The organism is Parablautia muri (assembly GCF_009917485.1).
GTDB classification, from domain to species: domain Bacteria; phylum Bacillota; class Clostridia; order Lachnospirales; family Lachnospiraceae; genus Suilimivivens; species Suilimivivens muri.
The window spans coordinates 1-57,671 of sequence record NZ_QZDT01000008.1 but is presented as its reverse complement, the minus strand read 5'-3'; the positions used below and the strand labels follow the sequence as shown (position 1 = coordinate 57,671).

The window sequence follows — 57,671 nt, the reverse complement described above, 5'->3', positions numbered from 1 at the left end:
GCTGGAAGCCCTCAGCATCGGCGTTCCTATGAAAGATACGGATGTGGCCATTCGGTGTAATATTGTGACGATTTCGGAGGAGAATGTTCCTTTTGAAGAAAGAACCATTATAGACCACAGCTCAGGGGAAATCAGCACGGAGGATTGTGCGGTTTTACTTAAGGCGGTGAAGGCGGAGCTTCAAAATGAGACCTATCAGTTTTACGTGGGAACCAGTTACAGACATTGCCTGATTTGGAATAAAGGCCAGGTGATAGATTTGTCCCAGCCTCACGATGTGTTAGGCCAGGTGATTGGAGAATATCTTCCCCATGATGAACAGCTTCTTTATATGATGAAAAGAAGCCATGAGATTCTGGTAAATCATCCCATTAATATAGAAAGAAAGAAAAATGGCCTTAACCCTGCCAACTGCTGCTGGTTCTGGGGAGCCGGCACAAGACCGGCCCTTTCTTCCTTTGAGGAAAAGAATGGCCTAAAAGGAATGATGGTTTCAGCAGTTGACCTCCTAAAGGGAATCGCCGTAGGGGCAGGAATGGGAGTGGCCCAGGTGGAGGGTGCTAACGGCGGACTGCATACCAACTATGAAGGCAAGGTACAGGCGGCTTTGAATGCACTGCAAAATGGATATGATTTTGCATATATCCATGTGGAGGCACCGGATGAAATGGGGCACCAAGGCAGCGTGGAAAAGAAGGTACAGGCCATCGAATATTTGGATAAGAGAGTGATAGGGCCGTTAGTGAAATCGCTTGACGCAGAGGGAACAAATTATCGGCTGTTGGTAATGCCGGATCATCCTACGCCGATTAGAGTGCGGACTCATACATCAGACAGTGTTCCCTACCTTTTGTATGATAGCGCCTCACCAAAAAAAGAAAGCCATAATTATAATGAAAAAGAAGCCGGTGAAAGTGGGAATTTTGTTTCACAGGGGCATACAATAATAAATAAGCTGTTGGAGAGATAAATATGTGGGCATTCTTCATCAGGACTTGTGCCTGCGCCCAAATTGCGGGCTGCTGGCAATAATGGGGAGATTTGTGTTTACGCCCAAATTTGCGAGCTGTTGGAAGTATGGAGGATTAGTATGAAAAAAGTTGTAAAATTTGGCGGAAGTTCTCTTGCCAGTGCGGAGCAGTTTAAAAAGGCGGGAGAAATTATTCATAAAGATACGGAAAGGCGCTATGTGATACCATCTGCGCCAGGAAAAAGATTTCCAGAGGATACAAAGGTTACGGATATGCTCTATGAATGCTGTCAATTAGCACAGGCAGGTGAGGATTTTACAAAGAAGCTTACGTGCATAAAAGAGCGTTATCAGGAAATCATTGACGGACTTTTCTTAAAGCTTTCTCTGAAAAAGGAATTTGATATAATTGAAAAAAATTTAAAAGAAAACGCAGGGGAGAATTATGCGGCTTCCAGAGGCGAGTATTTGAATGGTATCATTATGGCAGCTTATCTGGAATTTGAGTTCGTGGATGCCGCCGAGGTGATTCGGTTTAAAGAAAACGGAGAGTTTGACTCTGAGGCAACCAATCAGATTTTAGGAGAACGTCTTGCAGGCATTGAGCGTGCTGTTATACCGGGGTTTTACGGGGCATATGCGGACGGCAGGGTTAAAACATTTTCGAGAGGCGGTTCGGATATCACAGGATCTATTGTGGCCAGAGCCGTGAAGGCGGATGTATATGAGAACTGGACAGATGTGTCAGGATTTTTGATTGCTGACCCGAGAATCATTGAGAATCCCGAAGGAATCGATACCATCACCTACAGAGAGCTCAGAGAGTTGTCCTACATGGGCGCCAGCGTGCTTCATGAGGATGCAATCTTTCCGGTAAGGAGAGAGGGGATTCCCATCAACATCCGCAATACCAACCAGCCTGAGGATAATGGCACCTGGATTGTAGAGAGCACCTGCCAGAAATCGAAATATGTTATTACCGGTATTGCAGGGAAAAAGGGATTCTGCGCTGTTAATATAGAAAAAGCTATGATGAATTCGGAAATCGGGTTTGGCAGAAAAGTGCTTCAGGCTTTTGAAGACAATGGAATTTCCTTTGAGCATGTGCCCTCTGGCATAGATACTATGACCGTGTTTGTACATCAGGATGAATTTATAGATAAAGAACAGAAGGTGGTATCTGCCGTTCACAGGTTAGCGGATCCCGATAGTATAGATATAGAAGCGGATCTTGCGCTGATTGCCGTGGTGGGGCGTGGTATGAAATCCACAAGGGGAACGGCAGGACGCATCTTTTCCGCCCTGGCCCACGTGAACGTGAATGTAAAAATGATAGACCAGGGATCAAGCGAGTTAAATATTATTATCGGTGTTGCCAATGATGATTTTGAGACAGCCATCAAATCAATTTATGATATATTTGTGGTTGCCCAGCTTTAATAAGTCTGGCCTGCAAGGGCAATTTGAGCAAAATCAATTGTTTCATCCCAGAGAAATTCGAGATATTTTTTGCTGATATCGGTTCTATGGGAGGTGTAAATGATACCAAAAACGGGGACTTTCTGCGGATAGGCCCCGGTTTTTTTGACAAACGGGGAATCTTCTAAAATGACACCCACAGGGATGGGAGTTTCCATATTTTCAGGATGACGGTGCATTTGGGTTTCTTCCAGTAAAACCTTGTCCAATTCTTCGTTGGATAGCTGCTGAGCGGAAGGTGCTTCAAGCCCATCATCAGCTTCGGCTTCCTGCAATTTCAGTACCTCACCGTAATCTATGTAGTAAAGATAATCATCATATTGGGACAGTTCTTCCTCTGTAAAAACGGTGCGTAAATCCAGAAACATTTCATGATTAGAATAGTTATTGAAAATTTCTGAATCATATACCACAGCATCAAGGTCTCCTGTCTGGATGGTAGCAATTATTTTTTGAACGGTTACCGCATCATACTGCCCCATGGAACGCAATGAGAGAGAGGTGGAGGTGTCAATAAAGCAGTCATAAGTTTCCAAATCCAAATCCGCATATTCGGCAAAAGCCGTGGAAAGTTCATCAGATGGTAGTTGATAGGAGTTGAGCATCAGCCCATAAAAGATATAATCTTTTGAAGTGGAAACATCATGAATGAGCGTAATGATGGCAATGACAGCGCAGATGGCAGCCAATGTATGAATTTTGTAATAGTACCAGAAGTAGGCAAGTCTCTCTTTGAAGGACATATCTTTCGTTTTCATGTGCTGCTCTCTGATTTCATCACGGACACCTTGGTAGGTGCGGGGCTTTTTTTCTTTTTGGGCCATTGCTTTTTCCTCCGGTTTAAACTACAATAAATTGTAATTACAATTAAGATAAATTTGCATATCTAATATCATAGCCGCCTGGTAGAAATGTGTCAATTCATGAGGCGTAAAATTTTTATTAAATTGTAAGAGTCCGGCCAATCCGTAAATGATTTGTTTTTTCCAAGCGTTCTTTGGTCAATGTGTGAAAATATGACATGATCGAACGCACTCCCTAATCATATTCTCACGGTTTGTGCAGTAAATGCACAGACCTAGCTGAATCGTTACCGAACGCATACAGAATCTGAAAAATAGCATTGAAAGTTTCAATAAAATATACTATCATAAGATAAATATAAAATCAGCGGAGGAAAAGTGATACAATATGAACGAGACTTATGTGGAATGCCTTGTAAAAAAGAAAACCCCGATGTATATGGTATTTTTGAAAATCCTTTCAATGGTTCTGGCGGTTTGCTTCGTGATAGTAGGATTCGTCTTTTTGCCGGCGTTAATTATCGGTGCGGCAATCGGTGTGGGAGCATATTTCCTTTATTTAAATGCGGATCTGGAATATGAATATCTTTATGTGGACAAGGAAATCACGGTGGATAAGGTCATGGCAAAAACACGGCGTAAAAGAGTTGCGGTTTTTGATGTGGGCAAGATAGAAATATTAGCGCCCATTAAATCATGGCATCTGGATAATTATAAAAACAGGAATGATAAAGTGATAGATTACAGCTCCGGGGAAGAAAAGCAGCCGGATAAAAGATATGTGTTTTTTTACGAGGGTTCAAAAAAAGTGATATTTGAACCCAATGAGGAGATGGTTAAGGCAATACAGTTCGTGGCGCCAAGAAAGGTGTTTAAGGATTAAGTTAAAAAGTTTCCGTGTAAAGGGAGAAAGTGTTGATGCTGTGGTATTTTGCCACAGCGTTTGTCACATAAGTGACAATGCAGGCAATTTTTTAAGTCGGTAACAATAAAATGCTGACGCGCTTCGCGAGCCAGCTTATTTTTTAAAATTTCATAATAAATTACAGGAGGAGAGAAAATGGGTCAGATAATTGGCGAAGGAATTACTTTTGATGATGTGCTTTTGGTGCCCTCTTATTCGAAGGTGATTCCCAATGAAGTGGATTTGTCAACCTGGTTAACCAAAAAAATTAAGCTCCATATTCCCATGATGAGTGCAGGGATGGACACAGTTACGGAACACAGGATGGCAATTGCCATGGCCAGGCAGGGCGGAATTGGTATTATTCATAAGAACATGTCCATTGAGGCGCAGGCGGAAGAGGTAGACAAGGTGAAACGATCTGAGAACGGTGTTATTACAGATCCATTCTCTTTGTCTCCTGAGCACACGCTTGCAGATGCAGATGTACTTATGGCAAAATTCAGAATTTCCGGTGTGCCGATTACACAGGGGCGCAAGCTGGTAGGTATTATTACAAACAGAGACTTAAAATTCGAAACAGACTTCACAAAGAAAATCAAAGAATCCATGACTTCGGAAGGACTGATAACCGCCAAGGCAGGGATTACTCTTGAGGAAGCAAAACAGGTTCTTGCTAAAGCAAGAAAAGAAAAACTTCCTATCGTAGACGATGACTACAATCTTGTAGGACTGATTACCATTAAAGATATTGAAAAAACAATTAAATATCCATTAGGGGCAAAGGACAGCCAGGGCAGACTCTTATGCGGCGCCGGTGTGGGAATAACGGCAAATGTGTTAGACAGAGTGGGCGCACTAGTTGATGCTAAGGTGGATGTGATTGTCCTTGACAGCGCCCATGGCCATTCGGAAAATGTACTTCATTGTCTTAGGATGATTAAAGAAAAATATCCGGATGTGCAGGTGATTGCAGGTAATGTTGCCACTGGTGAGGGCACAAAGGACCTAATTGATGCGGGTGCGGATGCGGTTAAAGTGGGCATTGGTCCTGGTTCTATTTGTACAACCCGTGTGGTTGCAGGTATTGGCGTTCCCCAGATTACCGCAATTATGGATGCATATTCAGTTGCAAAAGAATATGGTATTCCGATTATAGCAGATGGCGGAATCAAATATTCAGGGGATATGACAAAGGCAATTGCGGCAGGCGGAAATGTCTGTATGATGGGAAGCATCTTTGCAGGTTGTGATGAAAGCCCCGGTACCTTTGAACTATATCAGGGACGTAAATATAAAGTTTACAGAGGTATGGGTTCTATTGCAGCCATGGAAAAGGGAAGTAAAGACCGTTACTTCCAGGAGAATGCAAAGAAACTGGTGCCGGAAGGTGTGGAAGGACGTGTGGCTTACAAAGGAACCGTGGAGGATACCGTATTCCAGCTGATTGGAGGTTTGCGTTCCGGTATGGGCTATTGCGGGACAAAAACAGTAGAGGAATTAAAGGAAAAGGGAAGATTTATTAAGATTTCTGCGGCTTCCCTAAAGGAAAGTCACCCTCATGACATTCATATCACAAAGGAAGCACCTAACTATAGTGTGGATGAGTAAAGGTTAATTCTCCCCGTTATTTTTTGCGGGGAGAAAACTGCATTTAATCAACTGAAAAGGGGGTGAGTCATGTGGTCAATCTAGAGCGTGCTGGGGGTATGCAGGATGTGGCGCCACTCATTCAAAGTCTGAGAGATGGCGGCGTATTAGAAAACCTGCAACGCTGTTTTAATAAAATGGTAAATGTTTTTTTATATTGTGTGGACAAAGATGGTTTCCCTCTTACGGAATTTAGTGGAAAAGAGGAAGAAGTTGCAAGAATAAAGGAACTCATTGACAGGGAGCAGCTTCAAAATATGCTGGCGCGTATTGGGGAGAGTACATTGGAGGATCAGGCAATTGAGACAACGGCTTACCCTAATCTGCGTTTGGCTGTAGCAACAGTTAGAGTGGAAGGGAAACCGGTGATCAGCTGGGTAGGGTGTGGAGTGCTTTTTGATGAGGAGGATTTAGAGGATTATGAGAATGCTCCTCTTGAGGACTTTACCAGCCTAATCAGTGAAAGACAGCTGGCAAGAACGATAGACGCCCTGCGGGATATGACTGATGCCCTGCTAAAGGAAAGGCTTTCTGTGGTCAATGCCCAGGCAGCAGACAGAAGAAGCCGGCATCTGGAAAAGGAAATGGAAGAAAAGCTTATCCGCGAGCAGATGCTGAGCCAGCTGATGCAGGTGATTCTAGAAGACAGAGAGCTTAAAGAAAATACCTTATTTAAATATTTAAAAATGATTGGAGAGTTTTTAGAGTTAAGCGTTGCAGCGCTTTACCGTACACCTGGAAATAACAACTGTATTGAAATGATATCCAAATGGTGTGCGAAGATGGTAACATGGGAAATGGAAGAAGCCGTTGACAGCCCGGATTTCTCGCTTTTACGAACAGAAAAAACACTTGTTTTGTCTTGTAAATCCATGATGGGAGCAAAGGAAAAGGAAGCAATACAGGCACTTGGATTGAAAGCGCTTATTTTAATTCCGGTAGAAACGGGTGCTTTGGGAAATATGTATGCCTGCTTTGGTGTGAAAGAGAAAGATAGGGTATGGGAGCTTTCGGAAATCAGATTTTTAAGTGATGCTGTTAAAATACTTCAGTATAGTATGGCAGGACGTGCCCGCAATGATTTATTGGAAGCAAAATTGGAAAGAATACTGGAGCATTTAGGAGCCGCCTTATGTGTGAGAAGTTTAAAAACGGGCGATATTTTATATGCAAACAGCCAAATGCGCAGTCTGTTTGAAAAAGAGCCGGGCACACTGGACGAAAGAGATGTAAACGGTCTTCTTGGCCTGGCAGCGCAGGCAGAGGGAAACAGAGAGCTTTATTATGCGCAGAAGAAACGCTGGTATGATTTGCATAATGAGGAAATAGAATGGATGGATGGGAGCCCTGCCTCTTTAAGTACTTTGCGGGACTGTACAGGCAGGAAAAGGAATGCAAGGAAGAAGACAACTTAACATTTGAATACCATAACATATTTTATTTATAAAACATGCTTTATAAACTACAGGTGATGTGATATGATATACAAGTTATGGCTTTTGAGATAAATTTACTATCTACTTATGTAACAAATTTGTGCTTACGCCCAAATTTGTGAGTTGATAGCAGGAGTGGGAACTTATTATGAAAATGAGTCAATATGATAGCAATGTAAAGAATGAATGTGAAAAGGAACAGGTAACGATGAATGTAAATGGCAGTGCAAAAACCGCAGCGTGCAGCGGCAGCGAGGAAGAAAAAACAGTAGTTTCCAGAAATTTTATAGAGCAGATGATTGATAAAGATCTGGCGGAGGGCGTATATGATCATGTGCATACCAGATTTCCGCCGGAGCCTAACGGGTATCTCCATATCGGACATGCCAAGAGTATCCTTTTAAACTATGGATTGGCGAAGGCTTATAACGGTCAGTTTAATATGCGTTTTGATGATACCAATCCTACCAAAGAAAAAACAGAGTTTGTGGAATCTATTTTGGAAGATATCAAATGGCTTGGGGCTGACTGGGAGGACAGGCTTTTCTTCGCATCCGATTATTTTGATCAGATGTATGAAGGAGCGGTTAAGCTGATCCAGAAGGGGAAAGCTTATGTGTCAGATCTAAGTGCAGAAGAAATGAGGGAATATCGGGGAACGCTGACGGAACCAGGGAAAAATGATCCCAACCGTGACAGGAGCGTTGAGGAGAATTTGACCCTTTTTGAAAAGATGAAAAATGGTGAATTTAAGGATGGGGAGAAGACGCTTCGGGCGAAGATTGATATGGCATCTCCCAACATTAACATGCGTGATCCGGTCATCTATCGTGTGGCCCATATGAGCCATCACAATACGGGAGATAAATGGTGCATTTATCCTATGTATGATTTTGCCCATCCCATAGAGGATGCGATAGAGGGTATTACTCATTCTATCTGTACGCTGGAGTTTGAGGATCATAGGCCCTTGTATGATTGGGTGGTAAGGGAACTTGCGTATGAGGTTCCGCCCAGGCAGATTGAGTTTGCAAAGATGTATCTGACCAATGTGGTGACAGGAAAAAGATATATCAAGAAGCTGGTAGAGGAGGGGATAGTGGACGGCTGGGATGACCCCAGGCTTGTTTCCATAGCGGCTCTGCGCAGAAGGGGCTTTACACCGGAATCTATTAAAATGTTTGTGGATCTTTGCGGTGTGTCAAAGAGTAATTCCTCTGCGGATTATGCAATGCTGGAGTACTGCATCAGGGAGGATCTGAAATTGAAGCGTCCCCGCATGATGGCGGTGTTAGATCCCATTAAGCTGATTATTGACAATTATCCCGAGGATAAATGCGAGATGCTTGCGGTTGCCAATAATCTTGAAAATGAAAGTATGGGCACAAGGCAGGTTCCATTTGGAAGGGAGCTTTATATTGACAGGGAAGACTTTATGGAGGAGCCTCCTAAAAAGTATTTCCGACTTTTCCCGGGAAATGAAGTGCGGCTTATGAATGCCTATTTCGTAACCTGTACAGGCTGTGTGAAGGACGAAAACGGCAAGGTAGTTGAGGTGCATTGCACGTATGACCCAAAGACAAAGTGCGGCAGTGGCTTTACCGGACGGAAAGTAAAAGGAACCATTCACTGGGTTCCGGCAAAGGAAGCTGTTAAAGCGGAAGTAAGGCTTTATGAAAATATTATTGATGAGGAAAAAGGCGTTTACAATGAGGACGGAAGTCTGAATTTAAATCTCAATTCTCTTACCGTAAGAAAGGACTGCTGTTTAGAGCCTGCGCTTAAGGATGCAAAGCCTTATGATAGTTTCCAGTTTGTTCGTCAGGGATATTTCTGTGTGGACGCAAAGGATTCAAAAAAGGATAACCTTGTATTTAACAGGATTGTATCTCTAAAAAGCTCTTATGTACTGCCCAAAAACTAGGAGGATGAGGAATGCTTGGACTGCTGCAGGGCCTTGGAAAATTTGGCTTAAGTGAGTTGGAAAATCTGAATGTATATGAAGATGAAAAGAAGACGACAGCCCAGGATAAAGACATAAAAGAAGCTCCGCATATGATACAGGAGGAGGATTATCTTTTTGACAAGACCTATGAGTGTCCTGTTTGTTACCAGAAGATTAAGGCCAGGACGGTGCGGACAGGCCGGGCAAAGCTGGTGCGTACGGATATTTATCTGCGGCCTGTCTATGAGAATATTGAGCCATTAAAATATGAAGTAATCAGCTGCCCGTGCTGTGGCTATTCGGTTCACAGCCGCTATTTTGGCGGGCTTACCGGGTTACAGATTAAGGCAATTAGAGATACGATTTCTATGTCTTTTAGTTCGCCTACAGATGAAAAGCTGACATATACCTATGAGGAAGCGCTTGGGCGGTATAAGCTTAGCCTTGCATGTGCCATTGTGCGGCGTGCCAAAGCCAGCGAAAAAGCCTATATCTGTCTGAAAGCGGGATGGCTTTTGATGAGCATGGAAGATGCCCTGAAGGCAAAGGCGGCATCGGAGGCAGAAAACCAGGAATGTCAACAGAAGTTAAAAGAGATCCGGGCGGAACAAAATGAATTTCTTAAAAATGCATTGGACGGTTTCCTTGCGGCAAGGCAGACAGAAGGGCCGCTTGCAGGGCTGGATGAATCCACGGTAGAATATATAACAGCGGTGCTTGCCGTGAGGTTTGGGCAGTATGAAACCGCCTCCCGGATTCTTTCCGGCATTTTGACAGCTCCCTCAACAAGCAGCCGCATGAAGGATAAAGCCGTAGAGCTTAAGCAAATATTAATAGCCAGAGTGAAAGAAAAAAATGAACAAAAGAAGTAATGGCATGATACGGGGGTTGGCAGGAATGAGGAATTACTGTGAAAAATAAATTTTTCACAGTCAAATTTGTGCTGACGCCCAAATTGGCAGGTGTTGGCAGCATGGAGGATTGTATGAACGATTTGACAATACAGCTGACAGATCGAGGGGATAAATGTCTTTATCAGCAGATTTATGAATATATAAGGAATGAGATAAGAAGGGGGGAGCTTTTAGAAGGTGAAAAGCTCCCTTCAACCCGTTCTTTGGCGGAATATCTGCAGGTTGCCAGGAGCACGGTGGATTTTGCCTATGGTCAGCTTGTGGCGGAAGGGTATGTGGAAGCCTGCCCATACAAAGGATATTTTGTGAGTCATGTGGAGGAGCTTTTCCATTTTTCGGATAACGCCTTATTGGAAGAAAATATGAGCGCCAAAACAGGGAAAGCAGAGCAGGGAAGGATAGAGAATAAAAAGACGGTTGAAGATAATCTTTTGTATGATTTTTCCCCTCATGCGGTGAGCCTTAAGGACTTTCCCTATGCCACATGGAAAAAAATCACCAAAAATATTCTGGTAGATGCCAACAGCGAGATGTTTGCCTTAGGAGATGCCCAGGGCGATTTACGGCTTCGGGAAACCATCAGCAGATACCTCCATTCTTCCAGAGGCGTGAATTGCAGCCCGGAGCAGATTATTGTGGGGGCCGGAACAGATTATCTTTTTATGCTATTGGAAAAGATTTTAGGACGGCATGTGCCTATCGCCATGGAAAATCCAACCTATAAGCGTGCCTATAAGGTTTTTCAGTCTTTTGCCTATGAAATAAAAGCAGTTCCCATGGACAGCAGTGGGATGGACGTAAAAAAATTAAGGGAAACGAATGCGAGAGTCGCTTATGTAATGCCTTCCCATCAGTATCCTACGGGGGTAGTGATGCCCATAGGAAGAAGGCATGAACTGCTGAAATGGGCCAAGGAAGAAAAGCACAGATATTTGATAGAAGATGATTATGACAGCGAATTTAGGTACAGGGGAAAGCCTGTGCCATCCCTGCAGGCTTCGGACAGAGATGGAAGGGTGATTTATATGGGGACCTTTTCAAAATCCATTGCACCTGCGATTCGTGTGGGTTATATGGTGCTGCCGCCTAAGCTTTTGCAGACATATAAAGAAAATTGTGGGTTTTATGCATCCACAGTATCCCGCATCGATCAGCGCATCTTAGATGAGTTTATCAGAGACGGATATTTTGAGCGGTATCTGAACAAAATGAGAAAGATTTACAGAGGAAGGCATGATTTTTTACTGAATCATCTTTCCCCCTTCGAGAAAGAATTTATGATTTCGGGTGAGAACGCGGGTCTACATATTTTGCTGACAAGCCGAAGTAAAATACCGGAAAGGGAGCTGATTGCGGCGGCGGCCAGGGAAGGGATAAAGCTATATGGAATAGCGGACGCATGTATGGGGCAGGATAGTATCAGAAATACTTCCTTTGAAAACACAATCCTTTTAGGATATGGGGCATTGGAGGAGCAGGAATTGAGACAGGGGCTTATGCTGCTGGAAAAGGCCTGGGCGCCTTACCTGAAAAGTCCATGAAGAAGCGAAAAACTGCTTGTAAATGAAGTATTTTCAGTAAGGGGCGGGCATTGCTGTTTTCAAAAAGAGAAGGATGTAACAAATTCGGTTTGACCGAAATGTTACATCCTATATTTTGGATAGCCTGTGTATGGGTTTGGCAAAAAACACCCTATATTGCAATGTTTAGGCTTTCTATATTATTAGGGAGTGTCGTCAAAAAAATCTTCCACCTGTCCATTGGCCGTTTCCTTAATGACAGATTCTTTCATTGGATCCTGTGTAGAAACAGTTGGCTGAACCTTGGAATCTTCTATAGAGGAGTCCGGATCAGGAATGGCATCTACGACTGCTTCCGCAAGTCTCTCCCCAGGATTTACCATGGGCTGTTCCTCTAAAATTTGCTTTGAAGCATCTTCCTCTGAAACAGACTGCTCATTGGCTTCTTCCTGTGAAACAGGCTGTTCGTTAGCAGCTTCATCAGAAGCAACACGTTCTTTATTTAATGCTGTCAGGTCTGTGAAATTACTCTCACTCATTGCCTGATTTTCTTTTACTGATTTTACGGTGTCCTTAACCTGCTGAACAGAGTCAACAATAACCTCTTTGGCCTTATGAAAAGCCTCCTGGGCGATGGCCTCTGCTTTGTCCAGATTTAGGGATACATAGGTACGTTCCTTTACAGGGGGTACCTCCTCATCAAGATCCTCGCTGAAATCGTCAAAGTCATCATCAACATCCTCGTCAGCAGACGAGGAAGAAACTTGTTCTTTCTTCTGCAAGTAGTAGTATGTGCCGTAAGCAGCAGCACTGGCTACGGCGGAGAAAAGTAAAAATTTACCAAATTTTTTGGACATGAGGGTACTCCTTTCGGTTGTCTTCATAATATAATATCTTAATACTATTCTGCAAAAATGAAAAGAGAATATGTGTAAAAAAACTATAAATTTTATGGAAAGTAATAGGAAAGCTGCCTGAAAAACAGAAATAAAAATCGGTATGCAACTACCAGTTGACAAATTGAAACAGATAAGCGGTGGCAATGCAACCAAGGTTTCTGCTAATATTTTAGATAACATAGATAATTTTAACAATTCAGACTATCTGAATTGCGATAGCCAATGAAAAAATAAGGAGGTTTTGGTTCATGCGCATTGGAGAGAGAATACATAACTTAAGGAAAGCCAAGGGCGTATCACAGGAACAATTGGCAGATATGGCAGGAGTTTCCAGACAGGCGGTTTCCAAGTGGGAGAGTGAGCAGAGCATTCCGGATATTGAAAAGATTATTTTGCTAAGTGATTATTTTGAAGTTACCACTGATTATTTGCTGAAAGGGACTGAACCTGTAGAAAAAGCTGCAGAAGAAATGAAAGAAGTAAAAGAAGCAGAACCTAAATTAGATGCAAAACTGTTTTCTACAGCGGGAACGATTTTAAATGCGACAGGATTGGTTTTAGCGATTACGATTTGGATTGAAAGGTGTATGGCTTACACGGCAGGCGTGGGGATTATGATTATGTTTGGCGGAACAGGGGTGTTTCTGACAGGACAAATTTTAGACACAAAAGATAAGGGAAAAGCAAAATATCTTTTCATTTTATGGAATGTATGGATTTTGCCTTTTATTCCCCTGGCTTGTTGTTTTAATATTGTAGATGGGTTATTGGGCGGATATTTTGGATTGATTGCACCGGTTCCTATGCTGGGAAATTCATTTTTTACATTTACATGTTACTGGATTATGTATATAGCTATGTGCATTACAGCAGATTTTGTTGTCATAAGAAAGAAGATTTGAGGGCCATGGCTGTAAGAAAAACAGTAATTGGGAAACAGCCAAAAAAGGTGTAAAAGGCTGTACAAGATATGGTAGATGAAAAAAAAGCGCATACTAGTTTCTCTGAAACGATTGAAGGAAAACGGGAAATATGTTATATTTTGTATATTCAATTTCGACTCGTAAAGTCAACAGAACTGCCGTGCTGTTTTGTATACAACATGGGGACAGGCGGGCCTGTGGAAAAGATACCTTCATATGGAGAAGCTTATGAATGAAAAATTTTTTGATTTAAAAAAGGAAAAGCAGGACAGAATGGTAAACGCAGCTCTTAAGGTGTTTGCAATACATGGTTACGGTCATGCCAGCACGGATGACATAGTAAAGGAAGCAGGCATCAGCAAGGGGCTGCTTTTTCATTATTTTATCAGTAAGTTAGGGCTGTATTCTTTTATTTACGATTATAGTGTCAAATATGTGAAACTGGAGCTTTTTACAGGTGTGTCGAAGGAGGAAACCGATTATTTTAAGCTCCTTGAACAGATTAAGCAATCTCAGCTTCAGGTAATGAAAAATTATCCTTACATGATGCAGTTTATCAATAAGAGCCGGGAAGAAAATGTCAGTGAGGCCCTTATAGAGACAGAGGATAAGAGAGGAGTTCTCTCGGAACGGTATGCGGAGATTATGAGCAGGGCGGATCTTTCCAAATTTAAGCCGGAGACGGATGTGGGGAAACTGACGAAGGTGATAGAGTATACGGTGGATGGACTGATGGCGGAGCATTTCCTGAACGGTTCCTTCCAACCGGAAATTTATCATGAGGAAATGATACAGTATCTGGACATGCTCAGAAAGCTCAGCTATCAGGAATCGGTTTGATGGCGGTTGTAGTTTAGGCCACAGGGGTCGGAGATTTTTTACAGTAAGCTGGACGTTGGACAGACGTTGGATTTACATCATTTTTGAAGGAATGGGGGAAGGGATATGAAGGAAAAGCTTTATACGATACCGCTAAACGATGCGGTGAATGCAGGGGATGAGTGCCCTTTTTGCAACATAGAAAGGGCGGTGGAGCAGGATCTTCTGGACTTTGTACTTGGCTCGGGAGCTTCTTATATGGAAAGTGATGTGAGGGAAGCTACGGACAAGGCAGGGTTTTGCAGGGCGCATTTTAAGAAAATGTTTGATTATGGCAATACCCTTGGAAACGGCTGGATTTTAAAAACCCATTATATGGAAGTCAACAGGCAGATGAAGGAACAGTTCAAAAAATTCGTGCCCTCCAAGTCGTCCTTTATGGGTAAGCTTAAGAAAAGTGAGGCAGGAGAAAATTCTATTGGCATGTGGGTGCGGGAAAAAGAAAAATCCTGCTATATTTGTAATCAGTTTGCGCAGACTTATGACCGGTATATGGACACGTTCTTTCATATGTATAAAAAGGACGAGGATTTTAAAAAGAGGATTCTTGGCGGTAAGGGCTTTTGCCTGCATCATTTTGGGGATTTGTGCGAATATGGGGAAAGCCGTTTAAATGAGAAAGAAAAGAAGGAATTTTACCCGGCAATGTTCGAACTTATGGAAAAGAACATGGATCGGATTTGGGAGGATGTAAGCTGGCTGGTGGAGAAGTTTGATTATAAAAACCAGGATGCGGACTGGAAAAATTCGAAAGATGCGGTTCAGAGAGGAATGCAGAAATTAAAAGGCGGGTATCCGGCAGATCCTGTCTACAAAATGAACAAATAAGGGGCACATAAGCGTGCCCCTTATCCCAGTATTCCGGTGATTTGTCCAATCCAGTATAACAGGCCCAGTACCCAGCTTGTGAAGATACCATACAAAATTACAGGTCCGGCAATGGTGAAAATTTTACATCCAATTCCAAACACCTGTCCTTCTTTCTTAAATTCCACCGCAGGAGCAGCTACGGAATTGGCAAATCCGGTGATGGGTACTAATGCGCCGGCACCGCCGAATTTTACAATGGATGGATAAATGTTAAAGCCGGTGAAAAGAACGCTGAGCAGGATTAAAATAAGGGAGCAGAAGCTGCCCGATGTATCTTTATCCATTCCCATTTGACTGCCTGCAAAATTTAAGAGAAGCTGGCCAATGACACAAATGATGCCGCCTGTGATAAAAGCTTTTAACATCTGTAAGTACAGATTATGTGTGGGAGTTATCATTTTCACATATTCTTCATAATCTTTTTCAAGGTTTTTTTGTTCTTCACTTTTCTGTTCGCTCATATTTAGAACCATGCTCCTTTCTCAATGTGCGAATTTGTGCGTTCTAGCACAAATTTGCGGTTGAAAGAATGCAATTCTTTCAACCTTTATACCTTCCTGATAGTTGTGCTGGTTTGAAATTTCCGTACACATACAATTTACGGACTGTCGGCAAAAATGGAGGATTGGTATCAGTTTGTGTATTTGATAAAAATTTATACATACTAAAATAATCTGATAAAACATCCTTGTAGAATGAAAATAGGAATGCTAAAATGGATAACGAGAGTCAAATGATAAATACAGAGGTATGTTATGGTCAGTTTTTCAAGCCTTGAATTTTTATTCCGATTTTTACCGGTTTTTTTAATGATATATTTTGTAGTGCCCAATAAGCTTAAGGACATAGTGCTGCTGATTGGGAGCATTATTTTTTATGCGGTTGGAGAGCCTGTTTTTATTTTGGCGCTGGCGGCAGCTACTTTGATGAACTATTGGATGGGAACGAAGATGTGGAAGCTTAACGAAGGCTTCCAATTAAGTGATTGGCAGAAAAAGAGACGAAAAAGGTGTATGATAGAAGCGGTTGTTCTGGATGTGGCAATTCTTGCGGCATTTAAAGGGCTTGCAATTTTTGTGGATAACAGATTGCTTCCGATGGGCCTGAGCTTTTACATCTTTAAAATGATATCTTATCAGGTGGACACCCTTCGCAGAGAGATTTGGAGTAAACCTAAGTTTCAGCAGGCAGCGCTGTATTTTACCATGTTTCCCCAGGTGGTATCAGGCCCGATTATGAGGTATAATGAAGGCGGATTTGATGGGAAAAGAGAGTATGGCCTGCAGCAGTTTGAGGAAGGCTTTAAATTATTTGTAATTGGGCTTGGCATGAAGGTGCTTCTGGCGGATCGGCTGGCGATTTTGTGGAACGATTTGCAGATGATTGGATTTCAAAGTATTTCCACGCCGCTTGCATGGTTTGGCGCCTTCGGATATTCCTTGCGTTTGTATTTTGACTTCTGGGGGTATTCTTTGATGGCATCAGGCCTTATGGTGATGCTGGGTTTTGACTTTATAGAGAACTTTGACCATCCTTACGCGTCCAGGAGTATCTCGGAATTTTATAGAAGATGGCATATGACCCTTGGAAACTGGTTCCGGGACTATGTATACATTCCGCTTGGAGGGAGCAGGTGCAGAAAGGGCAGGCTGATTTTTAACCTTGCCATTGTGTGGCTCCTGACCGGGATTTGGCATGGGAATGGTCTGAACTATGTGATTTGGGGCGCGGTGCTTGGACTTTTGATTATTTTGGAAAAGCTGTTTTATGGAAAGATCTTAAACAAAGTACCTGTTTTGGGGAATATTTATCTGTTGGCGGTTATCCCTCTTACCTGGGTTATATTTGCCATAACGGATTTACAGCAGCTGGGAATTTATTTCGGGCGTCTTTTTCCTCTTACAGGTGGGGCGGGAATTGCTGTTAACCAGCAGGATATCATCAAATATTCGCAAAATTATAGTGTTTATTTTATCGCGGGAATTTTATTATGTATTCCGGCAGTATCTGAATTTTACAAAAAACATAGAAATCATCCTGTGATTATCATGGCGCTGGTGTTTATCTTCTGGCTTTCCATTTACTTTTTGTCCTCTAGTGCAGGAAACCCGTTTATGTACCTGAATTTTTAGACAGTAGAAGTGAATCGGAACTTTACAAAAACAAAGGAAAAATATTAACCTGCAAAGAACATTGTGTAAGATTAAAACTGTCCAGTGTTTGCAGGGGGAGTGGAGTAGCAAATGAAATTGATAAAAAAATGTCCGGTTTTTGTGCTTTTGTTAAGCACAGGACTGCTTTTTACTTTGATAGCCCTTGGGGGTAAAAATACCATATATGCAAGTCAGGAATATGACCCAATCACCACGCCGCTTTTGTCGGTGATGTTTACCGCGGCCAATGATGAGATTTATCCATGGCAAATGTTCCTCAATCAAAATACACCGGTTATGGCACAGGGGCCGGATACCGATAAGATGAATCCGGAGGAAACAGACTCTGATGGACAGGGTGAGATCCAGGAAAATACAAGTTCCGGTGATGCAGACGGAATTGGAGAGGAGAGCGAAACCGAAGCTGGTGAAGCCTCGGATGCTTTGGATGAAGGTGAGAAACCGGAAGAAAAGGCGCAGGAAAACACAGCCAATATGGGGCTGGGCGCCGGAGCCGTAGGGGCGGATGCTCTGCGCAGTGCGTCTGAGTCTTTAAAAGAGGAAGCAAGCTTTGAACGCCTGCCGCCGCTTCGGGAAAGTACCCATGAGGAGTATATCAACCATGTTTCCGCTGATATATATGGAGATGCAGGCGTTATCAGGGCGGCATCTTACCCATTTGGGACAGTGGATGACAGCTACTTTGATGATGCGTTGTTTATCGGGGATTCCCGGTTAGTGGGATTAAAAGAGTATACGGATTTGTCAGAGCACGCGGATTTTTGCTGTGAGACGTCTCTGACCATTTATAAGGCGTTGGAGGAAAAATTCAGCGACATAGGTACCGTGCCAGAGGCCTTGGAAAATAAGGATTACACGAAGATTTATATGATGCTGGGCATCAATGAACTTGGCAGAGGGACAACGGAAGACTTTATGGCCAAGTATACGGAGGTGGTTGATACGCTCCGTGAGCTGGAACCGGATGCAAAAATAATCATTATGGGAATTATGCATGTATCGGGGCAGAAAAGCAGTTCGGATGCTATCTTTAACAACGGCAATATCAATGCGAGAAATAATGCCATTGCTACCCTGGCGGACAATAAAAATATTTTTTATATAGATGTAAACGAGGTGGTTTGTGATGAAGAAGGGAACCTGAATGAGGAGTATACCTTTGACCAGATTCATCTTTTGGGCGCACGCAATGATTTGGTGAAGCAGTTTTTGCTGGAGCATGGGGTGACGGAGTAATTGGTATAAATTGATAAGCCAGGAGCGGTTGATGAAAGGTAATTAATGAAGAAAAGGGTATGTGCTGCTGGTGGCTTTATGATCTTAAAAAGGATGTAGGCGGACAGGATGTAATTTGGCATTTGTGTCAGCAATGGCAGGCAGCATAAGGAAATGGAAAAGGATTCAAAACATACGGTGCTTTTGGCAAAGCGGAAAGCAAGTGTAAGACTGCCGATTCTTCAAGTGAAAAGGGATTTACTGAAAAATATATTGAACAAAAAAGTCTGTTTCCGCTACGCGGGAAAAGAGATAGAATTCGCATATGATGTAAAAATTTCCACAGAAAGAACAAATGATGGGTATTATTATCATTTTGTATGTAATCATGCTCTTTGTTAGAGACTTCTGTGTTGGATAGAATACCAGATATTTTTATAAAAACAGATGAAAGAGATTCTAAGTGGCTGTTAAAAAAAGAAGGAGGAAAGAATTATGGAAGAGACAATGAAAGATTACGAAAAGGAGTTGGAGGCATCCTTTCGAAAAATCAACGAAGGGGACGTGATTCAGGGAACGGTAATTGATGTAAGCGAGGAAGAAGTGACGTTGGACTTAAAGTACTATACCCAGGGAATCATCAAAGCCGCGGATATGAGCGATGACCCCGGATTCTCCCTGAAAGAGGATGTAAAGGTGGGAGATGTGGTGGAAGCCACAGTTGTACGTATGGACGATGGTCAGGGCAACATTCTCCTTTCCAGGAAAGAAGCAAACGCAGTGCTGGCATGGGATGTATTAAAGCAGTACATGGAAGATAAGAAAAGTTTGGAAGTACAGGTGGGCCAGGTGGTCAAAGCCGGCGTAATAGCCTACGTGGAAGGCATCAGGGGATTTATCCCGGCTTCTCAGCTGTCCCTTTCTTATGTGGAGGATTTGGAGCCTTATCAGGGAAAGAAATTAACAGTACGGGTTATGACCGTTGACCAGGAAAAACAAAAGCTGGTTCTCTCCGCCAAAGAAGTTTTAAGGGAGCAGGAGAAGGAAGAGCATGACCACAAGGTAGCGATGCTGGTACCTGGCACCATTTTAGAGGGAACAGTGGAAAGCCTGCATACTTACGGAGCTTTTGTGGATTTAACAGACGGCTTAAGCGGCCTGGTCCACATTTCACAGATTAGCCAAAAGCGAATCAAAAAGCCCTCAGAGGTACTGAAAGTGGGCGATAAAGTTAAAGTAAAAGTTTTAAACACCCGCGATGGGAAAATCTCCTTAAGCATAAAGGCAGCCCAGGAAGGCCAGGCGGCGGAGGAGATTGAAAAGACAGATGTAGGAAGTTATAGTTCCGGAGAAAGCTTAGGAACCAGCCTGGGAGATTTATTTGCAAAGCTGGACATCCATGTTTAAGCCGGACAGGGCAGCAGGTGGAACGGGCAGGAAGACCGGAAAGGAGATAAAAAGCTGGTCTTCCTTTCAAAAGACAGCCTATCTGCTGCTGCCGCTTCTAATTTACTTTGTGGCGCATGATGCAGCCCAATTTCTCTTATGGGCAGTTATGGAGCTGATTCTCTCATCTGGCAGCCAAAGTATCAGGGCGTTTTGCAGCAGCTATGCCGATACCCTGCAAGGGGCCGTTAACGGCCTTGCCATCTTAATCGGAGCGGCTTTTGTCTATAGGACGGCTCGAAACGAGATAAAGGCCCAGGTGTATGAGAAAAGAACCGTGACCGCCTACTGTTTCTTAGCGGCGCTTGCCTTCTGTGCATCTGTGGGAATCAACATTTTATTTGCCCGGACAGGCTTCTCGGAACGCTCCCAGACATATGACAGGGTACATGAGATGCAATACGGAGTGGAATTTGCAGCAGGACTCATTCTGTACGGAATCATTTCCCCACTGGCAGAAGAAACAATATTCCGTGGGATCCTCTATAACAGGATGAAGCAGTGTTTTAACTATCCAATCGCCCTGCTCCTATCCTCCCTGTTCTTCGGCCTTTACCATGGAAATCTGGTACAAGCGCTCTATGGCACTCTGCTGGGCCTTTTCATTGCGTACACATATGAAAAATACCACAACTTTGCAGCGCCCGTCCTATTCCATGCCGTAGCCAACATTAGCATTTTTACCCTAACCTACTATAATTGGCTTAAGGATATGAGCTGGGAAGTGAGTATTTGGGTCATGCTGGCCTTACTGGCAGTGGCCGGAATTAGTCTGTGGCGGATAAAGAAAGAATAAAATAGTCATATTTTTATGAGATTATTTTGAATATAAAGAATAAAGTCTGACTAATATAGATGAAAGTTTAAATTAACAGATTATCTGACAATTCCATAAAAAGTTTATATTTACAACATGAAAAAATGGGTGTATATTATAACTCGTGAATCGCAATGGGGCGAAAAAAGAGCCTTATTGCGATTTTTTTATGGTTAAAATTCACTGCTATTTTGTTTGCTGCATTCAGAAGAAGATTTGGCTGTGGATCATGTATCGCGCATTGTTTGCCGTGCAGCGATGCATGCAATTATATGGAAACAAAACCATAAAAGGAAGGAGAGTCATTATGTTTGAAGCAAAAAGTACTGCCCCCAAAGCCCCCCTGCACCGCCCCGAGTTTGAACACGACAATTGCGGAATCGGCGCCTGTGTTAACATCAAGGGAATCAAAAGCAGAGAAACCGTGGAGAATGCTCTTAAAATTGTGGAGAATTTAGAGCACCGCGCCGGTAAGGACGCGGAAGGAAAAACAGGTGACGGCGTGGGCATTTTAACACAAATCCCTCATAAATTTTTCAAAAAAGTAACCAAACCTCTTAATATAGCAATCGGCGAGGAACGGGAATACGGCGTGGGTATGTTCTTCTTCCCTCAGGATGAACTGCAGAAAAACCAGGCAAGAAAAATGTTTGAAATTATTGTGGAAAAGGAAGGCCTTACCTTCTTAGGCTGGCGGGAGGTGCCCACCGATCCTTCCGTATTGGGGCACAAGGCGGTTGAGTGTATGCCTCATATTATGCAGGCCTTCGTAAAGAAGCCGGCCCAGGTGGAAAAGGGAGTTGCCTTTGACCGTCTTTTGTACGTGGTAAGGCGCGTATTCGAGCAATCTTCAGACAACACCTATGTGGTATCCCTCTCCAGCAGAACAATCGTGTACAAAGGCATGTTCCTGGTAGGCCAGCTGCGCACCTTCTTTGGAGATTTGCAGGATAAGGATTATGAATCCGCCATTGCTATGGTACATTCCCGTTTTTCTACTAACACAAATCCAAGTTGGGAGCGCGCCCATCCGAATCGCTTTATCGTACATAACGGTGAGATCAATACCATCAGGGGAAATGTGGATAAGATGCTTGCCCGGGAGGAAAATATGGAGTCAGAGCATTTGCACGGACTGCTCCACAAGGTACTTCCGGTGGTAAATGCATCCGGTTCAGATTCAGCCATGCTGGACAACACACTGGAATTTTTGGTCATGAGCGGCATGGAGCTGCCTCTTGCGGTGATGATAACCATACCGGAGCCCTGGGCCAACAACAAGACCATGTCCCAGCAGAAAAAAGATTTTTATCAATATTATGCAACCATGATGGAGCCATGGGACGGGCCGGCGTCCATACTGTTTAGCGATGGGGATGTGATGGGAGCAGTGTTAGATAGAAACGGTCTGCGTCCTTCCCGTTATTTGATCACAGATGATGACCAGCTGATTCTCTCCTCAGAGGTTGGGGTTTTGGACATTGCGCCTGATAAGATTCTGGTAAAAGAAAGACTGCGCCCGGGCAAGATGCTGCTGATTGATACTGCCGGGGGAAAGGTGATAGATGATGATGAGCTAAAAGAAACCTATGCCTCCAAAGCGCCTTATGGAGAGTGGCTTGACAGCAATCTGGTCCATCTGCATGAGCTTAAAATCCCCAACGAGCGTGTACCGGAGTTTACGGATGAAGAAAGACAGCGCATGCAGAAGGCCTTTGGGTACGCTTATGAGGAGCTGAAAAACAGCATTCTTCCCATGGCAAAATGCGGCGGCGAAGCCATTGCGGCTATGGGGGTTGACACGCCCCTACCGGTGCTGAGCAAGACCTATCATCCTCTGTTTCATTATTTTAAGCAGCTGTTTGCCCAAGTGACCAATCCGCCCATTGACGCTATCAGGGAGGAGGTTGTAACCTCCACAACCATTTATGTGGGAACAGACGGGAATATTTTGGAGGAGATCCCCAAAAACTGCAATATGCTCCGTGTGAACAATCCGATTTTGACCAACACGGATCTTATGAAAATAAAAAGTATGAAAAAGGATGGCTTTAAGGTGGAGGTAATTCCTATTACCTATTATAAAAACACCAGCCTGGAGCGGGCCATTGCGAGACTGTTTGTGGAGGTGGACAGAGCCTACAGGGACGGAGCCAATATTATCATCCTTTCTGACAGAGGAGTGGATGAAAATCATGTGGCAATCCCTTCTTTGTTGGCGGTTTCCGCACTGAACCAGCATCTGGTGGTGACGAAGAAAAAGACCAGCGTGGCTCTTATTTTAGAGTCGGGAGAACCCAGGGAGGTGCATCACTTTGCAACGCTGCTTGGGTATGGCGCTTGCGCCATCAACCCTTATCTGGCTTTGGAATCCATCAAGGAACTGATTGACAATCATATGCTGGATAAAGATTATTACGCGGCGGTGGAGGATTACAACAATGCGGTTTTGCATGGTATTGTAAAGATTGCCTCTAAAATGGGGATCAGTACCATTCAGTCATATGAGGGTTCTCAGATTTTTGAGGCCATTGGCATTGATAAAGAAGTAATAGACAAGTATTTTCCTCATACGGTATGCCGTGTGGGCGGTATCACGATTAAGGATATCGAAAAGCAGGTGGACGCCCTTCACTCACAGGCCTTTGATCCTTTAGGGCTTGCAAATGACTTGACCTTAGACAGCCTTGGACACCACAAAATGAGAAGCGGAGCGGATGAACATCTTTATAATCCGGCCACCATCCACCTTTTGCAGGAGTCCACTAAGCGCGGGGACTATCAGATGTTTCAGCAGTACACGGCTCTGGTAAATGATGAAAATTCCATTAAAAATCTCCGGGGCCTTATGGATTTTAACTACCCGAAAAAGGGTGTCCCCATTGAGGAAGTGGAGAGTGTGGACCGCATTGTCACAAGATTTAAAACAGGCGCCATGTCCTACGGTTCTATTTCAAAAGAGGCCCATGAGACCATGGCGATTGCAATGAACCGTCTCCATGGACGCTCCAACTCAGGGGAAGGGGGAGAGGATTTGGACAGACTTTCCGTGGGGCCTGACGGTGTGAACAGGTGCTCGGCCATTAAGCAGGTGGCTTCAGGGCGGTTTGGGGTTACCAGCAGATATCTGGTAAGCGCAGACGAGATACAGATTAAGATGGCGCAGGGGGCAAAGCCCGGCGAGGGAGGGCATCTTCCCGGCGGTAAGGTTTATCCATGGATTGCCAAGACCAGACATTCTACACCGGGTGTGGGATTGATTTCGCCTCCGCCCCACCATGACATTTATTCTATCGAGGATTTGGCGGAGCTGATTTATGATTTGAAAAATGCAAACAAGGCCGCAAGAATCAGCGTGAAACTGGTTTCCGAGGCAGGGGTGGGCACTGTGGCGGCCGGGGTTGCCAAGGCAGGGGCCCAGGTGATTTTAGTGTCCGGCTATGACGGCGGTACAGGAGCCGCCCCCAGAAATTCCATCCATAATGCAGGACTTCCATGGGAGCTGGGGCTTTCGGAAACACACCAGACGTTGATCATGAACGGTCTTCGGAATAAAGTGAGAATTGAAACGGATGGAAAGCTGATGAGTGGCCGGGATGTTGCCATTGCGGCAATCCTGGGAGCGGAGGAATTTGGCTTCGCAACGGCACCTCTTGTGACCATGGGCTGTGTAATGATGCGGGTGTGCAATCTGGACACCTGCCCTGTAGGCGTGGCCACCCAAAATCCAAGGCTGCGCAAAAACTTTAAAGGAAAACCGGAATATGTGATGAACTTCATGCGGTTTATTGCCCAGGAACTTCGGGAGTACATGGCAAAGCTGGGCGTGCGCACGGTGGATGAGCTGGTAGGGCATACGGAACTGTTAAAAGTAAAAGAAGGCTTAAGCGAAAGTCAAAAACAGATTGACTTAAGTCTTATACTTGCCAATCCTTACGCAGGGGGCAGGGAAAAAGTAACCTTTGACCCGAAGCAGGTTTATGACTTTAAGCTGGAAACTACCATGGATGAAAAGGTGCTCTTAAAGCAGCTGCGCAAGTCCATGAATGAAGGCAGCAAACGCAGCATAGAGGTGGAGGTAAAAAATACAGACAGAGCCTTCGGAACGATTTTGGGTTCGGAAATCACGAAAAACCTGGGAGATGAGCTTGATGAGGATACTTATCATGTACTCTGCCGTGGTGCGGGAGGTCAGAGCTTTGGAGCCTTTATACCTAGAGGTCTTACCCTTGAGCTTGTAGGAGAGAGCAACGATTATTTTGGAAAAGGACTTTCCGGCGGTAAGCTGGTGGTTTATCCGCCAAGAGGGAGCCGCTTTTTGGCGGAAAACAATATTATCATAGGCAACGTTGCTTTGTATGGAGCAACCAGCGGCAAAGCCTTTATAAACGGTGTGGCCGGGGAGCGTTTCTGTGTGCGTAACTCAGGCGCCGTTGCGGTTGTGGAGGGCGTAGGCGACCATGGCTGTGAGTACATGACCGGCGGACGGGTGGTGGTGCTTGGAAGAACCGGTAAAAATTTTGCGGCAGGCATGAGCGGCGGAATCGCTTATGTGCTGGATGAGGATAACGACCTTTATATCCGCCTTAATAAGGAAATGGTATCTTCCTATGAAGTAACCTCTAAATATGATGTGATTGAACTGAAGGAAATGATTAAGGAACATGTGGCGCTGACCAATTCCGAAAAAGGGAAGATGGTGCTCAATAACTTTAAAGATTATCTGCCCAAATTTAAAAAGATTATCCCTTATGACTATGAGAAAATGCTTACGGCCATTGTACAGATGGAGGAAAAGGGACTCAGCGCGGAACAGGCGCAGATTGAAGCTTTTTATGCGGCGAAGGAGGCCAGGTGAGATTATGGGAAAGCCAACAGGATTTATGGAATATAAAAGAGAAGTATCAAAGGACGTTGCGCCTAAAGAGAGAATTAAAAATTTTAATGAATTTCATGAGCATCTTTCCATGGAAAGGCAGCAGCTTCAGGGGGCGCGGTGTATGGAATGCGGGGTTCCCTTCTGCCAGTCAGGTATGAATGTGGGCGGCATGGCCAGCGGCTGCCCGCTGCACAATCTGGTGCCTGAGTGGAACGACCTTGTATATATGGGCAATTGGAAACAGGCCTATAACCGCCTTGTAAAGACGAACAGTTTCCCTGAATTTACATCCCGGGTGTGCCCGGCCCTGTGCGAGGCGGCTTGTACCTGCGGCCTGAACGGAGAAAGCGTAGCCACAAAAGAAAATGAATATGCCATTATTGAAAATGCTTATCTGGAAGGATATGCGGACCCTAAGCCTCCTAAGGTCAGAACTGGTAAAACTGTTGCGGTGGTGGGCAGCGGCCCCAGCGGCCTTGCGGTGGCCGACCAGCTCAACAAAAGAGGCCACAGCGTCACGGTGTTTGAGCGCTCAGACAGGATTGGAGGGCTATTAATGTACGGCATTCCGAATATGAAGCTGGAAAAGCATATCGTAGAGCGCAAGGTGAAGGTGATGGAGGCGGAAGGCGTCACCTTTTTAAGCGGCGCGGATGTGGGAAAGGATGTAAAGGCTGAAAAGCTTTTGAAGGATTATGACAGAGTAGTGCTTGCCTGCGGCGCCTCCAACCCCCGTGATATAAACGCACCGGGAAGAGATGCAAAGGGGATTTATTTTGCGGTGGATTTTTTGAAGGTAAACACCAAAAGCCTTTTAGATTCAAACTTTCAGGATGGGAAATTTATCAATACAAAGGATAAAAACGTGGTGATCATAGGCGGCGGTGACACAGGAAATGACTGCGTGGGAACCAGCATCCGTCATGGCTGCAAATCCGTCACTCAGATTGAAATGATGCCGAAGGCGCCGGAGGAAAGAGCCCAGGATAATCCATGGCCCCTCTGGCCCAAGGTCTTAAAGACCGACTACGGCCAGGAGGAGGCAATTGCGGTATTTGGCCAGGACCCCAGGATTTATGAATCCACGGTGAAAGAATTTGTGAAGGATAAAAACGGAAATTTGAAGGGGGTAAAAATTGTAAAGCTCTCATGGGAGAAGGAAGATACGGGGCGGATGAGCAGTAAGGAGGTGGCCGGGTCGGAAAAGATTCTTCCGGCGGAGATCGTGCTGATTGCGGCTGGCTTTTTGGGAAGTCAGAAGTATGTGACGGACGCCTTTAAGGTGGACCTTGACCAGCGCACCAATGTAAATACGGCGCCGGGCAGGTATGAGACTTCCGTTAAGAATGTCTTTACCGCCGGGGATATGCACAGAGGCCAGTCGTTGGTGGTATGGGCGATCAGGGAAGGCCGGGAGGCGGCTAAGGCTGTGGATGAGAGCTTGATGGGATATACGAATCTTATGGTACAGTAAGGGAGCGAGACGGCGATTGATTTATACGGCAATAATGCGATGTAAAATATTTCGTTGAAGATTGATGTCCCGCCTTCTGCAGAGGGTGTTGACTTTTGAAGAAGGACATCTGATATACGCTGTAAAAAGCGAAATATACATCTGATTTTCGTTGTAATTTTTGTAAATGCATGGCATAATGATATCCTTCCGCACAGCGATGACCGATTATAAAAAAGAAAAAATTTAATTAATTTACCTCTTTATGCAATTGGGGAATTGGAGAGCATATTACAAAAATAAATCATAAAACCCTGCGGTTACTTTAACAATCGCAGGGTTTTTCTTGTTAATCCGTTATTTTTCCCATATAATAGGTTTATGGAGGAAGGACTATGGGAATTTATCTAAATCCTGGAGATAAAGGCTTTTGGGAGTCGATTCACTTTGAAATTTATGTTGACAAGACAGGATTGATTGGGGATACGAATAAGTGTAATCCATACGGAGCAAAAGTTTATCTGTGTCAGCAGAGATAGTGCTTGTCGGCATATTTTCTGATAGCCGGATTTGTAGACGATGAGAAGAAGGTGGTCATACTGTGAAAAATAAATTTTTCACAGACAAATTTGTGCTGACGCCCAAATTTGCAAGAACTGGCAGCATGGGGGATTTATATGGGGGAAAAAGGGAAAATTACGATATATGACATTGCAAGAGAGACAGGCGTTTCGGCCTCCACAGTATCGCGGGTTTATAACGGACATAAAAATGTCAGCGCGAAAAAGCGGCAGGAGATAGAAGCGCTTTTAAAGAAATACAATTATGTGCCCGATGCGCTGGCTACGGGACTGCGAAAGACCTGCACGAAGACTTTGGGCGTGATAGCGGCGGATCTTAGGAATCCTTTTTTTTCCCATCTGCTGATAGAGTGCGAAAAGATTGCCAATTTAAACGGGTATACGATTTTTTCCTGTGACAGTCTGGAAGTGCAGGAGATGGAGATAGGGCATTTTAGGAGGCTGGCGAACCAGAAGGTAGACGCGGTGATTCAGATAGGAGGCAGTTCTGACCGGCAGCAGGTGAGCGAGACCTATCTTCAATGTATAAAAGATATAGCGGCCCGGATACCGATTGTCACAGCGGGTTATGCCTTTTGTGACAATTGTTACAGTGTGAGAACGGACGAGGCCAGGGCCATGCGTACCTTATTGGAATATCTGATTGATTTGGGCCATCGGGAGATTGCCTTTGTGGGAGGTCAGAAGGAAGTACGCTCCACCTACGAAAAGAGAGAGCAATACCGGGAGACCATGCTAAAACGCGGACTTCCTTTCAGAGAAGAATATGTGATGGAAGGAGGGTACGATAAAGAGAGCGGCTACCATTGTACCAGGAAACTTTTAGAGGGGAAAAGGATACCCAGCGCAATCATTATGATCAATGAAATGACGGCGGTGGGCGCCATGAAAGCGGTTCGGGAAAAAGGGCTTAAGATTCCGGAGGATATGTCTATGGTCTGCTTTGACAACACATATATTTCAGAAACCACGAAGCCTGCCCTTACAACGGTTGGGTGCCATTATGCCAAATTTGCGCAGAAGCTGATTTATACGGCGTTGGATGCCGCAGGGGTGAGAAAACCGGAATCTCTTTCCTATGTGGAGTCTGTGTTTGTAATCAGGGATTCCGCTGCTGCCCGGGAAGGATGAAAGGATTTTGGAATAACAAGCTTTGTCTGCTGTGCGCAGTACCGCAAGCAAAGCTTGCGATATGGGGAGGGTATTAGGATGAAACAGGAAATAACGATTATTGATATTGCCAGAAAAGCCGGCGTCTCAACGGCCACCGTGTCCAGGGTGCTTAATGGGACGGGGAAGGTACGGGAGAATACCCGCAGGAAGGTGGAGGCGGCAGTGCGGGAACTGGATTATCAGCCCAATATTGTGGCGAAAAATCTAAGTACCGCCCGCAGCAATGTGATAGGCGTTCTGGTATCGGATGTGCGGAATCCCTTTTATGCCAATATTTTTGTGGAATGTGAAATGTATGCCAATGAAAAGGGATTTTCGCTTCTGCTTTATAATTTCCTGGATTCGGAAAGTTTAGAGCGGCGCTGTTACGATATGCTGCTGGCCCAGCGTGTATGCGCAATTGTCCACATTGGCGGCAGTGTGGACAGAATGGATAACAATGCTGAGTTTGTGAAAAAGATAGAGGAAGTTTCAAGGAGAGTTCCGGTTGTCACTTCCGCGCAGGTGAATGGAACCCAGAGCAGGTGTGTACAGGTGAACAATGAGCGCTGCATGAGAAAGCTTATGGAATATCTTTTAGGACTGGGGCATAAAAGGATTGCGTTAGCCGGAGGGAGAGAAAATGTCCGCTCAACCTGGGAAAAGAGAAAGTGTTACCAGGAGATGTTAAAGAGGCAGGGAATTGAATATGGCAATTATTATATAGCGGAAAGCGGCGCCTACAATGAGCAGGGTGGCTATCTGGCTATGCGGGAGATTTTAAAGAAGGACCCGCTGCCTACGGCGGTGATTGCAGTGAGCGACTTAGTGGCAGTGGGCGTTGTGCATGCCATAAAGGAAAAAGGTCTGGAAATCGGCAAGGATATTTCGGTGGCAAGTTTTGACAATACATATATTGCAGAGATTATGGAACCGGAGCTGACTTCGGTGGGGAACGATTATTGTCTGCTGGGCAGACGTATTATAGATATGGTGCTTGGGATGATGGATGGAAAAGAATGTCAGGATTGGGATGAACTGCCGGTGCTGATTGAAGAAAGAGAATCCTGCAAATAATTTTGCGCAGCCTGTTGACATAGAAAGGAAAAGATATTATACTATGAAATGTAAACGATTGCAAAATGGCAACAGAAGAATAGGACAAAATATACAAAAAAATATAAAATTAATTAAAATATATGTTTATTATAGCTTAAAATAAGGGCTATAATTGTAATAAATTTGTGCCAAAAAGAGTAAACGATTTTAGAATAAGGAGATTAAGAATGTTTGAGAAGAAGAAAAATAGTTTTTTTTCTATCGGAGGGCAGGTGAATAACAGCAGTTCCCAGTCGGAAGAAACCTTAGAACGCGCAATAAGGGCTATCGGAAAATTTGAGATGAATACCATTGCGGCGCCGCTTTATTGGTATCAGATAGAACCGGAAGAAGGAATTTTTGACTTTGGACAGGTTGATCTGATTTTGAAAAAGGCCCGTGAGAATCAGCTTAAGGTGGTTTTTTTGTGGTTTGGAACCTGGAAAAATGGAGCCTCCCACTATGTGCCGGAATGGGTGAAGGCAGATAAAAAGAGGTTTATATGGGCGCAGAATGCGGTGGGAGCGCTTACCCGTATCCTTTCTCCCATGGGCAGAGAGACCATGGAGGCTGACGGCAGAGCGGTTGCAAAAGTGCTGGCATACATAAAGGAACAAAATAAGGATGATATGGTGTTGGCATTTCAGATTGAAAATGAACCGGGACTTTTGGGGACGCCGAGGGACTATGGCCGGGAGTCGGAAGAAATGTTTTGCACAGCGATCCCGGAAAATATGAAACAGTTTCTGCAAAATCTGAAAGACGGAGAACTTTTTGAGATTTGGAAAGAAAATGGTTCCCTGCTCTCATCGCCCTGGAAAGAAACCTTTGGCCTGATGGCGGAGGAGATTTTTTCGGCATATTGCTTTGCATCCTATGTGGAGAATGTGGCGGCGGCGGGGAAACAGGCCTATGAGTTGCCTTTGTATGTAAATGTGTGGGTGAGGGAGACGGGCAGCAGGATTCCGGGAATTGATTATCCTTCTGGGGGAGCAACCTCTCTGGCGCTGGATGTGTGGAAATATTTTGCGCCTCATATTGATTGTATTTGCCCGGATATTTACTTTGATGACAGAGATACTTATCAGATGGTGTGTTCCCGTTACAACAGAGCGGATAACGCCCTTTATATTCCGGAATCCCATGCAGATGAGCGGAATGCACTGCATCTATTTGAGGCGGTGGCAAAGCACGGGCTTACGGGCATCCACTGCTTTGCAATAGACAGTACCATTGACAATGAGGGGAATCTGAGACCTGAGTGTGAACAGTTCCGGCATACGGTGAAGATTCTTTCCTCCATGAAACCGCTTTTGGAAAAATACCAGGGGACCGGGAAAATTTATGCGGTGGTGCAGCAGGAGTGGATGGAATCTATGTTTTTTGACTTCGGGGATTTCTGGGGCCGTGTATATTTTCTGAACAGAATTACCGATGAACCCTACATTCACTTAGACTGCGGTCATGATGACAAAGAGCATGTACAGGTGAGGGGAAAAGGATTGATTGTCTATGCGGGAGGCGGAGAATTTTTTCTGGCAGGGGACGGTTTTAAATTAGTATTAATAAGAAAAGATAATATGGAGTTTATGACTTCATCTCTTAGAGGATTTAAATATTTAAATGCCAGAAACCAGGCGTATAAGGTGGTAGAGGAAGGGGAGTTTGATTCGGAAGGGAAGTTTGTATCCAAGAAGATTCGGTGTGGCGATGAGGCAGATATGGGATTATGGGTATATTATGATGTGGGGCTGGTGCATGCGGTGATGGAAATGGAAATTTAAACGAAGGTGTTTGAAACTTACAGGATGTATGCCGCAGAGGATAGGCGGCGGAGAGGACAGGGTTACTGCCGTATGAAAAAGAAAATGACAAAATATTTGTTTGTGATCCCGGGTTTTTGCTTCTTTGCTTTTGCTATGCTGATTCCCTTTGTGATGGGTATCAATATAGCCTTTACGAACTGGGATGGGGTTGCAACGGAGTATCGGTACATTGGGCTTAAGAACTTTGTGGATATATTTAAGGATGCAAGGATACGGACTCCTTTTTACAATACGCTGGAATTTGCACTGATTGGTACGGTGGTAAGCAATGTGGTGTCTCTTTGTCTGGCCATGCTGATCAACAGTAAATTCGGAAAATTGAAATCCGTAGCAAGGACCATCTTTTTTATTCCGGTATGCTTTAGTTCGGTACTCACCGCATTTCTATGGAAGTTTTTGTACAGAGAGTTTATATCCGATTTGTTTGGTGTTAAAAATCTGCTGGGGAATCCTTCCTGGGTGATTCCGGCGATTGTGATAATCGGTGTATGGAACGGAGCGGGGATAAATATGCTCATTTATCTGTCGGGGCTGAAAAATATTCCGATGGAGCTTTACGAAGCAGCCAGAGCGGATGGAGCAAATGTTTTCCAGCAGTTTACCCGTGTGACCCTTCCACTTCTGATGCCGGCTTTTTCCGTTTGTGTGACGCTGACTTTGACCTCATGGCTGAAAGAATTTGCAACTACCTTATCGGCTACAGGAGGAGGGCCGGGAGGGGCCTCAAGAACAGTTTCCATTTATGTGTATGAAAATCTGTATAAATATTATAAAGCCGGATATGGACAGGCGGTATCATTTTTGTTTTCCCTGTGCCTGATAGTTATAGGACTTTGTGTTTCGTCTTTTTTTAGAAAGAGGGAAGTGGAGCTTTAAAGGTTTTGGAGGTATGCAGGCCGCCTGACGCAATGCTGCTTATGTGGAAAAACGGCGCGGAAATGGAAAGTTTGGGAAATACAGATTTTTATGGATCAGTATAATATATGTCTGTACTCAAATATGGAGAGTGCCAGAGAGGGAGAGTGAATGAAAAATTTTGAAACGGGAAATTTATGCGGCACCGGAATTTGTGGACGCCAATAAGAATGGGGGAGTGTTATGAAACATAGAAAATTTACGCCGGGGGACGTGGTTGTGGTATTGCTTACGCTGGCAGCGATAGTCGTTTTTGTAATTCCGTTATATCTGGCGGTGATAACTGCCTTTAAAAGCAAGCCGGAGCTGTCCAAATCTGTGCTTGCCTGGCCGGAAGGGCTTTACCTGGAAAATTTTAAGGAGGGCATGCGAAGGAGCGATTTTTTCCATTCTCTCAGGAACAGCGTTCTGGTTACATTTCCATCGGTCATCCTGATTGTCCTGTGCGCATCCATGAGCGGATATTCGGTGGCGCGCCACGCACAGAAAACGGCGGCGCTGCGGCTGTTGGACAAGATGTATCTGGCGTCCTTGATGATACCTTTTCAGATTCTGATGATACCGGTGTACCGAATCTACAAGTCGCTGAATCTGCTCAATTCCCTTCCGGGGATGGTGCTGATGCTGACGGGAACCAGTATCGCTTACGCCTCGTTTTTGTATGTAGGGTTTGTGAAATCTATTCCCAGGGAGATAGAGGAGTCCGCTTATATGGACGGATGCAGTGAGATAAAGACCTTCTGGCTGATTACATTTCCGCTGCTTAAGCCTATCTCCGCCACGGTGGCGGCGTTGCATGTGATGTGGCTGTGGAATGATTTTAATATTTCTATCATCCTTTTGCAGAAGGAGATGGTGCGTACCATAACGGTTAAGCAGTTTTATTTCTTTGGACAATATACCGCAGAGTATGGCCTGGCCTTTGCGGCGGCCATTGTTTCCATGATACCTGTGGTCACCTGCTTTGCCTTTATGCAGAAATACATTGTCAACGGCATTGCCGCAGGAGCGGTAAAGAGCTGAGGGCGAAAAAGACCGGAATAAATACGCATGGCAGCGGTTGGGCTTTCGGCCAGACCGTTACCGAATCCGGCCATTGAGGAACTGATAAAGAATTAATCGTTACATCTGACTTGTCTAAATCTTGTTATGACGCGTTGTGGTCAATTGATGTACCCTGGTACGTCTTATTTTCTCGCTCTACATAAAAAGATTTATCCTGAGTCATACACAAATCTGATTCTTAACAGTTCCCAAGAAGGTAAACGATAAGTCAATCACTATCATTCAAACAAAAATTTTAAGGAGGGTTCATTATGAAGAAAAGTATGCTCAAAAAAATAGGGATTCTGATGAGCGCGGTTATGTGTGTTTCCTTAGCCGGCGGATGCGGGAAAAGCGCTGGAAGCAGCGAAAGCCAGGAAACAGGAAACGATCAGGAAACCAACAGTTCACAAGATGCATCGTCTGCCAACGCAGATGCGGCGGAAAATGATGAAGAAGGGTCCGCGCCGGCGGAAGGGGAGGTGACAATCACCTGGTTGAATCACTATCAGGAGGCCGGAAAACAGGCCTGGGTGGAAAAATGTAAAGAAGTGTTTGAAGAAAAATATCCAAACGTAACGCTGAATATTGAGACGGTAGGAGCTGACAGCTACACCACTATCCTGCAGACAAAGCTGGCGTCTGATGATGCGCCTGCAATTTTTGACTTGGCTTCAAATTACGATCTTTCCGTATATGATGAGGCGGGACACCTTGCAGACTTAACGGGGCAGCCCTGTCTTGAGAGAGTGGATTCCGATTTGCTGTTGGAAGGACAGATAGACGGAGTACAGAAAGGGATTCCCATTGAGATTACCGGCTATGGCGTTTTTTATAATGAGGAAGTGTTTGCGGAAAATGGTGTGGAAATTCCCACGACTTTGTCGGAAATGCAAGCAGTATGCGAGACATTATCCGCAAATGGGGTACAGCCTTTTGCAGCGCCCTTTGCAGAGCAGTGGGCATTCCGTTATTATCTGCGGGCAATCAGCGATATCACCTGTCTGATGCCGGACCATAGCTGGAATGAGAGTAAGATGGACAAAACAAGTACTTTCTCAGAGGATGAGAAGTTTCAAGAGGCAGTGGAAACCTACTTTTCTTTCCATGAATATTGGGGAGAGGATCCTTTCGGAACATCCTGGGAGGATGCACAGGCCATGGTGGCAAACAAAGAGGCGGCTATGTGTATTCATGGTTCCTGGGCAGTGGACGGCTTTCTTTCCCACAATCCTGACTGCCAGATTGGTGTGTTCCCTATGCCTGTCAGCGAAGACGCCAAAGACACAATTATGATAAAGGAGCCAGGGCAGCAGCTTGTCCTTTACAACAACGGGGATGCCGCGCAGATGGAGGCAGCCTATGATCTTTACAATACGATTTACTCAGAGGAATGTATGTCGGCGTATGCAGAGGAAGCCCATCAAATGCCTTCTGTGGTTGGCAGTTATAATATGCTCCCGGCGCTGAAAACGATTGTGGAATATCCCGCAGATTCATCTTTTATGGAGGCGGGAATTACAAGGACTATGACCAGTGAGTACGAGGATATTTTGATGGAAATTTTGATTAACCACTCAATGGGAGAGAGCTTTGACATGGATGGATTCTGCCAGGAGGCGGATGCGGCGTTTGCAGCAGTAGAATAAAACATTAAGAAACTCTAAGGCGCCAAAAAACGCCGTCTAAGAGTAACGAAATGTTTCAGAGGCTGCCCCCAATAGGGGCATTCTCCGCATAGATATATGCAGCTTCCAAGCAGTATCAGGCGGGTTGGCGTGAAATAAGCATGAAGAAACATGCAGCTTCCAAGCAGCAATAGGTTGGTTTGGGTGAAAGGAATGAAGGGTGCCGCATTGAGCAGAAAAGTCTGATGCTTAATGCGGCATTTTCAGGAAAGGAAAGCAAATGGATTGGAACGGCCATAAGACATGGAAGGATTTAAGAAAGAAAAATGGATTGGGACATGAAATTATTTTAGATGAGAAGGGGGTTTGTATTGACGGAACGTATCAGGTTTTGCTCATCTCCTCCCTTTTTTATTTTCGTATACCTGCATCAAAATGGGATGAGAGAATGAAGGAACTTAAATCTGCAGGGTACAATGGGATTGATGTTTATTTTCCCTGGAATTACCATGAAACCGCTCCGGGGGAATGGGATTTTGAGGGAAACCGGGATGTCTCGCTTTTTTTGGAAACAGCCAGGAAAAATGAATTGTGGGTGATTGCCCGTCCGGGGCCCTATATCTGTTCCGAGTGGGATGGTGGGGCGATTCCGGCATGGCACACCCTGAAGAATTTCAAAATCAGACAAAATGATGAGGCTTATCTTCGGGAATTGTCAAAGTGGTATGGAAAAATCCTGCCTTTGATTCGGAAATATCAATGGAGTGAAGAAGGACCAGTCATACTTCTTCAGATAGAAAATGAGCTGGATTATTTTTTGTGCAAAGAACCTAAAGCATATGTGGGCAAACTGGCTGAGATTGTAGAAAAAGCAGGTATAGAGGTTCCAATGATTGTCTGCTGCGGCCAGGATGATATTGAAAAAAGCGGCGGTCAGGCGCCGGGAATCAAAACGGCTTTTAATATTTACGCAGAAAGTGACAGCAGGGGGTTAGAGGAGCGGATGCTGCGTTTGTTTGAGAAGATGCAAAGGTGCTGTCAGCCTCTTTTGGTAACGGAGACAAACCGGGAGCATTCCTGGTTAAAGCGTCTGTTAGGATGCGGCGCTAAGATGTTGTCACCCTATAACCAGACGGCGGGAACCACAATGGACTATTACAATGCAATGACCAACTGGGGAGAGGAAGATGCTCCTCTTGCGCTATTGGCAAGCGATTATGATTTTCATTCTATGATTGGGTCTGACGGAACCCTGCGGAAGGAAGAATATGTACAGGCCCGTCTTTTATCAGGATTTATTTACAGCATGGGGGAAGGGTTGGCCTGTGGGATTCCTGTCAGAGATCAGGGGGAGAATGGAAGGATGGAAAAGGAATTAGGGGAAGAAGCCGCTTACAGGCAGGTTCTTTGGGCAAAGCATATGCTTCGGACCGCCCAGGGAGATTTTTGTCAGGTTACCAATGTAAGCCCTGTTGTCCGGATAAGGGAAATGCTGATGGAAGGAGCTTCTTTTCGTCTGCATTTGCCTCCTCTTTATACGGCGCTTTTGCCAGTAAATCTGAGATTGTCGGAGAGTTGCAGGATTGAATGGGCAAACTGTGAGGTTGGCTGGATTCATCAGGAAAAGGAAACCAGGCAGGCCGCCCTTTATGGCTATGGAACATTGCAGATGAAGGTGTGGCTTCAGGATGGAAGTGTTATGATTGAAAGACAAATCAGGGAAAAAGAGGTTGGAAGATTTGTGCTGGGGGAATGGGAATTTTTCTATGGGGAGCCGGAACAGATTGCCAGAGGAGCGATACCTGGGCTCAGCGCCTGGTGCCTGGAGGAAATGAACCGGTATCAGGAAGAAGAAGTGGAAAAAGCGATGGTCATCCCCTGGAGGTGTGAGGGAGACTGCCGGGAAAATGCAGTGAAGGAGATGGAAAAGCAGGGCCAATATCGGGGCCGCGGCAGCTATGAGTTTGAACTGGAGACTATGCAAAAATTGCAGATATCCGGGCTTACGGATATTGTCACGGTTTTTCATGAGGGACGTTTCTGGCGGTGCTTTTATGGAGATGGGCGGGAACAGATTTTAACCCTGCCCAAAGGAAAATGGGAGTTTTGGACGGAGATATGGGGACACTGCAACTTTGAGGATATCCGGGTAGAGTCTTTGCGCCTAGGCTCTCTAAAAGGAATACGCAGAATCTGCCATATTGTCCGGGAAGAAGATATAAGTGAGAACTGGGAATATGGGGAGGAGAGGGATAGATACCGGCTTTTGACGGATATTGACAAGTATAATATTCCATGCTCGCCGGTAGTGGGATTTTACCGCAAGAAGCTTCGTCTGCGGAAGGACTGCAATCAATTTTCCCTGCTTTTTTCCAAGGCAAAGTGCAGGGTAGAAGTTTGGGTCAATGGCTGTGATATTGGAAAGGTAAGGGATAGCAATCCGTGCATGGACATTACGCCCTGGGTAGATGCAGGCGGAGAATGTGTGATTGAGCTGAAGGTCTGTAGGCGGAATTATGCGGAGCCTGTAGGGGAAATCACCTTAAACAGCGGCCGGAAAATGAATCGGTGCAAATACCGGGACATCACCTTTAGGGGGATGGAGGGCCTCTTTTTACAGGCAGATGCGGACATGGAACGGTTAGGAGAAAAAGACGGAATGCCAACAGACAGTTTTGATACAGAGAGCGGCCGGGGGGTAAGAACAAAGGAGGCGAGGGAGGAGACGTTTCCCTTGTATATATCGCCTGAAGAAGAACTGGTTGTTATACCGAATATAGCAAAATCGGGATGCGCAGATGTAAAGCTGTATTTAGAAGGGAAAAATGTTCTTGTGACGGTGGTGTGCAATGACCATGTAGTGGGACGGCATGTTCTGGGATGCAGCCACATGCCGCCAGTGGCAGGAGGGGCGCCGGGAGAGGTATTTATCTGTCGGGAATGGCTGGGCAACAGTCCGGTGGTGATGAAATGCCAGGCGTTAGATAGAGAAGCCTGCCTTGAAAGGATTGTGGTGAGAAATAAGGAAGAAGCTTAACTGCTCAGATGGGGAAATTGCAATGTAACAGTTCATCCAGGAGCTATCGCAAAATGATTCAGTTTCCGCAACAAATTACACAACAGTGAAGCCGAAGGCTGTCAGAACAAATGCATGAACAAAAATAAACAGACATTTGTTACGAAAATTATGTTACAATACCATTACATTTTTTACTCCTGTCCTTTCAGTGAAAATATTGTGGATTATGGAACAGGCTGCCGGGCTCACCGACAGCAAGCAGCAGGAGAAAGTAAAACATCCCCCTGAAAGATGGTTTGAGGACAGGAAGGAATGAGAGAAACTGAGTTCCATCGGTTATGAGAGAAAAACAATAACCAGAACAGGAGCGGATGGCACAGTGAGAGAAGAACGGTATTTCCTGTGCAGTATCAAGCCCAATGCGGAGCTGTTTTCTATTGCCGCACGCAGGCACTGGAATATCGAAAACAACCTGCACTGGGCACTTGATATAGTTTTCAGAGAAGACAAATTACGCTCCAAAGAAAAGAACGGAATACACAATCTTGGTCTGAGCAGAAGATTTGTCCTGTTTATAATAAAGCTATTGAAAGCTTACTATCATAGGGGCATGAAACGGATCCGTAGTAAGATAGGCAGAAACCTGGAATCAGAAATTCCTGTAATCCTTGCTGTTCTAAAAGTATTATACGATAACGATATGATGGATGCAATTGACGAGCTTGCCAAATAATGATATCCTTCGAAGATGTTTTTTCGTTCGTGCGTTTATTCTGCGAAGGCTGTACCTTACCATTGAAATAACCGTTTTGGCTTTCAGGCATTGACAATACCTTATTTTGAGGCTATAACTGTTTATGGGAAACCGTGACAGATTGGTTAGACTGTTACGGAAATTCATTTAGATAAGGAGAGGTAAAAGATGGAAACAATTGATATTTTAAGGGATCTTGCAATTATTCTGCTCTTTGCCAAATGTTTGGGTATACTCGCAAGAAAAGTCAAAGCGCCCCAGGTGGTTGGACAGATTCTTGCAGGTCTGCTTGTAGGTCCATGTGTGTTTGGATGGATCTCACAAAACGATTTTATTACGCAGATGGCTGAAGTGGGTGTAATCATATTGATGTTTTCCGTAGGACTTGAATCTGATTTAAAGGAACTGCTCAAAACAGGCCCCATTGCTTTTCTGATTGCCTGTGCAGGGGTTATAACACCTTTGCTTGCAGGTGCGCTTTTGTACATGGGCTTTTATGGCGTTGCACCCTGGGGAAGTGAGAATTTTTACAAAGCCGTTTTCATGGGCACAATCATGACGGCAACCAGTGTCAGTATCACTGTGGCATCTTTGCAGGAGCTGGGTAAAATTAAGAGCAAAGTTGGAACTACCATTGTCAGTGCAGCGATTATTGACGATGTGATTGGCATTATTGTTCTGACCTTTGTGGTTGGCTTCAAAAACCCGGATTCCAATCCCGGAATGGTGGTACTTAAAACAATCGCCTTTTTTGCGGTGGCAATTGTAGGAGGATTTCTGGTTTACAAAATATTTCTCACACTGGACAAACGCTATCCGCATACACGGCGTATTCCAATCGTCAGTGTAGCCTTTTGCTTTGGCCTGTCTTATATTGCAGAGAGATATTTTGGTATAGCGGACATTACCGGAGCGTATGTTGCAGGTCTTGTGCTTTGTAATTTAAGTGACAATGAATACATAGAAAGAAAAGTAGATGTGAGCTCTTATATGTTTTTTGGGCCAATCTTTTTTGCCAGCATTGGCTTGAAAACTTCTTTTGAAGGTTTAAACGGTAAGCTGGTTGCATTCTGCGTCTGCTTTGTGATTGTGGCGCTTTTATCTAAGATTATTGGCTGCGGGGCAGTTGGCAGGTTATGTAAATACAACATGACCGATTCCCTAAAGATTGGTGTGGGAATGATGACGAGAGGTGAGGTTGCGCTGATTGTTGCACAGAAAGGTCTGGCGGCGGGAATGCTGACAGCGGATTATTTTACGGCGGTTATTCTGCTGATTATTGTATCGTCTATTATGACGCCGGTTATCTTGAAGCTGCTTTACAGCAGGGATGATAAGAAGGGAATTGCGCAGGCTTAAGGAGAAGATGATTTTTATCCATCATAACATTAAAAGGTTAGGTTGATTTGAATATAGGAAGAAAATGGTCCTGTAGGCTTGCAGGATGTCAGAATGAAAATTAATTCAATAAAAATAATGAATGAGAACCCTGTGGTTGTGTTAAGACAATCATGGGGTTTTTAATTTGGTCGGTTGGTTTGGGAGTAAGCTTCCAAACTCTTTATCGGTGCAGTATTGCAAGTTGCACTTGCGATATGCAGGGGGAATTATATACAAAAAAGCAAATTAAAATGGATAAAAAGCAACTAGTTGTTTTTTGTCCATTACAATTTGCTATATCTGCATTTCTAAAAAAATACGAAAGTGTATAATGAAATTATAAAAAATAAATAATAATATGTGAATGTAAAGGAGGAAATTTAGTGAAAAAGCCGAAAGTGTATGTCCATAGACTGGCAGATTGGTATTCGTTCTATATGAATAAAGATAGTGAAAATGAATTATCATCTTTTTGTAATGTGGTTACGGAGAGAGAACGTGACACACCTATGTCAGAAGATGAATTGGTAGAAAGAATGCAAGGCTGCGAGGCAATCTTATCACTGAATGGAATTGGTGCGGAAGAAATAACACAGTCCGTTTTGGAGAGAGTTGGCACAATCCGTCTTATAGTTATCTCCCATTGGTGGAATCAATTTGAAAATCTGGATTTGGAATCACTTGGTATACGGGTAGTGGAAGGCTCCAATGCGAACACGGTAGCCGTAGTTGAGTGGACCCTTACGGCAGCATTGATGGGGGTGCGTAAACTCACAAATTTTGATACGAAAATGAAGAATGCATCTCTATGGTGCGAACCAAGACGTGGCAGCGCCGGAATGCTTTATGGAAAACGTGTCGGATTGGTTGGTTTAGGTAGAATAGGTCGTTACTGTGCGAAACTATTCAAGATAATGGGTGCAAAGGTTTCTGCATATGATAAGTATATTTCAAAAAAAGAAGCCGAAAGTCTGGGTATTACCATGGTTTCGTTGGATGAGGTGTTCGAAAGTTCAGAAATTATCTCCCTGCATCTTCCTGTGACACCGGAAACAACAGGCATCATAAAAAGAGAATATATTCAAAAAATACCAGAAAAAACGATTTTTATTAATTCAGCCCGTGCAGCGCTTTATAAAGAGGAAGACTTGGTAGAAGCACTGCAGCAAAAGAATTTTTTTGCTTATTTGGATGTATTTTCAGAAGAACCTCTTCCAGTGGATCATCCGCTGCGCTCTATGGATAATGTGTTTTTAACGCCGCATATTGCGGGAGATAATGCTGAAATGTTCCGGTTATGTGGAAAGCAGGCAATTGAAACTTTACGTGATTATTTTTCCAGAAAGGAGGTTATTAATCGAAAATATGATATGGCGTTTGAAAAAAACGCGGAAGCTCTTTGACAGGAAATTCCTGAAAGGAATGCAGAAATGGAGGAAAATATGAGAAATGCAAAAAGATGGTTAAGTATTTTTTTAGTGGGTACTGTGTTGGCTGGTTGCCTAACCGCCTGTGGGTCTTCTGGTTCAAATGACAATCAGGAAGAAACCGGGCAAACGAATCAGGATGCACAACAAACGGTACAGGATGATACTTCAGAAAATCAGGAGGAAGCTCCAAATACAGAAGGGGCAACGATTCGCCTGGCACATTTGTACGACCCAGGAACGGGAGTGGAGTCAGAAAAACGCAGCTATGAATGGCTGAAAAAAGGGAGCGAAAACTTTGAGGCGAATAATCCGGGGTGCACCGTAGAGTTGGAATACTATAAATATGATGAAATGGATACAAAATATATGTCTGATTATCAATCCGGCGTGGAGCATGATGTGCTGATTACAACAAGTATGTTATTCCCACAGCATTTTCAGGTAGGAGATTTGTTGGACATGCAACCTTATGTAAATGAATGGGAGCAAAGTGAAGTGGATGAATTTGCATGGAATCCTGTATGGGATATCTGTTCTAATGATGGAGGGCTTTATGGTATTCCCTTAGGGCTGCATATTCGTGGAATGATTTATCGGAAAGATTTGTTCGAACAGGCAGGATTAGATCCAAACTCTCCGCCAAAAACAATGGATGAGTTGTTAGAATACGCACAAAAGTTGAACAATCCCGATGAGAATATTTACGGGCTTGGCATGTATCTTGGAACAGAGAGAGCCAATCTGGAATGTAGCTTTTATCCATTCTTATGGGCAAACGGAGGCGAAATTTGGGATGCTGAAACAAAGCAGGCTATTTTTGCAGATGAGACTGGTGTAAAGACAGGACAATTTGTGAAGGATTTGGTCACTAAATACGGTGTAACACCTCAATTTGCTATAAGTGGTGGTTATGGTGATGCTCTGGATGCTTTTATGAATGGTCAGTATGCTATGATGGAGGGATTTGGAAGTTATTGGATTAGCAATGTGGTAGAAGCAGGTATGGAAGATAATGTTGGCATATGTGCGGTACCGGATGGCTCTAATCGCTTCTCAAACTGCTATTCCTTGTCCATATATGCAGGATGCGAACATCCCGACTTGGCTATGAAGTTGATTGAGGAGCTTCTAGCGCCAGATGTAATTACAATGTATGCTGATGGAGGACTACCGGCACGTCGATCGGATTATGAGGATGCACAGTATCAGGGCGCTTTATATAGTGCTATGCTGGAGATAGCAAATGATGGACGAAATGTAGCAGAAACTGTTAATTACATGAAGTTGGCAGATAGTGTTGCAGCAGCAGTGCAGGAGATTATTGCGAATGATGGTGATGTGCAGGAGGTGTTTACACGTTATCAGGATGAATATAATGCTAGATATGCCGGAGAATAGTCAGTAGATTTACGTTCTTGAAAAGGAGGATGCTTTATTGAAATTCCATATGAATCAAGAGCGGTCAAAGGAAAAGAAATCAGGCTGGGGTTCCAAGGAATCCCGGCTTGCCTATCTTTTTATGACACCGCTTCTTTTGTGTTTGGTTGCGTTTATGGTTGTTCCTATGATAACGGGAATTCAAATCAGTTTTCAAAATGCTAAGGGTGATTTTGTGGGCCTGGGAAATTATCATCTTGTGTTAGGAGAACCACGTTTTTGGAATAATGTCCGTCTTTCTTTGACTTATGTGGTTTGCAATGTTCTGCTTTCTATTGTTTTAGGTTTTTTAGCGGCAAATCTGATTACGCAGAAATCAAAAATGGTATCAATGCTCAGGCCCTTATATTTGATTCCCTGGATTATTCCACCAGTGTCCAGCTCTATTTTGTTCCGGACACTTTTAGATGCCAATACTGGGCCTGTTACACGTCTCATAAAAATGATTACAGGTAAAAATGTTATGATTTTGGATCAGGCTAAAACGGCACTTTTAGCGGTCATTTTTCATAATTTCTGGAGATCATTTCCATTTGCTATGCTGTTTTTAGCAGCAGGTTTGACTATGATTTCAAAGGATGTTTATGAAGCTGCCATTGTAGATGGCGCATCTAAGGTGAAACAATTTTTCTACATTACTTTGCCGCTGGTGAAGAATCATTTGTTTATTGTAATTTTGATGATTACCAATTGGACTTTACAGGATTCGGAATCTTGTTATTCATTGACAAAAGGAGGTCCAGGTACGGCTACGGAAATGGTGGCGGTTAGATTATTCAAAGATTCCTTTGTTTATTTTGAGATTCATACGGGAGTGGTTATTGGAATCGTCATGATGTGTATTAGTATTATTTTTGCAGCGATTTACTATTGGGTGACAAAAGCAAAGGAGATGGAAACTTATGAATAGAGAAAAACGTAGAACCGTTTTCTTTCGGACTTTTTGGAGGATTATCATTGCATTGTTTGTATTGCTTCCCTTGTTGTGGGGTATTCGGACCTCCTTATGTGCATCCAACTATGACAGAAGTTTTATTCCGAAAGAAATTACGTTAAAACATTATAAAGATTTGTTAAAAAGTCCTACATTTTTGCCCGGAATCTGGAATAGTGTTAAGGTTTCACTTCTTACAATTTTGATTTTATTGCCGATTGTCACATTGGCATCTTATGCACTGGGTAGAATGAGATTTCATGGAAGGGTTTTAGAAAGAATATTGTTGCTTTTACCGCTATTACCAGCGATTGCCATTTTAATTCCGTTAGTACAGAATATGCATACTTTAGGTTTGTATAATCATCTGATGGGAGTTATTGTTTTGAACGTGGTCTTTTTACTTCCATTCACAACGTATTTGCTAAAAAATTTTATGGGGTTAATGTCTAAATCGGTGGAAGAAGCTGCATTTGTAGATGGCTGTACGCGTTTTAGTGCGATTGTTTATATTATTTTACCAAATACATTGCCGGGATTTGCATCTGTCATGGTTTACTGTTTCATTAATAGTTGGTTGAATTATCTATATCCTTATGCATTGATTGCAGATATGAATTCAAGAACCATGCCACAGATTTTACTTGCTCTGATTGGACAGTATGGAAATAATTATCCAAGTCTGACAGCGGCTTCGATTTTAACGATGCTCCCGCCATTACTGTTTTTTTGCATATTTCAAAAATGGTTTATTGCTGGTTTATTTGGTTCTAGTATGAAATAGAAACTTTGGAGAGAGAAGTTTGGAAGTAAACTCCCAAACTCTTTATTGGTGGCAGTACCGCAAGCAAGGCTTGCGGTATGCGGAGGGTATGAGTATGAAAAATATTAAAATTGGGATAATAGGATGTGGCGGAATCGCTCAATCGAAACATTTACCGTCTTTGCGTTGCATAGAAGGAGTGCGTGTTATTGGATTTTATGATCCAGTGAAAAGCAGGGCGATAGAATGTGCTGACAAATTTGGGGATGATGCAAAGATTTATGAAGATGCACAGGAGCTGTTGGAGGATCCGAAAATAGATGCGGTACATATTTGCACGCCCAATCATACACATGCTGAATTGTCAATTATGGCTTTGGAAAATAATAAGCATGTTATGTGCGAAAAACCAATGGCTATTAATGCGAAACAGGCTATGAAGATGGAGCAGGCCGCGAAAAGGAGCGGAAAAATTTTGACAATTGGATATCAAAGCCGATTTGAACGCAACTCCCTTTATTTAAAAAAATTATGTGAGCAGGGGAAATTAGGAGAAATCTATTATGGAAAGGCCCATGCAATTCGTAGGAGAGGCGTTCCTACATGGGGCTCTTTCTTGAATACAGAAATTCAAGGAGGAGGTTGTCTTACGGATATGGGAACCCATGCTTTGGATTTAACATTATGGTTGATGAATAATTATGAGCCAGAATATGCTGTTTGTAATACGTATTGTAAATTGGGGAAAAATCCAAATGCAGCTAATGTGTGGGGCCCCTGGGATCCTGAAAAGTTCCAAGTGGAAGATTCTGCTTTTGGATTTGTACGGATGAAAAATGGCGCAACAGTTGAAATAGATTGCAGTTGGGCATTGAATATTACAGATGTGAAAGAAAGTATCTCAACTCTTTGTGGAACCAAAGCAGGCGCGGATATGAGAGATGGATTGACAATAAACGGAGAGAATGAACAAAGTCTATATGTCAGTAAGATTGACGTAAGTAACACAACAGGGATTTCTTTGGACATTCCTTATTCGGAGAATCCTGGACTGATGGAGATGGAAGATTGGATTTATGCAATACGAACAGGAAAGGAACCTTTGGTGAAGGTACATGAAGCTGTTGTGGTGTGCCAGATTATTGACGGAATGTATTGGTCGGCAAAAATGCGGGAACCATATTATTTTTAAAGGGGTTGATGTTATTATATATGATAATGTTGAAATTGGCTTTATGACACATTATAAAGAAAGGAAGAACCAGAAAGTCGTAATAACGCCAGCGCATCAGCATGTAAAAAATATTTGGGAAATGGTATATTATGTAAATAATGGCGGTGTATTTATCCTGGGAGACAAAAAAATTCCCTATGAAAAAAATACGGTTATGTTAATCCCGCCCAATATTATGCACTATGAATTCTCTGATAGTTCCATTGAGCTTTATTTTATTATGTTTAGGCCCGTTTTTGATCATAATTCCAATGGTTTTAGCGTACGAGACTATAATAACCATTTTTTTGAAAATATGTTTGCGCAGTGTTTCTATTTAAAAAATACGAAACCTATTAACTGGCAATCCAATCTTGGTATGGTATTAGGATGTGTTGAACAATATATGGCATCTTTGGAAAATATAGGAGAAATTTCTATTGCAGAACAATTAAAGCAAAAAATTTCAGAACGCTTCACAGACTCTTCTCTGCAAATTGGCGCATTGCTGGAAGAAATGCCATTAAGTGCCTGGTATCAAAGAAAATTATTTAAAGAGGCGACTGGAATGACACTGACACAATATTTAAACAAAATACGAATTGACTATGCCTGTTCTTTACTGGCCAACTCTGCAATGCCTATTAAATCTATTGCTATTTCTAGTGGATTTGAAGATTCTTATTACTTTAGCCGACTATTTAAAACGCTCAAGGGCAGTAATCCTATGCTTTGGAGAAAAGAACATTGGAAGTTACGCCTAAATCAAGATGGACAGTAAGAATCCTGCCTATATGGAGCCAGAGCGGTTTTGGGAGATTTAAGTCAAATGAGGGAGGATATTCTTTTGGTCTAAGCAGTATGCCTAACCAAGAAAATATTCCCGCCCTCTTTGCTGCCGTTAACAGCTATATTTGTCATTTCATTGACAAAATATTCTAAAGCATCTCAATGCTTCACCACATTACGCAGTGCTTCCCCATCCGCATATCGTTTTACATTTTCCAGACAAATATTTACCACATTGCGCAGTGTCTCCGGAAGGTGATAGTATCCTGATATGTGAGGCGTAATAATGGCATTGGGAATTTCCCACAATCTGTGGTTTTCCGGCAGGGGTTCGGGTTCAGTTACATCCATAGCGGCCCCTGCTAAATGACCGGATTCCAAAGCATCGCACAAATCCTCTGTGCAGACTAAATCGCCCCTGCCGCCATTAAGGAAGAAACTGCCCGGTTTCATGGTATTAAACAGCTCTTTGTGAAAGAGTCCTCTGGTCTTATCTGTGCTTGGCAGAAAAGAAATTACCACGTCTGCTTTCGGAAGGAGGTCTTTTAGTTTGTCCATGGTATGAAGTTCATCCATGTATGGCGGACATTCTGAAAGCGTTCTTTTTATACCAATCACATATGCGCCGAGCGCATGGGAGAGTCTGGCAAAATGATTTCCGATATCGCCGGCGCCCAGAAGCAGGATGGTGGAATCCGTGATGGAGGTAACTTCTCCTTCATCGGCCCACAGATGCTTCCGTTGATTATCCCTATATAAATACAGCTTTTTTTGGAGAGACAAGAGCATGGCAAACATGTGCTCTGATACAGCTTTTCCATATGCACCGCTGCTGGTGGTCAGTATGGTATGGGGAGAGAGAACGTCATCCTCCACATAAAGGTTGTATCCTGCCGAATCCAAATGAATCCAGGCAAGATTTTCCGATGCCTGTATCATGTCAGGGGGTACGCTTCCCAGAATGATTTTTGCTTGTTGTATCTGTTCCTTTGTTACCTCAGAAGAACTGGTGTAGACATACTCTGCATCCGGTAAAATCTGCTCTAACCGTTCTTTTTGCTCCTTGGTCATAGGAATTATGACCAATATCTTTTTTAGTTTCATCCTCTATCCTCCATATTTTCTGATTGTCAGCAAATATTTTCTTAGATTATACCCTAAGATAAGCCTTAAAACAAATTTTATCACTTTCCAGGCGCGGAAATCAATTTTCAAAATTGTTTTGTTAGCACACAGCAGTTTTGAAAATTGATTTCCGTGCTTTCCAAGCATCCTCTGGTTACTATTTACGGCCTGGGAGCCGCTCATAGTAACATTCGGGGTGATATTCCAAGTTTCGCTTCGCAAAAATCGCCCCTCACACCTGAATCACGTTCTCACGGAATGCGCAGTAAATACGCATTCCTGACCCGTGAAAAGTAACATCTTCTGGCCAATGCGTGAAAAGTTACTGGAAATTACGTTGTATTTCACATATTTCCATATTATAATCAAAGGGAAGAAAGTGAGGGTAAAGTTTGGAAGTAAACTTCCAAACTCTTTATTGATGGCAGTACCACAAGCACAGCTTGTGGTATGCAAGGGGTATGATAATGAAGATAACAGTAATTGGCGGTGGAGGCGTGCGCTCCATGTTTTTGGCAAAAAGTCTGGCACAAAGCAGCAGGGAACTGGGCTTTAAAGAAGTGGTTTTTATGGATAATGACGAAAAGAAACTGAACATTTTCGGAAAGATGGCGGCACAGGTATCGAGACGTATAGCGCCTGATATGCAATTTCGGCTTACAACAAACGCTGTGGATGCGGTAAAGAATGCTGATTATATCATCACAACCATTCGCGTGGGCAAAGATGAGATGCGGATCCAGGATGAGAGGATTGCGCTTGCTGCGGGCGTCTTGGGCCAGGAGACTACCGGGGCGGCAGGATTTTCCTTTGCAATGCGTTCCGTGCCGGCCCTTGCAGAGTACTGTGAGCTGGCGAAAGAATATGCATCTCCCAAGGTGAAAATTTTTAATTTCACCAATCCGGCAGGTGTGGTTTCCCAGACACTCAGGGACATGGGCTATGATTTTACCTTTGGCATTTGTGATGCACCCAGCGGGTTCCTTCATTCTGTGGCGAAGCTCTACGGTGTGGCGCAAGAGCAGGTAACGGGGGAATGCTATGGGTTAAATCATCTATCCTTTTTTGAGAGTATCAAGCTGGACGGGAAGGAAATTATGCCGGAGCTTTTAAAGGACCCCAGGCTTTATACAAAGACGGATATGCGTTTTTTTGGGAAAGACCTGGTGGAGCATTTCGGCTGTGCATTAAACGAGTATCTATACTATTTTTTCTACCGGGAGGAGGCTGTGAGGAATATTTTGAATGCAAAGGTAACCCGGGGAGAAGTAATACGCGATGTGAATCGTCACATGGTAGGCGAGCTGTCGGGAATGGACATTGACAATGATTTTGAAAACTGCTTAAAAGTATTTGAGTACTGGTATGGATGTAGAGAAAATGCATATATGGCAAATGAAACCGGCATACCGGGCAAAACCAAGACGTACCGTTTCGATATTTATGAAAAGGATGCGGGAGGATATGCGGGCGTTGCGCTTCAGTATATCAGAGCGTGTCAAAAAGAAACGGAGTCAGAAATGATCTTATGTGTGCCGAACCAGGGAGCCATGGCAGGTCTTTTAGATGACGATGTGGTGGAGGTTACGTGTACAATAAAGGGAGATGTTCTTGTTCCCAAGAGGATAAATAACCCCGGCGACTTGCAGATGGAGCTGATTCGCAGGGTGAAAATGTATGAGCGGCTGGCATCAAAGGCGCTGCGGGAGAAAAACACGGCAAAGGCTGTTGAGTGTCTTATGGTCCATCCCTTGGTTAACTCTTATTCACTGGCTAAAAAATTGATGAAAGAGTATCTTAAATCAAATGAGGCGTATACAGATGAGTGGAATTAGATTTTAAAATACAGCCTTTTTTCATGGCTATTTGCACCAATGGCGTCAGGGGCGGAATGGATGAACCTGGTGATTATAAATATTGCACCTTGCGGCAGCGCGGGCCGCAGGATAAGAGAAAGGTATGGTATCAGATGGGATTTGCAGGCGGAGCAGGTTTTGCCAATCTGGATTTATTGTATGCGGGGCTGGATGGACTGCCAAAGAAGGGGCAGGAGATTTATGCCAAAGGGTTTGATATACAATTAGGAGGCGGCGTGCCCGCCACTATGATTCATTTAGGCAGATTGGGTGTTTCCTCCAAGCTGCTGACGTTTATTGGAGAGGATTTTCTTTCCGGGTTTGTGAAAAGAGCCCTTGAGAGTTATGAGGTGGAGACCGTTAATTTGTACAAAGGAAAAGGATGGCCGGTTACGATTTCATCCGCCCTGATTTTTGATGGGGACAGGAGCTTTGTCTCCTATCAGGATGAAATAGAGATAACACCCTGGCATGTTGAGCAGGTGTACAGGCAGCTGAGCGGGGCAAAAGTGGTGGATATGCAGGCGGGATTTTTGGAGGCATATCAAAAGCTCAGCGGGGAAGGGACGATTCAGGTGTTCGACACTGGCTGGGAGGAAGACCTTTCAATAGAAAAGTACAGGGATTATTTGGAGGTTGCGGATTATTATGTGCCCAACCAAAAGGAGGCGCTGAAGATTACCGGGGAGAGCACGCTGGAGGGAGCAGCGCAGAAATTAAGCAAATATTTTAAGGATGTAATTATCAAGCTGGATAAAGACGGGTGCCTTGTGAAAAACAGCGGCGGGATGAAGGTAATTCCGCCATTACCGAACGTTAAGGCGGTAGATGCAACCGGAGCCGGGGATGCATTTATGAGCGGATTTATGTATGGACTTTATCATGATTATCCGGTAGAGCAGTGTATCCGGTTTGGAAATGTGACCGGAGGCATCTGTGTGCAGGGAATGGGATGCCTTGCTAAATATGTGGGAGAGGAAGAATTGCTTCGGCTGGCTTTAGAAGCGAGTCAGAGTTTGGCTTAGAAAGGGGAGATAAAAGGATGGATTTCGAATTTTATCTGACGGACAGTTTAGAGAAAGTATTTCCGGATAAAAGGCCCCCTGCAATGAAAGAAAATACCATAATTCCAGTTATGCAAAGCGAGCGGTTCGCCTTACAGTTAATTTACAGAAAGGTGCGGCCAAATCAGGAAAGCCGACAGGAATTTTTCTATGAAATAAAGGGAAGTCCGCTAAGTGTGCGTGTACGGGATGTGGAACTGGTTCCATCTGCCTTTCCATGTTATGAGACAAATGATGAGAATTACTTAAGGACCATGCCGGGCTTGTTTCCGGATTTGTTAAAGCCGAAAAAGGACAGCAAAATTGTTCCGCTGATGGGGCAGTACCGGTCTTTATGGATAGATTTCACGGACAGGCAAAAGGCGCCGGCAGGGATTTATCCGATTGAGATTCTTATTTTCGCAAAGCCGGCAGCCGCAAATGGCGCCGCTGCCCAGGACGGGAATGAACTGCAGAAGAAAGAGGTGATAGATAAGCTGACCTTTTCGGTGGAGCTATTAGATATCCCACTGCCGGAGCAGACGTTGATACACACCCAGTGGTTTCACTGTGATTGTCTGGCGAATTATTATCATACGGAGGTATTTGACGAAGAACATTGGAACATAATAGAAAATCAAATGATGCTTGCAGGCCGTGAGCTGGGCGTCAATATGATTTTGACACCGGTATTTACGCCTCCCTTGGACACAGCGGTTGGGGGAGAGCGGAGAACGGTTCAGCTTGTGGATATTTCCCTTCAGGGGAATCAATATACTTTTGGGTTCGAAAAATTAGAAAGATGGTGCGGGCTTTGCAAAAAATGCGGCATATTATATCTTGAGATTCCCCATTTGTTTACCCAGTGGGGCGCACTGGCAACGCCGAAGATCATTGTTTCGGTAAACGGTGTAAAAGAAAAAAAGTTTGGCTGGCATGTCCCGGCGCAGAGTCCTGGATATAAAGAATTTTTGGCGCAGTTTCTTCCTGCTCTTTGTAAAGAGCTGGAAAAGCAGGGATTTGACCGTGACCATATTTACTTCCACATATCGGATGAGCCAACTGCCGAGAACATGGAAAGCTATGCTGGAGCAAAAAGCGCAGTGGACCATCTGCTAAAAGGTTTCAATGTGATTGACGCTCTGAGCGATTATGCTTTTTACGAAAATGGGCTTGTGGCCAATCCGGTGGTGGCCAGTGATCACTTTGACCAATTTGAGGAGCAGGGTGTCAGGGATTTGTGGGTATACTACTGCTGTGGGCAGTGCCGGACGGTTCCAAACCGTTTTTTTGCAATGCCCAGCGCAAGAAACCGTATCATGGGCGTTTTGATGTATTTACACCGCGTGAAGGGCTTTCTGCATTGGGGATATAACTTTTATAATTCCCAATTTTCTAAGGAGGCGGTGGATCCTTTTTTTGACACCCACGCCGGCTATGCATTTCCTTCCGGCGATTCTTTCCTTGTATACCCGGGAAAGGAAGGAGAAGCCTGGTCCTCTATCCGGGGAGAGGTGCAAAGGGAAGGGCTTTATGATTTGCAGGTCTTGTATGCATTAGAAAAGGCAGTAGGCAGGGAGAGGGTGGAAGCAATTATTTATGAGGGAGAAAATGGCCCCTTTACCTTTAAACATTATCCCACCTGCAAGGAATATTTTTGGAGGCTGCGCAGAAGAATTGGGGAAGAATTGAAAAAAGAACAGGGCTTGCAATATACGGAGGTACAGATATGAAAGAAGTAAAGCAACCTAAAAAACCGTTGATTTTTTATTACGTGATTGTGCTGCTGGTGATGTGGCTGCTCAATACGCTGCTATTTCCTAAGCTTATGAAGCGGCAGATTGAAAATGTGGATTATGGTACTTTTCTGAATATGATAGAAGAAAAGCAGGTGAATATGGTTCAGATAGAAGGGGACTATATCTATTTTGTTGACAAGCAGGAGGAACCCAGATATTATCGAACCACTACCTTTGATGACCCGGAGCTGGTGGAGCGGCTCAGAGAATCGGAATGCGCTTTCGGCAGGGTGGTACAGGAAGAAATGTCTCCTATTTTGAGATTTATTTTAAGCTGGATACTTCCCATTGTTATTTTCATCGTTTTAGGGCAGTGGCTGTCCTCTAAACTGATGAGCAAAATGGGCGGCGGTATTCCTTCCATGCAGTTTGGAAAGAGCAATGCAAAAATCTATGTGGAATCAACTACAGGCATCAAATTCAGCGATGTGGCAGGGGAGGACGAAGCCAAAGAGGTTTTGACGGAGATTGTGGATTTTCTTCACAACCCGCAGAAATATCAGGAAATCGGCGCATCCATGCCCAAAGGAGCCCTGCTAGTAGGTCCTCCCGGAACAGGAAAGACGCTGCTTGCAAAGGCGGTAGCCGGAGAATCCGGCGTTCCCTTTTTCTCCATTTCAGGCTCGGAGTTTGTGGAGATGTTCGTGGGAATGGGTGCCGCAAAGGTGCGGGATTTGTTTAAACAGGCAAATGAAAAAGCACCCTGTATTGTGTTTATTGATGAGATTGACACCATAGGGAAAAAGCGTGATGGCAATGGCATGGGCGGAAATGACGAGCGGGAACAGACTTTAAACCAATTGCTTACGGAAATGGATGGCTTTGACGGTTCTAAAGGGGTCGTGATTCTTGCCGCAACCAACCGGCCGGAATCCCTTGACCCTGCTCTTTTAAGACCCGGCCGTTTTGACCGCAGAGTCCCTGTGGAACTGCCGGATTTGGCTGGGAGAGAAGCCATCTTAAAGGTACACGCTAAAAAGGTAAGGCTTGGGGATGATATTGATTTTAATGCCATAGCCAGAGCAGCCTCCGGCGCTTCCGGTGCGGAGCTTGCCAATATGGTAAACGAGGCAGCCCTGCGTGCGGTCAGGGAAGGTCGTCAGTATGTCATCCAGGCGGATTTGGAAGAAAGCATCGAAGTGGTGATAGCAGGTTACCAGAAGAAAAGCAAAGTGCTGTCGGATAAGGAAAGACTGATTGTGTCCTATCATGAAATCGGTCATGCTTTAGTGGCGGCATTGCAGAGCCATTCGGCGCCTGTTACCAAGATCACGATTATTCCAAGAACGTCAGGAGCCCTGGGCTACACCATGCAGGTGGAGGAAGGTGAGCACAATCTTATGAGCAAAGAGGAGATTGAGAATAAAATTGCTACCTTTACCGGGGGACGTGTGGCGGAAGAACTGATTTTCCATTCCATAACCACAGGGGCATCTAACGATATTGAGCAGGCTACCAAGCTGGCGCGGGCCATGATTACCAGGTATGGCATGAGCGATGAATTTGGCATGGTAGCTCTCGAAACCGTAAAGAATCAGTATCTGGGAGGAGATGCCTCTCTGGCTTGTTCGGAGGATACCGCCAGAGAAATTGACCGGAAAGTGGTGGAGACGGTGAAAAACCAGTATGAAAAGGCAAAGAAGCTCCTTACGGAAAATGTGGATAAGCTGCATGAGCTGTCCAAATACCTGTACGAGAAGGAAACGATTACGGGGGAAGAATTTATGAAGATTTTGTAACGATTTAGCCAGGTCTGTGCATTTACTGCACAGACCGTGAGAATAGGATTAGGAAGTGCAAAATCCCATCGCCGAAGGCGATTTTAAATGGATTTTGCATGTAACAGTTCAGCAAGGCTGAACTGTTACAAGATTTTGGGAGAAAAGTAGTATCTGGATTGACTTTCTGAGATAAGAGGACGATATATAACATAATGGATAAATTTTCAAAGTCTTTATGGATATTTTTAGGAATATGTAAAGTTGGGAGTTTGCATAGACTTTGTAATGTAAAAGCAAAGCCAGGGCGGACAGAGTTCACTTTGCAGAAATGGGGGGAGATATGAAAATAGGAGAAGCACAGCAAATCTACAGAGAGCAGGTAAAGGAATACCGGATGCAGAGATCCGCAATATCAAAACAGCTAAAGGATATCAGGTCGCGGATGGAAGATTTTCCGGGGAGACAGGAAGAATATGCCTCTGAGGCAGCTACTCTGGAACTGACTTTAAACGCGTTAGATGAAAAGGAAACGGAGTATCAGGAATATTTAGACAGGCTGGCGGAGCAGTACTGCGCCTACTGGAATGCCACAGTAGCGGACCAGCAGGCGGACGCGGCCGCAGAATATGCGGAGGATGTAGGTAAAATGATGGAGGTGGCGCGCCGCATCATGAAGGGAGGAATCGTGCCTGCCTCAGATGAAAAAAAGCTGATGGAATACAGCTTTGAAATGTATCAGACGGCAAAAAACATCGGCGCCCTGGCCCGGCAGGAAAAGAAAGAAAAATATAAATCCCTCTGGAAAGATGAGGAGGAAAAGGAATACGATGATCCCCAGGAAGTGGCGGAAAACGGTACTGCCCCGGCAGGCGCGCCTGATGTGGTGGAGGCGGCGGATACCATAGCGTCTGTGGCTGCGTCCGGATGAAGAACCGGAAATAGAAATAGTCTGCCTTGCTGTGAAATGCGCAATTCATGTGGACTTTTGACCCTTGAAAAGTAACCATCTGTTACATAGTTTGAAAGTACGGATAATTTAGGCTAGTGCAAAATATTTTTTCTGTTTATAATGTCAGAAAGAAAATATGTATAGAAGTTTTGTGACAGAAGCGTTTCTTTAAATAGCAGGAGAGAAAATGAATGCCAGATAAAGTGTTGCAAATACAGATGTTGGGAGGCTTTGCCATGTATTACGGAGGCGAAGCAATTGCCTTAAATAAAGTCGGAAGAACTAAATCTCTCCGACTTTTTCAGATACTGCTGTTATCTTTGCCGGGGGGAATCTCTAAAAGTGAGATTATGGATAGTCTGTATGGCTGGAACGAAAATGGCGATATGATAAACCGTAATAAAAATTTGAATAACCTGATTTATCGCTTGAAAAAACAACTGATGGCGCTTGGCCTGCCGGAGCAGGAATATGTGGAAATCAAAGGGAGCAAGTGTTACTTTAAAAGTGATATTACCCTTAAGCTGGATACGCTGGAATTTCAAAAGGCCGTAAAACAGGCAAAAAGCTCCGGGGGGGGGGCAAAACAAAAATGTAAACCTTTGGAAAGCAAATGAGATTTACCGTGGTGAGCTACTTCCGGCCAACACATCGGATATGTGGTTTTACCAAAAAAGTAAGCACTTTAAGGAATTGTATATATGGTCCGTAGATGAACTGGAAAAGAGCTCTTGAAGAATAAAGATTATAAAAACCGGCTGCTGCTTTATTCCAGAGCGGCGTCCATCTATCCCTTTGAAAAATGGCAGCTAAAGCAGATGCAGTGTAATCTGGAGATGTACCGCTATGATGAGGCGCTGGCAATATATAATGAAACGGTGGAACTTTACGACAGGGAAATGGGCGGAGACATACCTTTAAGGGAAATGCAGGAATGCTTCGAAGCCCTTGAGCTTATGGGAGAAAGCCATAAAAGAAATGTGAATGAAGCGAACGGCTGGAAACATATGGACAGGGCCTTCAGGATGAAAAGAAATGATATTAAGCAGGCGATTTTTGAAGAGGAAGACGCCCAGGGTGCCTATTACTGTACCTATCCAAGCTTCGTGGATTATTGCCGCCTGGTGGTGCGGGCAAAGGAGCGGAATGAATTTTCGGCAGTTTTGATGTTCCTTACACTAACTCAAAAAAAGGCACAGAAGGTGATGGATCTTCAAAACCAAATGCAGCTCCTTAAAGAGGTAATCGGCGATTCCCTCCGCATTGGAGATGCCTTTACCAGATATGGAAACAGACACTTTATTTTGATGCTGGTTAAGACAGAACTGGAATTTTGCAGTGCTGTGTTTCAAAAGATAGAAGCAGCTTATGCGAAAAGAACAGGAAAGGGAGAACTGTGGTACTATGCGGATATGACCCAGGAGCTTAGGAGGTCTTCTCTGTAAGTAAGAAACAAAGCAGGGAGAAACACAAAAGAAATATCCTTTTCCTAAAGATCATGATTAGAAGACCAAAAAATATGGGTGATGAATAGCAGTATTTTAGCATAGACGAAGAAAGCTTCGCAAATCTAAAAAGAGATTTGCGGAGCTTTTTTAGATACGGTGGCTTGCGAAACGAGGCAGCGTATGCTGCAATAAACTGGCTCATGAAGTGTGGCAGTGTTTGTTAAACTGTTTTTCATTGATTAAGATTTTTTGAAAAAAATAAAATACGAGAGGATATGAGGCAGTTTGCAGGATAGCTCTCTTGCTAAAATAAAAAGCAAGATGATTTGAAAGAGGACTTATGAGTACAGGATGTTTTGCGAAGCTATGCTATTCCGTGATACTTAAGAGTCGGCATGGTTAAATGCCCGGGAGGACCGGAGGAGAGGAAAGGGAGATGGAAGAACGGAGAAAAGTTGATAGAGTAGGTTATTCTGCAAATGGTGTCATTGTCATATGTGATGTTGCTGCCCATTTATTTTGGCTTCAAATAAATCTGATTGATTGTCACAGAATTAACCGATATAATGACATCAGCATAGAGAAAGAGAA

Annotated in this window: 45 protein-coding genes (1 of these 45 running past the window's edge); 41 read left to right on the top strand and 4 right to left on the bottom strand. The window is 44.0% G+C overall.

From position 1 onward, the window contains the following. Together D5281_RS07305 and D5281_RS07300 are read left to right on the top strand one after the other, a co-directional pair. Nucleotides 1–970 carry the 3' portion of a cofactor-independent phosphoglycerate mutase gene (locus tag D5281_RS07305; protein ID WP_160559513.1) on the top strand. Its footprint begins 239 nt before the window's first position, so the window shows 970 of its 1,209 coding nt (coding positions 240–1,209); the start codon falls outside the window, past its left edge; the stop codon is at nt 968–970. A gap of 120 nt (nt 971–1,090) precedes the next feature. Next, nucleotides 1,091–2,410 (top strand): aspartate kinase, encoded by a 1,320-nt coding sequence (locus D5281_RS07300; protein ID WP_160559512.1) that lies wholly within the window; start codon nt 1,091–1,093, stop codon nt 2,408–2,410. On the opposite strand, the gene D5281_RS07295 is transcribed toward D5281_RS07300, so the two are convergent. After that, nucleotides 2,407–3,273: a hypothetical protein gene (locus D5281_RS07295; RefSeq protein WP_160559511.1), complete on the bottom strand. Its 867-nt coding sequence runs from the start codon at nt 3,271–3,273 to the stop codon at nt 2,407–2,409. The genes D5281_RS07300 and D5281_RS07295 overlap by 4 nt on opposite strands. Before the next feature lie 367 nt (nt 3,274–3,640). Here D5281_RS07295 and D5281_RS07290 point away from each other — a divergent pair, with 367 nt between their 5' ends. The 6 genes from D5281_RS07290 (at nt 3,641) to pdxR (ending at nt 11,642) form a co-directional block, all read left to right on the top strand. After that, a complete protein-coding gene (locus D5281_RS07290; protein ID WP_160559510.1) occupies nt 3,641–4,135 on the top strand; it encodes a DUF6106 family protein in 495 nt (164 codons plus the stop codon). A 177-nt stretch (nt 4,136–4,312) separates the two neighbouring features. After that, nucleotides 4,313–5,767 carry an IMP dehydrogenase gene (gene guaB / locus D5281_RS07285; protein WP_160559509.1) on the top strand — a complete coding sequence of 485 codons (1,455 nt, stop codon included), beginning with the start codon at nt 4,313–4,315 and terminating at the stop codon, nt 5,765–5,767. A 71-nt stretch (nt 5,768–5,838) separates the two neighbouring features. Then, complete coding sequence (locus D5281_RS07280) at nt 5,839–7,221, top strand: hypothetical protein (RefSeq protein WP_160559508.1); 1,383 nt, start codon at nt 5,839–5,841, stop codon at nt 7,219–7,221. 229 nt (nt 7,222–7,450) lie between these two features. Beyond that, nucleotides 7,451–9,166 carry a glutamine--tRNA ligase/YqeY domain fusion protein gene (locus D5281_RS07275; protein WP_160559580.1) on the top strand — a complete coding sequence of 572 codons (1,716 nt, stop codon included), beginning with the start codon at nt 7,451–7,453 and terminating at the stop codon, nt 9,164–9,166. An 11-nt stretch (nt 9,167–9,177) separates the two neighbouring features. Beyond that, nucleotides 9,178–10,059 carry a DUF2225 domain-containing protein gene (locus D5281_RS07270; RefSeq protein ID WP_160559507.1) on the top strand — a complete coding sequence of 294 codons (882 nt, stop codon included), beginning with the start codon at nt 9,178–9,180 and terminating at the stop codon, nt 10,057–10,059. Between the two features lie 113 nt (nt 10,060–10,172). After that, entirely contained in the window at nt 10,173–11,642 is a 1,470-nt protein-coding gene (gene pdxR / locus D5281_RS07265; protein ID WP_160559579.1) for a MocR-like pyridoxine biosynthesis transcription factor PdxR, read from the top strand. 182 nt (nt 11,643–11,824) lie between these two features. On the opposite strand, the gene D5281_RS07260 is transcribed toward pdxR, so the two are convergent. After that, on the bottom strand, nt 11,825–12,478 hold the full coding sequence (locus D5281_RS07260; RefSeq protein ID WP_160559506.1) for a hypothetical protein: 654 nt from the start codon (nt 12,476–12,478) through the stop codon (nt 11,825–11,827). Nucleotides 12,479–12,768: 290 nt separating this feature from the next. Between D5281_RS07260 and D5281_RS07255 the strand changes: the two genes are divergently transcribed. From D5281_RS07255 to D5281_RS07245, 3 genes are all read left to right on the top strand, one after another. Continuing rightward, nucleotides 12,769–13,422: a helix-turn-helix domain-containing protein gene (locus D5281_RS07255; RefSeq protein ID WP_160559505.1), complete on the top strand. Its 654-nt coding sequence runs from the start codon at nt 12,769–12,771 to the stop codon at nt 13,420–13,422. A gap of 249 nt (nt 13,423–13,671) precedes the next feature. Next, nucleotides 13,672–14,283, top strand: coding sequence for a TetR/AcrR family transcriptional regulator (locus tag D5281_RS07250; protein ID WP_160559504.1), 612 nt, complete (start codon nt 13,672–13,674; stop codon nt 14,281–14,283). Between the two features lie 105 nt (nt 14,284–14,388). Then, the gene (locus D5281_RS07245; protein WP_160559503.1) at nt 14,389–15,150 is read left to right on the top strand and encodes a DUF6062 family protein; all 762 of its coding nucleotides are present in this window, start codon (nt 14,389–14,391) and stop codon (nt 15,148–15,150) included. 20 nt (nt 15,151–15,170) lie between these two features. Here the strand turns inward: D5281_RS07245 and D5281_RS07240 are convergent, their stop codons facing one another. After that, complete coding sequence (locus tag D5281_RS07240; RefSeq protein ID WP_277935229.1) at nt 15,171–15,653, bottom strand: SpoVA/SpoVAEb family sporulation membrane protein; 483 nt, start codon at nt 15,651–15,653, stop codon at nt 15,171–15,173. 294 nt (nt 15,654–15,947) lie between these two features. On the opposite strand from D5281_RS07240, the gene D5281_RS07235 reads away from it, so the two are divergent. From D5281_RS07235 to D5281_RS07130, 23 genes are all read left to right on the top strand, one after another. Further along, a complete protein-coding gene (locus D5281_RS07235) occupies nt 15,948–17,324 on the top strand; it encodes an MBOAT family O-acyltransferase (protein WP_160559501.1) in 1,377 nt (458 codons plus the stop codon). A gap of 111 nt (nt 17,325–17,435) precedes the next feature. Next, on the top strand, nt 17,436–18,602 hold the full coding sequence (locus D5281_RS07230; RefSeq protein WP_160559500.1) for a GDSL-type esterase/lipase family protein: 1,167 nt from the start codon (nt 17,436–17,438) through the stop codon (nt 18,600–18,602). Nucleotides 18,603–18,755: 153 nt separating this feature from the next. Then, complete coding sequence (locus D5281_RS07225) at nt 18,756–18,983, top strand: hypothetical protein (RefSeq protein ID WP_160559499.1); 228 nt, start codon at nt 18,756–18,758, stop codon at nt 18,981–18,983. A gap of 93 nt (nt 18,984–19,076) precedes the next feature. Beyond that, nucleotides 19,077–19,988, top strand: a complete 912-nt coding sequence (locus tag D5281_RS07220) for a S1 RNA-binding domain-containing protein (RefSeq protein ID WP_160559498.1) — start codon at nt 19,077–19,079, stop codon at nt 19,986–19,988. Next, nucleotides 19,963–20,823: a CPBP family intramembrane glutamic endopeptidase gene (locus D5281_RS07215; protein WP_160559497.1), complete on the top strand. Its 861-nt coding sequence runs from the start codon at nt 19,963–19,965 to the stop codon at nt 20,821–20,823. Before D5281_RS07220 ends, D5281_RS07215 begins: the two co-directional genes overlap by 26 nt. Before the next feature lie 328 nt (nt 20,824–21,151). Continuing rightward, nucleotides 21,152–25,702, top strand: coding sequence for a glutamate synthase large subunit (gene gltB, locus D5281_RS07210; protein ID WP_160559496.1), 4,551 nt, complete (start codon nt 21,152–21,154; stop codon nt 25,700–25,702). A gap of 4 nt (nt 25,703–25,706) precedes the next feature. Further along, nucleotides 25,707–27,197, top strand: coding sequence for a glutamate synthase subunit beta (locus D5281_RS07205; RefSeq protein ID WP_160559495.1), 1,491 nt, complete (start codon nt 25,707–25,709; stop codon nt 27,195–27,197). A 374-nt stretch (nt 27,198–27,571) separates the two neighbouring features. Then, entirely contained in the window at nt 27,572–27,715 is a 144-nt protein-coding gene (locus D5281_RS25510) for a hypothetical protein (protein ID WP_277935238.1), read from the top strand. A gap of 138 nt (nt 27,716–27,853) precedes the next feature. Continuing rightward, the gene (locus D5281_RS07200) at nt 27,854–28,888 is read left to right on the top strand and encodes a LacI family DNA-binding transcriptional regulator (RefSeq protein WP_160559494.1); all 1,035 of its coding nucleotides are present in this window, start codon (nt 27,854–27,856) and stop codon (nt 28,886–28,888) included. Between the two features lie 78 nt (nt 28,889–28,966). Next, entirely contained in the window at nt 28,967–29,986 is a 1,020-nt protein-coding gene (locus D5281_RS07195) for a LacI family DNA-binding transcriptional regulator (protein WP_160559493.1), read from the top strand. A gap of 209 nt (nt 29,987–30,195) precedes the next feature. Next, entirely contained in the window at nt 30,196–31,791 is a 1,596-nt protein-coding gene (locus D5281_RS07190) for a DUF5597 domain-containing protein (protein ID WP_160559492.1), read from the top strand. A gap of 72 nt (nt 31,792–31,863) precedes the next feature. Further along, nucleotides 31,864–32,709, top strand: a complete 846-nt coding sequence (locus D5281_RS07185; RefSeq protein WP_160559491.1) for a carbohydrate ABC transporter permease — start codon at nt 31,864–31,866, stop codon at nt 32,707–32,709. Between the two features lie 222 nt (nt 32,710–32,931). Beyond that, entirely contained in the window at nt 32,932–33,771 is an 840-nt protein-coding gene (locus tag D5281_RS07180; RefSeq protein ID WP_160559490.1) for a carbohydrate ABC transporter permease, read from the top strand. Nucleotides 33,772–34,064: 293 nt separating this feature from the next. Next, nucleotides 34,065–35,441 carry an ABC transporter substrate-binding protein gene (locus D5281_RS07175; RefSeq protein WP_160559489.1) on the top strand — a complete coding sequence of 459 codons (1,377 nt, stop codon included), beginning with the start codon at nt 34,065–34,067 and terminating at the stop codon, nt 35,439–35,441. Nucleotides 35,442–35,700: 259 nt separating this feature from the next. Beyond that, entirely contained in the window at nt 35,701–38,457 is a 2,757-nt protein-coding gene (locus D5281_RS07170) for a beta-galactosidase (RefSeq protein ID WP_160559488.1), read from the top strand. A 304-nt stretch (nt 38,458–38,761) separates the two neighbouring features. Beyond that, on the top strand, nt 38,762–39,172 hold the full coding sequence (locus tag D5281_RS07165; RefSeq protein WP_277935234.1) for an ISAs1 family transposase: 411 nt from the start codon (nt 38,762–38,764) through the stop codon (nt 39,170–39,172). Between the two features lie 189 nt (nt 39,173–39,361). Then, nucleotides 39,362–40,552: a cation:proton antiporter gene (locus D5281_RS07160; RefSeq protein WP_160559486.1), complete on the top strand. Its 1,191-nt coding sequence runs from the start codon at nt 39,362–39,364 to the stop codon at nt 40,550–40,552. Between the two features lie 404 nt (nt 40,553–40,956). Continuing rightward, nucleotides 40,957–41,976 carry a hydroxyacid dehydrogenase gene (locus D5281_RS07155; protein ID WP_160559485.1) on the top strand — a complete coding sequence of 340 codons (1,020 nt, stop codon included), beginning with the start codon at nt 40,957–40,959 and terminating at the stop codon, nt 41,974–41,976. A 39-nt stretch (nt 41,977–42,015) separates the two neighbouring features. Continuing rightward, a complete protein-coding gene (locus tag D5281_RS07150) occupies nt 42,016–43,401 on the top strand; it encodes an ABC transporter substrate-binding protein (RefSeq protein WP_160559484.1) in 1,386 nt (461 codons plus the stop codon). A 37-nt stretch (nt 43,402–43,438) separates the two neighbouring features. Beyond that, nucleotides 43,439–44,350 carry a carbohydrate ABC transporter permease gene (locus D5281_RS07145; protein WP_160559483.1) on the top strand — a complete coding sequence of 304 codons (912 nt, stop codon included), beginning with the start codon at nt 43,439–43,441 and terminating at the stop codon, nt 44,348–44,350. Beyond that, a complete protein-coding gene (locus tag D5281_RS07140; RefSeq protein WP_160559482.1) occupies nt 44,343–45,158 on the top strand; it encodes a carbohydrate ABC transporter permease in 816 nt (271 codons plus the stop codon). The genes D5281_RS07145 and D5281_RS07140 overlap by 8 nt, the downstream gene beginning before the upstream one ends. Before the next feature lie 94 nt (nt 45,159–45,252). Further along, on the top strand, nt 45,253–46,329 hold the full coding sequence (locus D5281_RS07135; RefSeq protein ID WP_277935228.1) for a Gfo/Idh/MocA family protein: 1,077 nt from the start codon (nt 45,253–45,255) through the stop codon (nt 46,327–46,329). Then, nucleotides 46,253–47,131: an AraC family transcriptional regulator gene (locus tag D5281_RS07130; RefSeq protein ID WP_160559481.1), complete on the top strand. Its 879-nt coding sequence runs from the start codon at nt 46,253–46,255 to the stop codon at nt 47,129–47,131. Before D5281_RS07135 ends, D5281_RS07130 begins: the two co-directional genes overlap by 77 nt. A gap of 167 nt (nt 47,132–47,298) precedes the next feature. Here D5281_RS07130 and D5281_RS07125 read toward each other — a convergent pair whose 3' ends face one another. Further along, nucleotides 47,299–48,243: a D-2-hydroxyacid dehydrogenase gene (locus D5281_RS07125; protein WP_160559480.1), complete on the bottom strand. Its 945-nt coding sequence runs from the start codon at nt 48,241–48,243 to the stop codon at nt 47,299–47,301. A 488-nt stretch (nt 48,244–48,731) separates the two neighbouring features. Between D5281_RS07125 and D5281_RS07120 the strand changes: the two genes are divergently transcribed. The 7 genes from D5281_RS07120 (at nt 48,732) to D5281_RS25500 (ending at nt 57,077) form a co-directional block, all read left to right on the top strand. Then, nucleotides 48,732–50,099, top strand: coding sequence for a family 4 glycosyl hydrolase (locus D5281_RS07120; protein ID WP_160559479.1), 1,368 nt, complete (start codon nt 48,732–48,734; stop codon nt 50,097–50,099). Further along, the gene (locus D5281_RS07115) at nt 50,090–51,145 is read left to right on the top strand and encodes a carbohydrate kinase family protein (protein ID WP_330584872.1); all 1,056 of its coding nucleotides are present in this window, start codon (nt 50,090–50,092) and stop codon (nt 51,143–51,145) included. The genes D5281_RS07120 and D5281_RS07115 overlap by 10 nt, the downstream gene beginning before the upstream one ends. 17 nt (nt 51,146–51,162) lie before the next feature. Continuing rightward, nucleotides 51,163–52,896 carry a DUF4091 domain-containing protein gene (locus D5281_RS07110; protein ID WP_160559478.1) on the top strand — a complete coding sequence of 578 codons (1,734 nt, stop codon included), beginning with the start codon at nt 51,163–51,165 and terminating at the stop codon, nt 52,894–52,896. Then, complete coding sequence (gene ftsH, locus D5281_RS07105) at nt 52,893–54,701, top strand: ATP-dependent zinc metalloprotease FtsH (protein ID WP_160559477.1); 1,809 nt, start codon at nt 52,893–52,895, stop codon at nt 54,699–54,701. Before D5281_RS07110 ends, ftsH begins: the two co-directional genes overlap by 4 nt. A 322-nt stretch (nt 54,702–55,023) precedes the next feature. Continuing rightward, nucleotides 55,024–55,611 carry a hypothetical protein gene (locus D5281_RS07100; RefSeq protein WP_160559476.1) on the top strand — a complete coding sequence of 196 codons (588 nt, stop codon included), beginning with the start codon at nt 55,024–55,026 and terminating at the stop codon, nt 55,609–55,611. A 212-nt stretch (nt 55,612–55,823) separates the two neighbouring features. Continuing rightward, nucleotides 55,824–56,249 carry a hypothetical protein gene (locus D5281_RS25505; protein ID WP_277935227.1) on the top strand — a complete coding sequence of 142 codons (426 nt, stop codon included), beginning with the start codon at nt 55,824–55,826 and terminating at the stop codon, nt 56,247–56,249. A 114-nt stretch (nt 56,250–56,363) separates the two neighbouring features. After that, nucleotides 56,364–57,077 carry a hypothetical protein gene (locus D5281_RS25500; protein ID WP_277935226.1) on the top strand — a complete coding sequence of 238 codons (714 nt, stop codon included), beginning with the start codon at nt 56,364–56,366 and terminating at the stop codon, nt 57,075–57,077. The last annotated feature ends 594 nt before the right edge of the window (nt 57,078–57,671 follow it).

Excerpts from the sequence above, each read along its gene's own strand:
- D5281_RS07135 (WP_277935228.1), top strand. The coding sequence starts at position 45,253 with ATGAAAAATATTAAAATTGGGATAATAGGATGTGGCGGAATCGCTCAA.
- D5281_RS07255 (WP_160559505.1), top strand. The coding sequence starts at position 12,769 with ATGCGCATTGGAGAGAGAATACATAACTTAAGGAAAGCCAAGGGCGTA.
- D5281_RS25505 (WP_277935227.1), top strand. The coding sequence starts at position 55,824 with ATGCCAGATAAAGTGTTGCAAATACAGATGTTGGGAGGCTTTGCCATG.
- D5281_RS07180 (WP_160559490.1), top strand. The coding sequence starts at position 32,932 with ATGAAACATAGAAAATTTACGCCGGGGGACGTGGTTGTGGTATTGCTT.
- D5281_RS07200 (WP_160559494.1), top strand. The coding sequence starts at position 27,854 with ATGGGGGAAAAAGGGAAAATTACGATATATGACATTGCAAGAGAGACA.
- D5281_RS07120 (WP_160559479.1), top strand. The coding sequence starts at position 48,732 with ATGAAGATAACAGTAATTGGCGGTGGAGGCGTGCGCTCCATGTTTTTG.
- D5281_RS07160 (WP_160559486.1), top strand. The coding sequence starts at position 39,362 with ATGGAAACAATTGATATTTTAAGGGATCTTGCAATTATTCTGCTCTTT.
- D5281_RS07175 (WP_160559489.1), top strand. The coding sequence starts at position 34,065 with ATGAAGAAAAGTATGCTCAAAAAAATAGGGATTCTGATGAGCGCGGTT.
- D5281_RS07260 (WP_160559506.1), bottom strand. The coding sequence starts at position 12,478 with ATGTCCAAAAAATTTGGTAAATTTTTACTTTTCTCCGCCGTAGCCAGT.
- D5281_RS07140 (WP_160559482.1), top strand. The coding sequence starts at position 44,343 with ATGAATAGAGAAAAACGTAGAACCGTTTTCTTTCGGACTTTTTGGAGG.
- ftsH (WP_160559477.1), top strand. The coding sequence starts at position 52,893 with ATGAAAGAAGTAAAGCAACCTAAAAAACCGTTGATTTTTTATTACGTG.
- D5281_RS07205 (WP_160559495.1), top strand. The coding sequence starts at position 25,707 with ATGGGAAAGCCAACAGGATTTATGGAATATAAAAGAGAAGTATCAAAG.
- D5281_RS07100 (WP_160559476.1), top strand. The coding sequence starts at position 55,024 with ATGAAAATAGGAGAAGCACAGCAAATCTACAGAGAGCAGGTAAAGGAA.
- guaB (WP_160559509.1), top strand. The coding sequence starts at position 4,313 with ATGGGTCAGATAATTGGCGAAGGAATTACTTTTGATGATGTGCTTTTG.
- D5281_RS07275 (WP_160559580.1), top strand. The coding sequence starts at position 7,451 with ATGAATGTAAATGGCAGTGCAAAAACCGCAGCGTGCAGCGGCAGCGAG.
- D5281_RS07290 (WP_160559510.1), top strand. The coding sequence starts at position 3,641 with ATGAACGAGACTTATGTGGAATGCCTTGTAAAAAAGAAAACCCCGATG.
- D5281_RS07225 (WP_160559499.1), top strand. The coding sequence starts at position 18,756 with ATGGAAAAGGATTCAAAACATACGGTGCTTTTGGCAAAGCGGAAAGCA.
- D5281_RS07170 (WP_160559488.1), top strand. The coding sequence starts at position 35,701 with ATGGATTGGAACGGCCATAAGACATGGAAGGATTTAAGAAAGAAAAAT.
- D5281_RS07130 (WP_160559481.1), top strand. The coding sequence starts at position 46,253 with ATGAAGCTGTTGTGGTGTGCCAGATTATTGACGGAATGTATTGGTCGG.
- D5281_RS07250 (WP_160559504.1), top strand. The coding sequence starts at position 13,672 with ATGAATGAAAAATTTTTTGATTTAAAAAAGGAAAAGCAGGACAGAATG.
- D5281_RS07110 (WP_160559478.1), top strand. The coding sequence starts at position 51,163 with ATGGATTTCGAATTTTATCTGACGGACAGTTTAGAGAAAGTATTTCCG.
- D5281_RS07125 (WP_160559480.1), bottom strand. The coding sequence starts at position 48,243 with ATGAAACTAAAAAAGATATTGGTCATAATTCCTATGACCAAGGAGCAA.
- D5281_RS07150 (WP_160559484.1), top strand. The coding sequence starts at position 42,016 with ATGAGAAATGCAAAAAGATGGTTAAGTATTTTTTTAGTGGGTACTGTG.
- D5281_RS07220 (WP_160559498.1), top strand. The coding sequence starts at position 19,077 with ATGGAAGAGACAATGAAAGATTACGAAAAGGAGTTGGAGGCATCCTTT.
- D5281_RS07240 (WP_277935229.1), bottom strand. The coding sequence starts at position 15,653 with ATGAGCGAACAGAAAAGTGAAGAACAAAAAAACCTTGAAAAAGATTAT.
- pdxR (WP_160559579.1), top strand. The coding sequence starts at position 10,173 with ATGAACGATTTGACAATACAGCTGACAGATCGAGGGGATAAATGTCTT.
- D5281_RS07195 (WP_160559493.1), top strand. The coding sequence starts at position 28,967 with ATGAAACAGGAAATAACGATTATTGATATTGCCAGAAAAGCCGGCGTC.
- D5281_RS07235 (WP_160559501.1), top strand. The coding sequence starts at position 15,948 with ATGGTCAGTTTTTCAAGCCTTGAATTTTTATTCCGATTTTTACCGGTT.
- D5281_RS07230 (WP_160559500.1), top strand. The coding sequence starts at position 17,436 with ATGAAATTGATAAAAAAATGTCCGGTTTTTGTGCTTTTGTTAAGCACA.
- D5281_RS07190 (WP_160559492.1), top strand. The coding sequence starts at position 30,196 with ATGTTTGAGAAGAAGAAAAATAGTTTTTTTTCTATCGGAGGGCAGGTG.
- D5281_RS25510 (WP_277935238.1), top strand. The coding sequence starts at position 27,572 with ATGGGAATTTATCTAAATCCTGGAGATAAAGGCTTTTGGGAGTCGATT.
- D5281_RS07245 (WP_160559503.1), top strand. The coding sequence starts at position 14,389 with ATGAAGGAAAAGCTTTATACGATACCGCTAAACGATGCGGTGAATGCA.
- D5281_RS07185 (WP_160559491.1), top strand. The coding sequence starts at position 31,864 with ATGAAAAAGAAAATGACAAAATATTTGTTTGTGATCCCGGGTTTTTGC.
- D5281_RS07300 (WP_160559512.1), top strand. The coding sequence starts at position 1,091 with ATGAAAAAAGTTGTAAAATTTGGCGGAAGTTCTCTTGCCAGTGCGGAG.
- D5281_RS07270 (WP_160559507.1), top strand. The coding sequence starts at position 9,178 with ATGCTTGGACTGCTGCAGGGCCTTGGAAAATTTGGCTTAAGTGAGTTG.
- D5281_RS07295 (WP_160559511.1), bottom strand. The coding sequence starts at position 3,273 with ATGGCCCAAAAAGAAAAAAAGCCCCGCACCTACCAAGGTGTCCGTGAT.
- gltB (WP_160559496.1), top strand. The coding sequence starts at position 21,152 with ATGTTTGAAGCAAAAAGTACTGCCCCCAAAGCCCCCCTGCACCGCCCC.